50 protein-coding genes (2 of these 50 cut by a window edge) are annotated in these 57,202 nt (G+C 72.1%); 30 read left to right on the top strand and 20 right to left on the bottom strand.

The window, feature by feature from the left end:
* The 6 genes from ACFXPL_RS07810 to ACFXPL_RS07785 form a co-directional block, all read left to right on the top strand.
* Positions 1-292: the 3' end of a carbonic anhydrase gene (locus ACFXPL_RS07810; protein ID WP_384914145.1), read on the top strand. 344 nt of this gene lie to the left of the window's left edge; 292 of the gene's 636 nt are visible here — the last part of the coding sequence; its start codon lies off the left edge, out of view; it ends in the stop codon at positions 290-292.
* Positions 286-2,391: a SulP family inorganic anion transporter gene (locus ACFXPL_RS07805; protein WP_384914142.1), complete on the top strand. Its 2,106-nt coding sequence runs from the start codon at positions 286-288 to the stop codon at positions 2,389-2,391. The genes ACFXPL_RS07810 and ACFXPL_RS07805 overlap by 7 nt, the downstream gene beginning before the upstream one ends.
* Positions 2,392-2,587: 196 nt before the next feature.
* Positions 2,588-3,421, top strand: a complete 834-nt coding sequence (locus ACFXPL_RS07800; RefSeq protein WP_384914139.1) for a M55 family metallopeptidase — start codon at positions 2,588-2,590, stop codon at positions 3,419-3,421.
* Positions 3,414-4,838 (top strand): M20/M25/M40 family metallo-hydrolase, encoded by a 1,425-nt coding sequence (locus ACFXPL_RS07795; protein ID WP_384914136.1) that lies wholly within the window; start codon positions 3,414-3,416, stop codon positions 4,836-4,838. Before ACFXPL_RS07800 ends, ACFXPL_RS07795 begins: the two co-directional genes overlap by 8 nt.
* A gap of 107 nt (positions 4,839-4,945) precedes the next feature.
* Complete coding sequence (locus ACFXPL_RS07790; protein ID WP_384914205.1) at positions 4,946-6,964, top strand: prolyl oligopeptidase family serine peptidase; 2,019 nt, start codon at positions 4,946-4,948, stop codon at positions 6,962-6,964.
* Complete coding sequence (locus ACFXPL_RS07785; protein WP_384914133.1) at positions 6,961-7,908, top strand: LD-carboxypeptidase; 948 nt, start codon at positions 6,961-6,963, stop codon at positions 7,906-7,908. The genes ACFXPL_RS07790 and ACFXPL_RS07785 overlap by 4 nt, the downstream gene beginning before the upstream one ends.
* 208 nt (positions 7,909-8,116) lie before the next feature.
* On the opposite strand, the gene ACFXPL_RS07780 is transcribed toward ACFXPL_RS07785, so the two are convergent.
* Positions 8,117-8,989, bottom strand: coding sequence for a ketopantoate reductase family protein (locus tag ACFXPL_RS07780; RefSeq protein WP_384914130.1), 873 nt, complete (start codon positions 8,987-8,989; stop codon positions 8,117-8,119).
* Positions 8,990-9,059: 70 nt separating this feature from the next.
* Here ACFXPL_RS07780 and ACFXPL_RS07775 point away from each other — a divergent pair, with 70 nt between their 5' ends.
* Positions 9,060-9,689 carry a TetR/AcrR family transcriptional regulator gene (locus ACFXPL_RS07775; protein ID WP_384914127.1) on the top strand — a complete coding sequence of 210 codons (630 nt, stop codon included), beginning with the start codon at positions 9,060-9,062 and terminating at the stop codon, positions 9,687-9,689.
* A gap of 417 nt (positions 9,690-10,106) precedes the next feature.
* A complete protein-coding gene (locus ACFXPL_RS07770) occupies positions 10,107-10,670 on the top strand; it encodes a GNAT family N-acetyltransferase (protein ID WP_384914124.1) in 564 nt (187 codons plus the stop codon).
* Here ACFXPL_RS07770 and ACFXPL_RS07765 read toward each other — a convergent pair.
* The 5 genes from ACFXPL_RS07765 to ACFXPL_RS07745 form a co-directional block, all read right to left on the bottom strand.
* Entirely contained in the window at positions 10,627-10,986 is a 360-nt protein-coding gene (locus tag ACFXPL_RS07765) for a DUF6204 family protein (RefSeq protein WP_384914121.1), read from the bottom strand. The two genes, ACFXPL_RS07770 and ACFXPL_RS07765, sit on opposite strands and share 44 nt — an antisense overlap.
* 189 nt (positions 10,987-11,175) lie before the next feature.
* Positions 11,176-11,535: a VOC family protein gene (locus ACFXPL_RS07760; RefSeq protein ID WP_384914118.1), complete on the bottom strand. Its 360-nt coding sequence runs from the start codon at positions 11,533-11,535 to the stop codon at positions 11,176-11,178.
* A gap of 47 nt (positions 11,536-11,582) precedes the next feature.
* Positions 11,583-12,392, bottom strand: coding sequence for a methyltransferase domain-containing protein (locus tag ACFXPL_RS07755; RefSeq protein ID WP_384914115.1), 810 nt, complete (start codon positions 12,390-12,392; stop codon positions 11,583-11,585).
* A gap of 72 nt (positions 12,393-12,464) precedes the next feature.
* Complete coding sequence (locus ACFXPL_RS07750; RefSeq protein ID WP_384914113.1) at positions 12,465-12,629, bottom strand: hypothetical protein; 165 nt, start codon at positions 12,627-12,629, stop codon at positions 12,465-12,467.
* 127 nt (positions 12,630-12,756) lie between these two features.
* On the bottom strand, positions 12,757-14,259 hold the full coding sequence (locus tag ACFXPL_RS07745; protein ID WP_384914110.1) for a bifunctional phosphatase PAP2/diacylglycerol kinase family protein: 1,503 nt from the start codon (positions 14,257-14,259) through the stop codon (positions 12,757-12,759).
* 227 nt (positions 14,260-14,486) lie between these two features.
* Here ACFXPL_RS07745 and ACFXPL_RS07740 point away from each other — a divergent pair, with 227 nt between their 5' ends.
* A complete protein-coding gene (locus ACFXPL_RS07740) occupies positions 14,487-15,704 on the top strand; it encodes an aminotransferase class I/II-fold pyridoxal phosphate-dependent enzyme (RefSeq protein WP_384914202.1) in 1,218 nt (405 codons plus the stop codon).
* A gap of 51 nt (positions 15,705-15,755) precedes the next feature.
* Here the strand turns inward: ACFXPL_RS07740 and ACFXPL_RS07735 are convergent, their stop codons facing one another.
* Positions 15,756-16,514, bottom strand: a complete 759-nt coding sequence (locus ACFXPL_RS07735; protein ID WP_384914199.1) for a DedA family protein — start codon at positions 16,512-16,514, stop codon at positions 15,756-15,758.
* Entirely contained in the window at positions 16,514-17,305 is a 792-nt protein-coding gene (locus tag ACFXPL_RS07730; protein WP_384914107.1) for an MBL fold metallo-hydrolase, read from the bottom strand. Before ACFXPL_RS07730 ends, ACFXPL_RS07735 begins: the two co-directional genes overlap by 1 nt.
* Positions 17,306-17,554: 249 nt before the next feature.
* On the opposite strand from ACFXPL_RS07730, the gene ACFXPL_RS07725 reads away from it, so the two are divergent.
* The 4 genes from ACFXPL_RS07725 to ACFXPL_RS07710 all read left to right on the top strand — a co-directional run bounded on the left by ACFXPL_RS07725 (position 17,555) and on the right by ACFXPL_RS07710 (position 21,325).
* The gene (locus tag ACFXPL_RS07725) at positions 17,555-17,953 is read left to right on the top strand and encodes a hypothetical protein (protein WP_384914104.1); all 399 of its coding nucleotides are present in this window, start codon (positions 17,555-17,557) and stop codon (positions 17,951-17,953) included.
* 368 nt (positions 17,954-18,321) lie between these two features.
* Positions 18,322-20,562: an alkaline phosphatase family protein gene (locus tag ACFXPL_RS07720; RefSeq protein WP_384914196.1), complete on the top strand. Its 2,241-nt coding sequence runs from the start codon at positions 18,322-18,324 to the stop codon at positions 20,560-20,562.
* A gap of 92 nt (positions 20,563-20,654) precedes the next feature.
* Positions 20,655-21,050: a hypothetical protein gene (locus tag ACFXPL_RS07715; protein ID WP_384914101.1), complete on the top strand. Its 396-nt coding sequence runs from the start codon at positions 20,655-20,657 to the stop codon at positions 21,048-21,050.
* An 83-nt stretch (positions 21,051-21,133) separates the two neighbouring features.
* Entirely contained in the window at positions 21,134-21,325 is a 192-nt protein-coding gene (locus ACFXPL_RS07710) for a hypothetical protein (protein WP_384914098.1), read from the top strand.
* A gap of 59 nt (positions 21,326-21,384) precedes the next feature.
* On the opposite strand, the gene ACFXPL_RS07705 is transcribed toward ACFXPL_RS07710, so the two are convergent.
* Positions 21,385-22,401, bottom strand: coding sequence for a LacI family DNA-binding transcriptional regulator (locus ACFXPL_RS07705; RefSeq protein ID WP_384914193.1), 1,017 nt, complete (start codon positions 22,399-22,401; stop codon positions 21,385-21,387).
* 457 nt (positions 22,402-22,858) lie between these two features.
* On the opposite strand from ACFXPL_RS07705, the gene ACFXPL_RS07700 reads away from it, so the two are divergent.
* From ACFXPL_RS07700 to ACFXPL_RS07680, 5 genes are all read left to right on the top strand, one after another.
* Positions 22,859-24,151, top strand: coding sequence for an ABC transporter substrate-binding protein (locus ACFXPL_RS07700; protein ID WP_384914095.1), 1,293 nt, complete (start codon positions 22,859-22,861; stop codon positions 24,149-24,151).
* Positions 24,152-24,168: 17 nt separating this feature from the next.
* A complete protein-coding gene (locus ACFXPL_RS07695; protein WP_384914092.1) occupies positions 24,169-25,152 on the top strand; it encodes a carbohydrate ABC transporter permease in 984 nt (327 codons plus the stop codon).
* Positions 25,149-26,009, top strand: a complete 861-nt coding sequence (locus ACFXPL_RS07690; protein WP_384914089.1) for a carbohydrate ABC transporter permease — start codon at positions 25,149-25,151, stop codon at positions 26,007-26,009. The genes ACFXPL_RS07695 and ACFXPL_RS07690 overlap by 4 nt, the downstream gene beginning before the upstream one ends.
* 59 nt (positions 26,010-26,068) lie before the next feature.
* A complete protein-coding gene (locus tag ACFXPL_RS07685; RefSeq protein WP_384914086.1) occupies positions 26,069-27,340 on the top strand; it encodes a glycosyl hydrolase in 1,272 nt (423 codons plus the stop codon).
* A 103-nt stretch (positions 27,341-27,443) separates the two neighbouring features.
* Positions 27,444-30,530: an alpha-mannosidase gene (locus ACFXPL_RS07680; RefSeq protein ID WP_384914083.1), complete on the top strand. Its 3,087-nt coding sequence runs from the start codon at positions 27,444-27,446 to the stop codon at positions 30,528-30,530.
* 69 nt (positions 30,531-30,599) lie between these two features.
* Here the strand turns inward: ACFXPL_RS07680 and ACFXPL_RS07675 are convergent, their stop codons facing one another.
* The 3 genes from ACFXPL_RS07675 to ACFXPL_RS07665 all read right to left on the bottom strand — a co-directional run bounded on the left by ACFXPL_RS07675 (position 30,600) and on the right by ACFXPL_RS07665 (position 32,932).
* A complete protein-coding gene (locus ACFXPL_RS07675) occupies positions 30,600-30,860 on the bottom strand; it encodes a hypothetical protein (protein ID WP_384914080.1) in 261 nt (86 codons plus the stop codon).
* Between the two features lie 151 nt (positions 30,861-31,011).
* The gene (locus ACFXPL_RS07670) at positions 31,012-31,878 is read right to left on the bottom strand and encodes an RNA polymerase sigma factor SigF (protein WP_384914190.1); all 867 of its coding nucleotides are present in this window, start codon (positions 31,876-31,878) and stop codon (positions 31,012-31,014) included.
* 160 nt (positions 31,879-32,038) lie between these two features.
* Positions 32,039-32,932, bottom strand: a complete 894-nt coding sequence (locus tag ACFXPL_RS07665; RefSeq protein WP_384914078.1) for a helix-turn-helix domain-containing protein — start codon at positions 32,930-32,932, stop codon at positions 32,039-32,041.
* 141 nt (positions 32,933-33,073) lie between these two features.
* On the opposite strand from ACFXPL_RS07665, the gene ACFXPL_RS07660 reads away from it, so the two are divergent.
* Complete coding sequence (locus ACFXPL_RS07660; protein WP_384914075.1) at positions 33,074-33,379, top strand: 4a-hydroxytetrahydrobiopterin dehydratase; 306 nt, start codon at positions 33,074-33,076, stop codon at positions 33,377-33,379.
* 81 nt (positions 33,380-33,460) lie between these two features.
* On the opposite strand, the gene ACFXPL_RS07655 is transcribed toward ACFXPL_RS07660, so the two are convergent.
* From ACFXPL_RS07655 to ACFXPL_RS07645, 3 genes are all read right to left on the bottom strand, one after another.
* A complete protein-coding gene (locus ACFXPL_RS07655) occupies positions 33,461-34,288 on the bottom strand; it encodes an aldo/keto reductase (protein WP_384914072.1) in 828 nt (275 codons plus the stop codon).
* 106 nt (positions 34,289-34,394) lie between these two features.
* Entirely contained in the window at positions 34,395-36,218 is a 1,824-nt protein-coding gene (locus tag ACFXPL_RS07650) for an AMP-dependent synthetase/ligase (RefSeq protein ID WP_384914069.1), read from the bottom strand.
* Positions 36,219-36,479: 261 nt separating this feature from the next.
* On the bottom strand, positions 36,480-37,376 hold the full coding sequence (locus ACFXPL_RS07645; RefSeq protein WP_384914066.1) for a LysR substrate-binding domain-containing protein: 897 nt from the start codon (positions 37,374-37,376) through the stop codon (positions 36,480-36,482).
* 135 nt (positions 37,377-37,511) lie between these two features.
* Here ACFXPL_RS07645 and ACFXPL_RS07640 point away from each other — a divergent pair, with 135 nt between their 5' ends.
* Complete coding sequence (locus tag ACFXPL_RS07640; RefSeq protein ID WP_384914063.1) at positions 37,512-38,558, top strand: bile acid:sodium symporter family protein; 1,047 nt, start codon at positions 37,512-37,514, stop codon at positions 38,556-38,558.
* A 280-nt stretch (positions 38,559-38,838) separates the two neighbouring features.
* On the opposite strand, the gene fdhD is transcribed toward ACFXPL_RS07640, so the two are convergent.
* The 5 genes from fdhD to ACFXPL_RS07615 all read right to left on the bottom strand — a co-directional run bounded on the left by fdhD (position 38,839) and on the right by ACFXPL_RS07615 (position 45,594).
* Positions 38,839-39,678 (bottom strand): formate dehydrogenase accessory sulfurtransferase FdhD, encoded by an 840-nt coding sequence (fdhD, locus tag ACFXPL_RS07635; protein ID WP_384914060.1) that lies wholly within the window; start codon positions 39,676-39,678, stop codon positions 38,839-38,841.
* Between the two features lie 42 nt (positions 39,679-39,720).
* On the bottom strand, positions 39,721-40,578 hold the full coding sequence (locus tag ACFXPL_RS07630; RefSeq protein WP_384914057.1) for a 2Fe-2S iron-sulfur cluster-binding protein: 858 nt from the start codon (positions 40,576-40,578) through the stop codon (positions 39,721-39,723).
* Positions 40,575-42,560, bottom strand: a complete 1,986-nt coding sequence (locus ACFXPL_RS07625; protein ID WP_384914054.1) for an NADH-ubiquinone oxidoreductase-F iron-sulfur binding region domain-containing protein — start codon at positions 42,558-42,560, stop codon at positions 40,575-40,577. Before ACFXPL_RS07625 ends, ACFXPL_RS07630 begins: the two co-directional genes overlap by 4 nt.
* A 6-nt stretch (positions 42,561-42,566) precedes the next feature.
* A complete protein-coding gene (locus ACFXPL_RS07620; RefSeq protein WP_384914051.1) occupies positions 42,567-44,489 on the bottom strand; it encodes a molybdopterin oxidoreductase family protein in 1,923 nt (640 codons plus the stop codon).
* 121 nt (positions 44,490-44,610) lie between these two features.
* Positions 44,611-45,594: a 2-dehydropantoate 2-reductase gene (locus ACFXPL_RS07615; RefSeq protein ID WP_384914048.1), complete on the bottom strand. Its 984-nt coding sequence runs from the start codon at positions 45,592-45,594 to the stop codon at positions 44,611-44,613.
* A gap of 240 nt (positions 45,595-45,834) precedes the next feature.
* Between ACFXPL_RS07615 and ACFXPL_RS07610 the strand changes: the two genes are divergently transcribed.
* The 10 genes from ACFXPL_RS07610 to ACFXPL_RS07565 all read left to right on the top strand — a co-directional run.
* Complete coding sequence (locus ACFXPL_RS07610) at positions 45,835-47,199, top strand: OFA family MFS transporter (protein ID WP_384914045.1); 1,365 nt, start codon at positions 45,835-45,837, stop codon at positions 47,197-47,199.
* Entirely contained in the window at positions 47,162-47,308 is a 147-nt protein-coding gene (locus ACFXPL_RS07605) for a hypothetical protein (RefSeq protein WP_329827818.1), read from the top strand. Before ACFXPL_RS07610 ends, ACFXPL_RS07605 begins: the two co-directional genes overlap by 38 nt.
* A 114-nt stretch (positions 47,309-47,422) precedes the next feature.
* Positions 47,423-48,370 carry a beta-ketoacyl-ACP synthase III gene (locus ACFXPL_RS07600; protein ID WP_384914041.1) on the top strand — a complete coding sequence of 316 codons (948 nt, stop codon included), beginning with the start codon at positions 47,423-47,425 and terminating at the stop codon, positions 48,368-48,370.
* Between the two features lie 127 nt (positions 48,371-48,497).
* On the top strand, positions 48,498-49,175 hold the full coding sequence (locus ACFXPL_RS07595; RefSeq protein ID WP_384914038.1) for a GntR family transcriptional regulator: 678 nt from the start codon (positions 48,498-48,500) through the stop codon (positions 49,173-49,175).
* Between the two features lie 293 nt (positions 49,176-49,468).
* Entirely contained in the window at positions 49,469-50,653 is a 1,185-nt protein-coding gene (locus ACFXPL_RS07590) for an ROK family protein (RefSeq protein WP_384914034.1), read from the top strand.
* Positions 50,654-51,109: 456 nt separating this feature from the next.
* Positions 51,110-52,651, top strand: coding sequence for a sugar ABC transporter ATP-binding protein (locus ACFXPL_RS07585; RefSeq protein ID WP_384914030.1), 1,542 nt, complete (start codon positions 51,110-51,112; stop codon positions 52,649-52,651).
* Complete coding sequence (locus ACFXPL_RS07580) at positions 52,648-53,778, top strand: ABC transporter permease (protein ID WP_384914027.1); 1,131 nt, start codon at positions 52,648-52,650, stop codon at positions 53,776-53,778. Before ACFXPL_RS07585 ends, ACFXPL_RS07580 begins: the two co-directional genes overlap by 4 nt.
* A gap of 57 nt (positions 53,779-53,835) precedes the next feature.
* Positions 53,836-54,876 (top strand): substrate-binding domain-containing protein, encoded by a 1,041-nt coding sequence (locus ACFXPL_RS07575; protein ID WP_384914024.1) that lies wholly within the window; start codon positions 53,836-53,838, stop codon positions 54,874-54,876.
* A 202-nt stretch (positions 54,877-55,078) separates the two neighbouring features.
* Positions 55,079-56,329: a Gfo/Idh/MocA family protein gene (locus ACFXPL_RS07570; RefSeq protein ID WP_384914020.1), complete on the top strand. Its 1,251-nt coding sequence runs from the start codon at positions 55,079-55,081 to the stop codon at positions 56,327-56,329.
* A gap of 38 nt (positions 56,330-56,367) precedes the next feature.
* On the top strand, positions 56,368-57,202 hold the 5' portion of the coding sequence (locus tag ACFXPL_RS07565; protein ID WP_384914017.1) for a sugar phosphate isomerase/epimerase family protein. Its footprint extends 170 nt past the window's final position; only the first 835 of its 1,005 coding nucleotides appear in the window; it begins with the start codon at positions 56,368-56,370; its stop codon lies beyond the right edge, outside the window.

Below are 57,202 nucleotides of genomic sequence, written 5' to 3'. Positions count from 1 at the left end.
CCTGCCCGGCGTGGGCGCCTGGCTGGAGAACGCGAGGCCGGGACTGGCCTCCGTACTGGACCGCGAGCCGTTGGACGGTACGGATCCGGCCGCCCCGGGGGACGCGCTCGTCACGGAGCTGGCACAGCTCAACGTACGGGTCCAACTGGCCGCGCTGCGCGAGTATCCGGCGGCCCGGCGGCGCCTCGCGGAGGGCAGGCTGAAGCTGCACGGCTGGTACTACGAGGTCCACACCGGTGAGGTGTGGGAGCTGGACGAGGAAGACGACAGCTTCCGGGTGCACGCGTGCTGAGCCCGGGGCAGGGGTACGGCGGCCCCGTCCAGCCCGGCCCGCCCGGCAACGGCCGCCACCGGGGCCGGCACGCGGGCCGCGGCCCGGACCGGGCGCACGAACCCGAGCCCGAACCGGAATACGGCACGGTGCGGCCGGATCCGTTCGACGCCTTCGGCGCGGACCCGTACGCGCCCATGGACCCCTACGCGGATCCGTACCCCGTCGCCGATCCGTACGCGTCCACCGCGGATCCGTACTCCGGCCCGGACCCCTATGGCACGGACCCGTACGCGAAGGACCCGTACGCGAAGGCCCCCTTCGGCACCGCGGCGGCCTCCTACGGGGCGCCACCGTCCGCGCCGCCGAGGCCGCCCGGGCCCCCGCGGCCCGCCGGGAAGGCGCCGTCGGGCTCAGCGGCCGGGAAGAAGAAGCCGGGGGCCGGCCGGAAAGCCGACCTCGCCACCGAGATCACCGCGTCCTTCGTCGTCTTCCTCGTCGCGCTGCCCCTCTGCATCGGTGTGGCCGTCGCCTCCGGCACCCCGCCCGAACTGGGCATCATCTCCGGTGTCGTGGGCGGCCTGGTCGTCGGCATGGCACGCGGCAGCACCCTCCAGGTGAGCGGCCCCGCCGCCGGACTCGCGGCGCTGGTCGCCGAGGCGGTCCTGGAACACGGACTCGCCACCCTCGGCGTGATCGTGCTGGCCTCCGGGCTCCTCCAGATCGGGCTCGGACTGATCCGCCTGGGCAGGATGTTCCAGGCCATCTCCATCGCCGTGGTGCAGGGCATGCTCGCCGGGATCGGGCTGCCGCTGATGTTCAGTCAGGCGTACCCGATGGCCGACGCCAAGGCCATCGGCGTACCGGTCGAGAACATGCTCGGCATCCCCGGACTGATCGCGGACACCCTGGCCGACCCGCAGAAGATGATCGCGGCGGCGCTCGGCATCGGCACCGTCGTCCTCAGCTTCCTCTGGAAGAAGATGCCGGCCCCGGTGAACAAGATGCCCGCCGCGCTGGTCGCGGTGGCCGGCGGCATGGCGGTCGCCGCACTGCCCGGGGTGAACATCACCACCCTCCAGGTCGGCAATCTCCTGGCGTCCGTCCAGATCCCCGGACCGTCCCAGTTCGCGCTGCTCGCCAACGGCGCCGTCCTCACCACCGTGCTCACCTTCACCATCATCGCCTCGGCCGAGAGCCTGTTCACGGCCGCCGCCGTGGACCGGATGCACACCGGCGAACGCACCCGCTACAACTCCGAACTGATCGCGCAGGGCGCGGGCAACACGCTCTGCGGGTTCCTCGGCGCGCTGCCGATGACCGCCGTCGTCGCGCGCAGCTCCGCCAATGTGCAGGCGGGCGCCAAGACCCGGCTCTCCCGCACCCTGCACGGCCTGTGGCTGCTCGCCTTCGCCGTACTGCTGCCCGGCGTGCTCGCCCTCATCCCGATCTCCGTCCTCGCGGGCGTCCTGGTGCACAGCGGCTGGAAGCTGTTCGCGCCGGCGGAGTTCCCGAAGATGTGGCGCCAGGACCGGGGCGAGTTCGCCGTCATGACCCTCACCACGGTCGTGATCGTCGCCACCGCCCTCCTCGAAGGCGTCCTCGTGGGCCTCGCGGCGGGCATCCTCCTGGCCGCGCTGCGGATGTCGCAGACCTCGGTACGCACCGAGGTGGCCGGCGACACGGCGAAGCTGGTCATGGCGGGCAACGCGACCTTCCTGCGGCTCCCGAAGCTGATCGACGCGCTGGAGGAGGTCGCCTCCGCCGGAATGCCCAGGATCCGCCTCGACCTGACCGCCGTCACCCACTGGGACCACGCCTGCCGCAGCCAGGTCGACGAGTTCGTGGCCCAGCAGCGGGGCAGCGGTGAGGTACGGGTGGAACTGCTGCGCCCCAACACCCCCGACGCGCCCGCCCCGTCCGCCGCACAGCCCTCCTCGGCCGCCGGCCAGGGGACCCAGGGGGATCTGGCGGCGACGCCGGGACCGACGGCGGAGTGGTTCTACCTCGACCCGACACCGGTCGAGGAGTACCGGACCTCCACCGACCCGATGGACCCCTTCGGCCCGATGGACCCGACGGGACAGGGCGGGTACCAGCCCCCGGCGCGCATGCGCTGACCCCGCGCCCGCCCGGCGACCCGGTCCGTACGGCGTGCCCCTGCCCGGGGGCGCGCCGTACACGTGTGACGTACTGGCGAGGACATGCCCTTTTCGGCGTGACCCCTACGGGGCAGGCGTTCTGTCGGTCTACACTCGCCCTGCCCTCAGGACCGGCGTGCGGCCGCGCGGCGCCGGGCGGAGAACGGAGCCACCTGTGAAGATCCTGATCAGCGCCGACATGGAGGGCGCCACCGGGGTGACCTGGCCCGGCGACGTCCTGCCGGGCACACCGCAGTGGGAGCGCTGCCGCGCCCTGTTCACCTCGGACGTCAACGCGGCGGTGCTCGGCTTCCTCGACGGCGGCGCCGACGAGGTCCTCGTCAACGAGGCGCACTGGTCCATGCGCAATCTGCTGCTGGAGCGGCTGGACGAGCGCGCCGAGATGCTCACCGGGCGTCACAAGGCGCTCTCCATGGTCGAGGGCGTGCAGCACGGCGACGTCGACGGCATCGCCTTCGTCGGCTACCACACCGGCGCCGGTACGGAGGGCGTGCTCGCCCACACCTATCTCGCCAACACCCTCACCGGGGTCTGGCTGAACGGCGTGCGCGCCAGTGAGGGCCTGCTCAACGCGCACGTCGTCGCCGAGTACGGCGTCCCCGTCGTCCTGGTCACCGGCGACGACCTGACCTGCGAGGACGCGATCGGTTACGCGCCCGAGGCGCACAAGGTCGCCGTGAAGGACCACGTCTCGCGGTACGCCGCCGTCTGCCGCACCCCGGCCCGTACCGCCGCGGACATCCGCGCCGCCGCGAAGGACGCGACGGCCCTCGCCGTGCGCCACGCCCCCGTCGACGGCGGCCCGTTCACCCTGGAGCTGGAGTTCGACGCGGCCCATCTCCCCGCCGCCGCCACGGTCGTACCGGGCGTCGCGCTCAGCGGCGAACGGCGTGTCACGTACACCAGCAGGACGATGTATGAGGCCATTCGCACCTTCAAAGCGGTCACGACGATCGTTTCGTCCGCCGTGGAGGAGCAGTATGGCTGACATGAACACCAGCGACACCGGCGACAACACCCGTAACATCAGCGACGTCGGTGACACCAGCAACGCCAGTAGTGCCAGTGGCACCAGCAACAGCGGAGATGCCCTGGACGCGGCAGCGCTCGACGAGGTCGTCACCTTCACCTCCGACCTCATCCGTATCGACACCACCAACCGGGGCGGCGGGGACTGCCGGGAGCGGCCGGCGGCCGAGTACGTCGCGGAGCGACTCGCGGCCGCCGGACTCGAACCCACCCTCCTGGAGCGGACCTCCGGGCGCACCAACGTCGTGGCCAGGATCGAGGGCACCGACCCGTCCGCCGACGCGCTCCTCGTCCACGGCCATCTCGACGTCGTCCCCGCCGAGCCCGCCGACTGGACCGTCCACCCGTTCTCCGGCGAGATCAGGGACGGGGTGGTGTGGGGCCGGGGCGCGGTCGACATGAAGAACATGGACGCGATGGTCCTCTCCGTCGTCCGGGCCTGGGCCAGGAACGGGATCCGGCCGCGCCGCGACATCGTCATCGCCTACACCGCCGACGAGGAGGCCAGCGCCGAGGACGGCTCCGGCTTCCTCGCCGACCACCACCCCGAGCTGTTCGAGGGATGCACGGAAGGCATCAGCGAATCCGGCGCCTTCACCTTCCACGCGGGCCCCGGCATGGCGCTCTACCCCATCGGCGCCGGTGAACGCGGCACCGGCTGGCTCAAGCTGACCGCCCACGGCAGGGCGGGGCACGGCTCCAAGGTGAACCGCGCCAACGCCGTCAGCCGGCTGGCCGCCGCCGTCGCCAGGATCGGCGACCACCCGTGGCCCGTCCGGCTCACCCCGACCGTACGGGCGGCGCTCGCCGAGATCGCCGTGCTGCACGGCATAGAGACCGACGTGTACGCCGCGGACCTCGATGTGGACGGTCTGCTGGGCAAGCTCGGCCCGGCCGCCGCGCTGATCGAGCCGACGGTGCGCAACAGCGCCAACCCGACGGTCCTGGAGGCCGGTTACAAGGTCAACGTGATCCCGGGGCAGGCCACGGCGTACGTCGACGGGCGGACGGTGCCCGGCGGCGACGAGGAGTTCCGTACCACCATGGACGTGCTGACGGGCCCCGACGTGGAGTGGGAGTTCCACCACCGGGAGGTCGCCCTCCAGGCCCCCGTCGATTCACCGACCTTCGCCAAGCTGCGCGCCGCCGTCGAGCGCTTCGACCCGGCCGGGCACACCGTGCCGTACTGCATGTCGGGCGGCACGGACGCCAAGCAGTTCTCCCGCCTCGGCATCACCGGCTACGGTTTCTCCCCGCTCCAACTGCCGCCCGGCTTCGACTACCAGGCGCTCTTCCACGGCGTGGACGAACGGGTGCCGGTCTCGGCGCTGCACTTCGGTGTCCGGGTGCTCGACCACTATCTGAAGACCGCCTGAATCCCACCCGACCCACCCGACCCGACCCGACCGATCCGCCTGAGCCCGTCCGCATCCGTCCGCGTACGCACGACCACCGCCGTGCCGAGGAGCGAGGAACGTAAGTGATACTGCCCATCGGGCCCTACGGGACCTGGCCGTCCCCCATCGACGCCACCCTGGCGGCCTCGCACGGCGGGCGCCCCGAGTACGTGGGGACGGTCGGCGACGAGGTGTGGTGGACCGAGCCGCGCCCGGAGGAGGGCGGCCGGCGTGCGCTCGTACGCCGCCGCGCCGACGGCCACGAGGAGCCCGTGCTGCCGGCGCCCTGGGACGTCCGCAGCCGGGTGATCGAGTACGGCGGCCTGCCCTGGGCGGCGGCGGAGCGGCCCGCCGACGGCCCGCTCGCCGTCTTCGTCCACCTCCCCGACCAGCGGCTGTACGCGTACGAGCCGGACGGCGCCGTGCTGCCGCGCCCGCTCACCCCGGTGTCGGCCGTCGGCGGCGGGCTCCGCTGGGCCGACCCGGTGATCCACCTGGACCGGGGCGAAGTCTGGTGCGTCATGGAGGAGTTCACCGGTGAGCGGCCCACCGACGTACGCCGGGCGATCGTGGCCGTTCCGCTGGACGGCTCTGCCGCCGGGGACCGTACGGCCGTCACCGAACTCTCCGACGACCGGCACCGCTTCGTCACCGGACCCCGGCTCTCGCCGGACGGGCGCTCCGTCGCCTGGATCGCCTGGGACCATCCGCGGATGCCGTGGGAGGGCACCGAGGTGCTGCTCGGCCAGGTCACCGCACCCGACCCCGCCACCGGCACGGTCCCCTTCACCGGGGTCCGGCGGGTCGTGGGGGACACCGACGAGTCGGTCGCGCAGGTCGACTGGGCGCCCGACGGCTCGCTGCTCCTCGTCTCCGACCTGAGCGACTGGTGGGAGCTGCAACGGGTCCGCCCCGACGGGTCCGGCGACGGTGTCGTCGCGAGTACGGCGCTCTGCGCCGGCCGCCGGGAGGAGTTCGGCGGCCCGTTGTGGAAGATCGGTCTGCGGTGGTTCCAGCCGCTGGCGAACGGGCTGATCGCCGTCGTCCACGGCCGGGGCTCCACCGCGCTCGGCATCCTCGACCCCGGGACCGGCGAACTCGTCGACGCCGCCGGGCCCTGGACGGAGTGGGCCCCCACCCTCGCCGTCCGGGGCGACCACGTCATCGGCGTCGCCGCCAGCCCGCGCAGCGCGTACGAGGTCGTGGAGGTGGACACCCGTACGGGAGAGGCGCGCGTCGTCGGCTCGGCGCACCACGACCCCGTGGACCCCGCGTACTACCCCGAGCCCCAGATCCGTACCTTCACCGGTCCCGACCACCGCGAGATCCACGCCCACATCTATCCGCCGCACCACCCGGGCCGCGCAGCCCCCGCCGACGAACTGCCGCCGTACGTGGTGTGGGCCCACGGCGGACCCACCGGGCACGCGCCCCTCGTCCTCGACCTGGAGATCGCCTACTTCACCTCGCGCGGCATCGGCGTCGCCGAGGTCAACTACGGCGGCTCCACCGGCTACGGGCGCGCCTACCGCGACCGGCTGCGCGAACAGTGGGGCGTGGTCGACGTCGAGGACTGCGCGGCCGTCGCCGAGGCGCTGGCCGACGAGGGCACCGCCGACCGCGCCAGGATCGCCGTACGCGGCGGCAGCGCCGGCGGCTGGACCACGGCGGCCTCCCTCACGGCCACGGACGTCTACGCCTGCGGCACGATCATCTACCCCGTCCTCGATCTGGTCGGCTGGGCCACCGACGAGACCCATGACTTCGAGTCCCAGTACCTCCACTCGCTGATCGGGCCCTTCGACGAGGTCCCCGGCCGCTACCGCGACCGCTCACCCCTCCAGCACGTCGACCGGATCACCGCGCCGTTCCTGCTGCTCCAGGGACTCGACGACGTGATCTGCCCGCCCGCCCAGAGCGCGCGCTTCCTGGAGCGCACGGCCGGACGCGGCATCCCGCACGCGTACATCGCCTTCGAGGGCGAGGGGCACGGCTTCCGCAGGGCCGACACGATGGTGCGTGCGCTGGAGGCCGAACTCTCCCTGTACGCACAGACCTTCGGCATCACCCGCACCGATGTCCCGCGTCTGGAGCTGACGACATGACCCCTCCGTCCGGACCACGGGTGACGCCCCTGACCCGGCCCGCGCGGCTGCGGCCGGGGGCCCGCGTCGCCGTCGTGGCGCCCAGCGGCCCGGTCCCCGCCGACCGGCTCGACGCCGGACTCGACGTCCTGCGCGGCTGGGACCTCGACCCCGTGGTGGCCCCCCACGTCCTGGACGTCCACCCCCACGGCTACCTCGCCGGCGGCGACGCGGACCGCGCCCGCGACCTCCAGGAGGCGTGGTGCGACCCGTCCGTCTCCGCCGTGTTCTGCGCCCGGGGCGGGTACGGGGCCCAGCGCATGGTGGATCTGCTCGACTGGACCGCGATCCGCGCCGCGGGCCCCAAGGTCCTCGTCGGCTACAGCGACATCACCGCGCTCCACGAGGCGTTCGCCGTCCGGGCGGGGCTGGTCACCCTGCACGGCCCGATGACCGCCACCCTCACCTTCCTCAAGGACCCCGGGACGCAGGAGTCGCTGCGCGCCACCCTGTTCGCGCCCGAGTCGGTACGCACCCTCGGCCTGGACACGGCGCGCGGGCTGGTCCCGGGTCGGGCGCGCGGCGTCACCCTCGGCGGCTGCGTCAGCCTGCTCGCCGCCGACCTCGCCACACCGTACGTCCGGCCCTCCGCCGCCGGCGGGCTGCTGATGATCGAGGACGTCGGCGAGGAGCCGTACCGCCTGGACCGTATCCTCACCCAACTGCTCCGCTCCGGCTGGCTGGACGGCGTCGCCGGGATCGGCCTCGGCTCCTGGGCGCAGTGTGGCCCGTACGAGGACGTTCGGGCGGTGCTGCTCGACCGGCTCGGGGGCCTCGGCGTACCGGTGGTCGAGGAGCTGGGCTTCGGGCACGGCGACACGGCGCTGACGGTGCCGCTGGGCGTGCCCGGGGTACTGGACGCGCAGAGCGCCACGCTCACCCTGGACGTGCCCGCGCTGACCTGACCCGGCCTGCCCCTGCCCTGACCAGCGGCTGACCGGCCGGTCGGCCGGAAACAGCCGAGGCTCAGGAAGGCCCAGGCCGAAGGGTTTCCGGTCTGGGCCTTTTGCGCTTGCCGGAGGGTGGATGACCTCCCGAGGGCTACTTCACGTCGACGTGGTCCGCCGCGGAGGCGACCGCCGGGGTGGTGAGGTTTTCGCCGTCCTGGGTCGCTCAGCGGGCTGCCGCGGGGGTACGGAGCTGTTCGGTCAGCCGTTCGAGTTCGGCCGCCGTGGCGGGGGAGGGGTCGTTGAGTCCGCTGTGCACGGCCGTCGGGCTCTTCAGGAAGCGCCGGAGCGCGGCCACGAGGAGCCCTTGCGGCAGACACCGCAACGCGGCGAACGCGCGAGGCACCGGCGGCGCCCCCAACGCGGCGAGGTTCCGCCGCATGAGGTGGAGCATGCCGCGGACCGCGTCCGGGTCGTCGGCCAGCACCACCGGGCCGCCCGCCGCATGCACCGCCTGCCCGAGCGGGACCTCGAAGGCGGCGTGCGTCCTGAGCCAGGCATCCATCTGCGGCTCGGCCTTGGCGTTGATCCCGGCGGTACGGAACGTCTTTACGATCCGTTCCAGTCGCGGGGTGGTACGGCCGTCGGGCTCGCCGATCGGCGTCGCGACCCGGCGGGTGATGAAATCGGTCTTGCGGTAGCGGACCACGTCGCCGTCCATCGTGCCGCCGGTCGTGGGGAAGCCGAGCAGCACCCGCTCGTGGCCGATCGCCGCACCCAGCGTCTCCGGGCCGGCTGCCCAGTTGAGCAGGAACAGCACGTCACCTTGGACACCGGCGAGTGATTCCAGCACCGCGTCCACCTGGTGGGTGCGGACGAAGACGGTGATCAGGTCGTACCCGCCGTCCGGGTGCTCGACCACCGGTACCGGCACCCGCCCGACAACTGGGCCGTCCTCCTCGGCGAGTCGCACTCCGTGCCGGCGCAGGGCGGTCAGGCGCTCGCCCCGGGCGAGGAGCGAGACGTCGTGGCCGGCCTCATGCATGCGGGCGGCGAACAGGCTGCCGCAAACCCCGGCGCCGTACACGAGCAGCTTCATGGCAGTCCTCATTCACACGTTCGTTTGATTCATACGTTCGTTTCATTCAAACATATGTAGAGTCCCTCGTGTGGCGACCCCAGACACCCGCACCCAGGTCCTCGACGCGGCCGAGTACCTCTTCGCCGAGCATGGATACCGCGGCACCTCGGTCCGCGCGATCACCAAACTCGCCGGCGCGAACCTGGCCGCCGTCGGCTACCACTTCGGCTCGAAGGCGGAGCTGATGGCCGCGGTGGTCCGCCGCGTGGTCGAGCCCATCAACGCCGCCCAGTGCGCCGGGCTCGACAAACTGCTCGCCCGGACCCCCGACCCGCCGGTCGGTGAACTGGTGGAGGCGTTCGCGGGGCCGCTGTTCGACGAGATGCCGGCCGGCGACGACGGCGGCGCCCGGACGTCCCGGCTGATCATGACGATCCTCAGCGACCCGGCCGAGGAGGCACGCGCCTGGACCGGCCCGGCCGAGGCCTCGGTCGCCGAGCGCTACCTCGCGGCCTTCGCACGCGTCCTGCCCGGCCTTTCCCCGGAGGAGCTGCGGTTCCGGATGCGGGGGATCCTCGCCGTGACGGCCGTCGACCGCCTTGAGGTCCACCAGCAGCCCTCCCCTGGCTGCGCGTCCCCGGTAGCGGGCGAGGCGGCCCGGCGATGGGCGATCACGTTCCTGACGGCGGCGATGAGTGGGCCACCGACCCGGACCTGACGACCCAGGACAGAGGCCGGCGGCGCGGGCCCGACAGAGGACCGCCGCACGGCTGGTCGCCGAAGCCGGAGGAACGTGGAGCCGATGCGCCCCCGGCGGCCACACACGGTGACACCAGATCCATCAGGAAGAACACGAGGAGCACTCCAGCCGACCGGGCCGCACATCATCCCTGCCCGACGCCCCTGTCGAGCAGGCCCAGGGCTGAGTACAAGGGAGACGGAGAGGGCCATCCACACGGCAAATGCCCCGCCACCGCAGAGCACTGCGCGTGGAATGCTTCCGTCCGCTGCCCAGGACGGCACACCAGCGATGACTGCGACCAGTAGGGACAGGGCAGTTGCCAGGGCGACGAGCGAGAGGCGCGTCAAAGGTCCGGAACTCAACGGCCGGCATGGCCCGGTCTAAGCTGGCGCGATGCCCGGACTTCCCACCCCGCTCGCCGAGGGCGCCCGTACGTATCTCCGTCCGTTCCGCCACGAGGACGCCGACGAGTTCACCGCCCTCGCCCGCGCGAGCCGGGAACTGCACCGGCCCTGGCTCTTCCCGCCGGACGAGCCCGCCGCGTACGCCGCGTACGCGGACCGGCTCATCGAGGACCCCGCGCGGGCCGGCCACCTCGTCTGCGCCCGCGAGGACGACCGCATCGCCGGGTTCATCAACATCAACAACATCGTCCGGGGCGCGTTCCTGTGCGGGGCGCTCGGGTACGGCGCCTTCGCGCACGCCGCCGGGCGCGGGCTGATGAGCGAGGGGCTGGGGCTGGTCCTCCGCCACGCCTTCGGCCCGCTCGGTCTGCACCGCCTCGAAGCCAACGTCCAGCCCGCCAACACCGAATCCCTCACGTTCGTACGGCGCGCCGGGTTCCGGCCGGAGGGCTACTCGCCGGACTTCCTGCTCGTCGACGGCAGGTGGCGCGACCACGAGCGCTGGGCGATCACCGCGGTGCCGTCGCGGCCCCCTTCGGCCCCTTCCGGTTGATCTTCATCGTGTCCAGATCGGTCACCGTGGACCGCAGTGACCCGTGGCCGCAGCCGAGCGCCCGCAGCGCCGCCTCGGCCCGCTCCTCGGCGAACGCGCCCGCCATCTCCTCGCCGTCCGCCGCGTCCGAGACCACCTCGTAGCGGTAGCTGAAGTGCTTCAGCGTCGCGTCGTACGTGAGCGAGCCCTCCGGGGTGAACCGCATCTGCGCCAGCCCGTGCGAGTCCAGCTCCGCGAGGAGCCGGGCGCGGTTCTCGTCCGTCAGCCCCTCCCACGCCCCGCGCACGATCACCCGGTACGTGTGCTGAGTGCTCATCCCGCCGCTCACTTCCTCTTCCGTGGTCGGGACCGGTGACCGAACCGGGCCCTCCGCATGCCTTGAGGGCGCAGCGTACGACGGAGAGGATGGCGCGCACGCGGAATTTCGTGGCCGTCGACTTCTCCCGCCTCGGCCGCTACCCGCCAAGGGCGGCAGGAGTGGCCGCCGCCCGCCCGTCGAGGCCGGTCAGGCCTCCGGGACCACCTTGCGGTCGGCGTACTCGAAGATCGAGCCGTCGGGGTGGACGGCGATCAGATTGCGCCCCGCCGGGGTCGGTACCGGGCCCGCGACGACCCGGGCGCCGCCGCCGGCGAGCACCGTGAGCGTCTCGTCGACGTCCTTGACCGCGATGGTCGCCGTCACCTTGCGCAGGACGTCGATCTCCGAGGCGGGACCGCTCATCAGGAGGAAGCAGCCGACGGCGGCGACAGAGACCCCGCCGCGCTCGAAGCGGAGCGCGGGGCTTCCGGTGAGACGTTCGTAGAACGCCACCGACGTCTCCAGGTCGTCGACGCAGATACGCAGCGTGGTTCCCATGATTTCCATGCCCACCAGGTTAGTTGGCCCGGTGGGCGCGCGGGGGAGAGGGCGGCTCAGGCGCGGCAGCGGATCTCGCCGTGCGGGACCATGAACCCGGCGTCCCGCGCCGCGCCCCACTCCCGCCACGCCGCGGCGATCTCCGAGAGCTGTTCACGCGTCGCGTGTCCGCCGTCGACCGCCCGCCGCGCGTAGTCCGAAGCGACCGTACGGTCCGCCCACAGCCCGCTCCACCACGCGCGCTCCTCGGGCGTGGCGAAACACCAGGCCGTGGCGGTCGCGGCGATCTCGGTGAACCCGGCGCGCCGCGCCCAGGACAGCAGCCGGCGCCCCGCATCGGGTTCCCCGCCGTTGGCGCGCGCCACCCGGCGGTACAGCTCCTGCCAGTCGTCCAGCGGCGGTACGGCGGGGAACCAGGTGAAGGCGGCGTAGTCCGAGTCCCGCGCCGCCACCGTGCCGCCGGGCCGGCAGACCCGGCGCATCTCGCTCAGGGCCCGGACGGGGTCGCCGACGTGCTGGAGAACTTGGTGGGCGTGGACGATGTCGAAGGAGTCGTCGGGGAAGTCCAGGGAGTGGACATCGGCGACCGCGAAGCGGACGTTGGTCACGCCCGCGGCCCGTGCCGTCGCCCGCGCCGTGTCGAGGACGCCCTCGGAGGCGTCGACGGCCGTCACCGTCCCCGGCGCGACGAGCGCGGCCAGATCGGCGGTGATGGTCCCGGGCCCGCACCCCACGTCCAGTACGTCCTGACCGGCCCGGAGTTCGGGCAGGAGGTAGGCCGCGGAGTTGGCGGCCGTGCGCCAGGCGTGCGAGCGCAGCACGGACTCGTGGTGCCCGTGGGTGTAGACGGCGGTCTCCTTCGGCATGGCCGGACTCCCTCTCGTGAAGTGGTCAGGCCACGCTACGCCCCCATGTCGCATCATGAGATACGCGTCTTACTATGCGGTCATGTCAGGGTTGAGCGGCCGTACGGCGAGCCCGTCGATCACCGCGGTCGGCGGTGCGCCCTCCGAGAGCAGCAGCGCGGTGATCGCGTCGGCGGGCCCGCCCTTCCCGCTCGCGGATCGGTTCGTACGCGGCGTACCCCCGGCCCCGCGTGGCACGGTGCGGCCGGTACCCCAACTCCGTTGCGCGCCGGTCCGGTTCGCCCCCGGGCTCGGCTCGGGGGCGACTCCCGCGATCCTCGGCCGCGCGCCGGGGGCTGTCCAGCGGATATTCCGGCGGGGGCGGTTACAGCAGCGCCTGCGGGCGGTAGACCGTCAGCGCGTCGATCGCCTTGTCCAGCGTCAGCTCCCCCGGAGCCTCGGCCACTTCACCGTCGAACGCGAGCCGGGTCCCCGGCGCGATGTTCTTGATCCGCACCCGGCGCATCCGCACCGCCGCGTGGACGGGCGAGCGGCTCAGCGGGCCGGCCAGCGCGGCGGCGAGCAGGCGGGCGCCCGGGGCCCGGCCGCCGTGCACGATGCGCAGGTCCAGCAGGCCGTCGGCCAGATTCTGCCGGTGGCCGGGGGTGGGGCCCATCTGCTGGTAGATCCCGTTGCCCGCGAACAGCAGCCACAGTGACCGCCGCCTGCCCTCGAACTCCGCGTCGATCTGGTGCTCACCGCGGAGCACCCGCGCCGCCGCCAGCACCCCGGCGGGCCAACCGCCGATCCGGGGCGCCCACTGCTCGCGCACCCGGACCAGCTCCGGATAGACGCCCAGGCTGAAGGTGTTGACGAAGTGGCCGGGCGCGCCGCCGTCAGGACCCGGGGTGAAACGCCCGAGGTCTATCCGTACGGCGTCCCCGGCCGTCAGCGCCCGGCAGGTGTCGTGGACGCTCTCGATGCCCAGGTCGTACGCGAAGTGGTTGAGCGTGCCGCCCGGGAAGACCGCCAGCGGCAGCGTGTGGCGTACGGCGACCGACGCGGCCCGGTTGATCGTTCCGTCGCCGCCGAGGACGCCCAGCGCGCGGCAGTCGGCCGCCGCCTTCTCCAGCTCCGTGTCCACCTCCTCCGGCGCGCAGACCACGACCCGCGCGAACGGCAGCGCCTCGCGCACCAGCTCCGCCGTGTCCGAGGACCCCGAGGCGCGGTTGACGACGACGGTCAGCCCCCGGCCGCCGGGCAGCGCGGGCGCCTGGGTGTGCGGCCGTCCCGGGGCGGGCAGTTGCGAGCGCGTCGGCACCATCCCCCGTACCGCGTAGGCCGCCCCCACCCCCAGCGCCGCACCCGCCAGGACATCGCTCGGATAGTGCACGCCGGTGTAGACCCGGGACAGTGCCACGGCGGCGGCCAGCGGCGCGACCGCGGCGCCCCACCCCCTCGACTCCAGCGCCACCCCGGTCGCGAACGCCGCCGCCGAGGCCGCGTGACCCGACGGGAAGGACGAGGTGAACGGCTGCCGCTTGAGCCGCCGCATCACCGGGACGACATCGAGCAGCGGACGCTGCCTGCGCACCGCGCGCTTGCCCACCGTGTTGATGGCCGCCGACGCGACGGCCAGCGACGCCACGCCCCGCAGGGCCGCCCGGCGCGAGCGCGCGCTGCCGCCCAGCACAGCCATCCCCGCCGCCGCCCCGATCCAGAGCAGCCCGTGGTTCGCGCTGCGGCTCAGCCGGGGCAGTACGGGGTCGGCACCCGGCCAGTTCCGGTCGGCGACCGCCCGGAAGGCCCGGTCGTCCCAGGATTCGAGCAGCGCGGCGATCCGGGCGCGGCTGACGGCGGAGGCGGAGGCGGCAGCGGTGTTCGGCATGGCACGCGAATACCCCGACGGGGGCGGACCAAGCGGACCGGCCGGACCGGCGGACGGCGGGACGGACGAGCGGGCGGATGCCGGTCCGGACGAAAATCTGGACCACGGGTGGGACGACGGGGTGGCGGAACCCGAGAAGCGCACAGGTACAAACCTCCGTATAAAGGGCTCAAGACAGTGGGCTCACGGGACGGACCGCCCCAATGGCGGCCACGGAGGTGGCACATATGCGGCGGACGGCTCCCGAGGGCCGTGGTCCCGTACGCTACGGCCCGCCCGCCCCCGAGTCGGGACTGCCCGCGCTGCCCGAGCTGACCGAGGCGTGCGCGGCGGCGGCCGGGCGGACCGATCCTGAACCGCCCGGCGGCGGCGCCGTCCTCCGCGAGGCCGCCTGCGGCTACTGGTCCCGCCGCGGGCTGACCGACGGCCTCGACGACGTGGCCGCCGCCCCCGGCGCACAGCCGCTGCTCCTCGCGCTGCTCGCCGCGCACGGCGGTGACGTCCTCATGCCCCGGCCCTGCCCCGCCTGGTGGACGCCGCAGGCCCGGCTGCTGGGCCGGCCCGCCTACCACGTGCCGGCCCCCGCCGACGCGGGCGGCGTGCCCGACCCGTACGCCCTGCTGGAGACCGTCCGCCGGGTCCGGGCGGAAGGCGGCGATCCGCGGGTGCTGCTGCTCTCCCTCGCCGACGACCCCACGGCCACGGTCGCCCCGCCCGAACCGGTCCGCGCGGCGTGCGAGGCGGCGATCGCCGAAGGGCTGCACATCATCAGCGACGAGACCTGGAGCGACACCCTGCACCGCCCGCACGAGACGGTGCTGCTCAGCCCGGCCCGGATGTGGCCCGACGAGGTCACCATCGTCTGCGACGCGGTGGGTTCGCTCCTCCCGGCAGCCTGGCCCATGGCCGTCGCCCGTTACCCCGCGACCCCGGCCGGGTCCGCCCTGCGCGCCAGGACCCTCGACATCCTCACCGCGCTCGGCGCCTTCGTCGCGGGGCCCGTCGCCGCTGCCGCCGCCCACGCGCTGGACGAACCGGAGGCGGTCACGGCGCGGGCACGGGACGCCGCCACGCTGTACGGGCGGATCGCCGAGGCCGCTCATCACACGGTGCTCGCCGCCGGGGCCCTCGCCCGCCCACCCCGGGCGGGCCGCCACCTCTACGCCGACCTCGGGCCGCTGCGTCCCCGGCTGGCCGCGCTCGGCGTCACCGACTCCCTGGAGCTGGAGAACCATCTCGGCGCGCGCCTGGGCACGGACACCCCGGGCGGCCACCGGTTCGGGGAGGAACTGGGCGCCCTGCGCGTCCGCCTGCCGACCGGACCGCTGCTCGGGGCGACCCCGGAGCAGCGTCAGGAATCCCTCACCGCGGCGGCGCCCCTGGAACTGCCCCATGTCGTGCGGGCGCTCGGCGACTTCGCGGCGGCCTTCGACGAACTGCGCTGACCGGGGCGGAACACGGCGCCTCCCGCTCGTCCCTGTCTGGACCACGGCGCCTCACGGCCGGCCGCCCTCAGGGCCGGGGTGCGGCTCGGGCCCCGGCCGGATCTCGGCACCTGCGAGCCGGTCCGCCCCCGGCCCACCGGGGCCGGCCTGGTCGCCCGTACCCTCCGTACCCCCCGTACCTTCCGTACGCCGCCGCAGCCTGCGCCAGAGCGCCGGGACGCCGCTGACCACCACCGTCAGCAGCACCGCCGCCAGCACGCCCTCCCACGGCTCGGCGAACAGCGAGCCGCCCGCCACCCCGATGAGCTGGTACGTCGCGGCCCACGCCAGACACGCGGGTATGTCGCCCCGGGCGAACCGGCGCAGCCGCCACTCGCCGAGCAGGCAGGCCAGCATCACCGGAATCCGCCCGGCGGGCACCAGCCGGGACAGCACCAGCACCGTCACCCCGTGCTCCCGCAGCTTGCGCTGGGCTTGTTCGAGGCGGTCGGGCGGGGCGTTCCTGCGCAGCGCCGCCAGCCAGCGCGAACCGTTCTTCGAGCCGACCCCGCGCCGGCCGAGCCAGTACAGCGCGACATCGCCGAGGAAGGCCGCGCAGGACGCCACGAGGAAGAGGTAACCCATCGACAGCGCCGGGAGCGGCGAACTCTGGTGGAACGCCACCACCGCCGCCGTACTCACCACCGCGCCCGTCGGCACCACCGGCACCAGCGCGCCCAGCGCCACCAGCAGGAAGACCGACGGGTAGCCCACGGCCTGCTGCGTCGACTCGGTGGGCACCACGGCGAGCTGGGCCAGGAGCCGGTCGATCACCGTACGACCTCCGGCCGCGCGCTCTCGCCGTGCCGCAGCAGATGTACGGCCACCTCCGGGGCGAGCCGCGCCGCCTTCCGCACGAACTCGTCGCCCGGCGCGTAGAACTCGTGCGGTCTGACCCCGTCGAAGCCGATCGGCCAGTACGTGCCGTAGTGCACCGGCACCGCGGCGCTCGGCGCCAGCCGCGCCAGCGCCTGGGCCGCGCGCCCCGCGTCGAGGTGCTCGGGCCCGAGGTGCGGCCCCCAGCCACCGACCGGCAGCAGCGCCACGTCCACCGGCCCCACGGACTCGGCCATGGTGTCGAAGAGCCCCGTGTCGCCCGCGAAATACGTCCGCGACTCGCCGGTGATGACATAGCCGAGCGCGGGGGAGCGGTGCGGGCCGACCGGCAGCCTGCGCCCGTCGTGGAGCGCGGGCACCGCCCGTACCCGTACCGGCCCGATCCCCACCTCGTCGCCCGCGTCCACCTCCGTGATCCGCAGCCCCGCCGGATTGCGGCGCGCGTCGAGCCGCCGGAGCCCCGGCACCGAACGTTCCGCGCCGCGCGGCACGATCAACCGGGTGCCGGGCGCGAGCCTGGCCAGCGACCGCAGATGGAGATGGTCGGAGTGCAGATGCGAGACGAGCACGGCGTCGGCCACACCCGCCTCCGGCGGCGGTACGGGGCCCAGGCGCCGGCGCAGATGCGCGAGCCGGCGCACGAACACCGGGTCCGTCAGGATCCGCACCCCGGAATCCTCGACCGTACAGGTGGCATGGCCCCACCAGGTGATGACAGTTCCCAACCCGACCTCAGCTCCGTCCGCCCGGCGCGCGCGGGGGCGCGGGGTCTCCCGCTCCCCACCCGGGGCTGCTCCTCGCACTCAGCCTACGGCCGCCACCCGTCCGGCCGGACGCGGTGCGCCCGGACGCGCGCCTCCGACCGCCCCGCGCGCGCCTGCCTCACGAAGGCTTGCGCGGGTTAGGGTCTGCGGAACGAAGGCGGGCCCCGGGGAGACGGGCCCGGAAGTACGCGGGGGAAGCGGGGAAGCGGCATGGGCGAGGTACGCGTGACGGCGATCGCCAGCCTGACGCCGCTGGAGGAGCTGGACCGCGACCCCTTCCTGGTGGACACCCACGGCCAGCACCTGATGTGCGCGCGCTGGGCCGCCGACAAGGGCTACACCGTCACCCGCCAGCTCTACTTCTACCGGCTGCGCCCCGACCACTGCGGCCTGTGGACCGATGTCGAGGAGGGGCTGGTCGACCTCTTCGTCGCCGCCAACGACCGGGTGCTCGAACGGGCGTTCACCTCCGTCCCCGCCTTCGCCGCGGAGTGCGAGCGCCGGGGCGTACGGCTGGAGACGGCCGGCCTGGACGAGCCGCGCTACGACGCGGCGCGCAAGGCGGAGGTCCACCGCAGGCTCTCGATACCGGCGAGGGCGCGCCCCTAGGGTCTTTCCGTGCTCCTTCAGGGCGGGGCGCGGGGGCCCGCCCGGCGCTGTGCGAGGCTGGGGGCCGAGCCCGTGAGCCGTACGGGCCGGACGTGAGGTGAAAGCGCAGTGCTGAGGACCCGGTGCACGACAGCGAGCGGGCTCCCGACGCCCCGCGCCTCCGACTTCGTACGCCGCCCGACGACGCCCGGTGCCGCTGTGACGCCCCGCGTCGTTTCCCTCCTCCGCTCCCGCCCCGGATCCGAAGCCGCGTGAAGCCGCTCACCGATCCGCGTTCCGCCGTGCGCCGGGCCGTGACGGGGCGATGGCGCACGACCGGCCGGGCCCTGCTGCGGGTGATCGTCGTATGGGCGGTGTCCACGGTGACGATGCTGGCGCTCGCCGGCATCCTGCCCGACTTCGAGCTCCAGTCGCCCGACGGGGACAGCCCCACCAGGATCGCGGTCACCGCGGCCTGGGGCGCGGGCGCCTTCGGTCTGCTCGGCGCGCTGGTCTGGCCCGTGCTCGTCCGGGCGCTGCTGCTGGTCCCCGCGCTCGTCCTCGGCCTGCTGGTGTTCTTCCTCAACGGCTCGCTGCTGCTGATCGCGCTCCGGCTCATCCCCGACGGCCGGGGCGCCGCCGACCCGCGGACCGCTGTGGTGGTCGCCGCCGTGATGTCCGCCGTCGCCTCCGCGACCGCCACCGGCCTCGCGGTCGGCGACGACGAGGCGTACCGGCACAGACTCTCGCGCCTCGCCGACCGCCGACGGCGCAGACGGAGCCGGCGCGGGGCCGACGGCGGGCGGGGCGACGTCCCCGGTACGGTCTTCCTCCAGCTCGACGGGGTGGGCCACCAGGTACTGCTGGACGCGGTCGCCGAGGGCGCCGTGCCGCACATCGCGAGCTGGCTGGGGGAGCGCCCCACCCACCGGCTGACCCCGTGGCGCACCGACTGGTCCAGCCAGACCGGGGCCAGCCAGCTCGGCATCCTGCACGGCTCCAACCACGACGTCCCCGCCTTCCGCTGGTACGAGAAGGACACCGGCCGGATCATGGTCAGCAACCGGCCGGCGAGCGCCGCCGAACTCCAGCGCAGGGCCGTCGAGCGCACGGGCGACGGCGGGCTGCTCACCCTCGACGGCGCCAGCCGCGGCAACCTCTTCAGCGGCGGCGCCGACCAGCTCGCGCTGGTGCTCTCCATCGCCGCCCGGCGCGCCAGGGCCAACCGCTCCCGGGCCGGCTACTTCGCGTACTTCTCGGACCCGGCCAACGCCGTGCGTACGGTCGTCTCGTTCGTCGCCGACGTCTGCCGCGAGGTCGGCCAGTCCACCCGGGCGCGGCTGCGCGGTGACCGGCCGCGGGTGGGCCGCGGCGGGCTCTACCCGTTCATCCGGGCCTTCGCGACCGTCGTCGAGCGGGACGTCGTCGTCGCGGCGGTGCTCGGCGACATGCTGGCGGGCCGGACCGCCGTCTACGCCGACCTGGTCGCCTACGACGAGGTCGCGCACCACTCGGGGCCGCACAGCAGGGACGCCGCGCGGGTCCTCGCCCGGCTCGACCGGTCGGTCGGCCTGATCGCGAGGGTCGCCGAGCACGCCCCCCGCCCGTACCGGATCGTGCTCCTCTCCGACCATGGCCAGAGCCCCGGCGAGACCTTCGAGGGCGCGTACGGGCTCACGCTCAAGGACCTCGTGCGGGCCGGGTGCGGGCTGCCCGTCTCCCGCCGGGCCGAGCGGTCCAGGAGCGGGGCGGAGGCACGTGACGCCGCGCGCCACGCCGTCCTCGGCGCGCTGCACCGGCCGGAGCGTACCGAGGACGAGGGGGCGGAGCCTCCCGCGCCCTCCTCGGAGCCGGTCGTGCTCGCCTCCGGGAACCTCGGCCTGATCTCCTTCCCGGACACGCCGGGACGGATGAGCCGCGAGGAGATCGACCGGCGCCACCCCGCGCTGCTGCGGACCCTCGCCAGTCATCCGGGGATCGGCTTCCTGCTGGTACGGAGCGAGGAGCACGGCTCCCTGGTGCTGGGCCACAGCGGTGTCGAGGTCCCCGTCGACGCGCTGGACGACGACGGGCCGCTGGCGGGGATGGGGCCCGGCGCGGCCGACGCGGTGCGCCGTACCGACGGGTTCCCGCACGTCGCGGACATCATGGTCAACTCGATGTACGACCCGGAGACGGGCCGGGTGCACGCCTTCGAGGAGCAGATCGGCTCGCACGGCGGGCTCGGCGGCGAACAGGCGCGGCCCTTCCTGCTGTCGCCGCTGGTGCTCAGCGCTCCAGTGCCCGACCGCGGTGAACTCGTCGGCGCGGAGCAGGTGCACGCCGTCCTCCGGCGGTGGCTGCGCGAGGGCGGCGGGCCTCAGGTGCCGCTCGGGGCGGCGACGGCGGCGACGGCGGCGACGGCGGCCACGGAGGCCACGGAGGCCACGGCGGCCACGGAGGCCACGGAGGCAACTGCGGCAGCGGAGGCGTCCGGTGCGGGCTCCGGAACCGAATCCGGCCCCCGCGCCGGCCCCGGCGTCGGCAGCGAATCCGGCAGCGGATCCGGCCCCGAAGTCGGCTCCGGCGCCGAGGCGAATGCGCTGTCTGCCGGAGCACGCACGGCCGACAACGAGCGGGACCCGGCGTAGCACGCGTCCCCCGTGCGAGCGGTTTCCGCCGGTAGCAGGACCGGGCCGGGCCGCGCATGGGCAGGGGTGGCATGTCCCAGGAGGTCATGCCCATGCGCTGTGCCCCGCCTCTCGCCCCCCGCGCCGCGGCCGCGCACGCCGCCGCCGTGCGCCGGGCCGTGGTGGTGGGGCTGCTGGTACTGATCGCCTTCCTCGGGATCTCGCTCGCCTCCTGCTCCGCGACAGCACGGGCCGCCGACCCTCCGCCGCCCGCCTCCGGCATCCCGAACCCGGGCGGCGGAGCGGAAGGCGAAGGGCAGCAGGACACCGCCGAGACCGATCAGCACACCGACCCCGCCAGGACGGAGCGCCCGGCGAGGGCCCGGATGGAGCCGCCGGACCTTCTGGTGCCGGCCGCCAGGAGGCCGTCCCCGTATCCGGTCCGCCGCGCCCCCGCGGGGCCTCCGCGCGTGGCGGGCCCGACGCGCTGTGCGGTGCTGCGCTGCTGACAGGACGGGCCTCCGCGCGTCCCCAGGGAACTCTCCCGCCCCATCAGCAGCAGCTTCACCCCCTTCACGTTAAGGACACAGCCATGCCCATTGACGCCTTCGCCGCCCTCAACGCCCTGATCCGCGCGGAGGCCGCGCGCGCCGAGACACCGAAGCCGCGCCGCCGGTCCCCGATCCCGAGCCCGTCCGACACCGCCGCTTCCGAACTCGTCCCGGCCACCGAACGGCCGTCCGCGGACGGGGAACCCGGCGAGAGCGGTACGGCGGCGAGCTGATCACCGCCGTACCTCCGGTCGTGCCCGTCCTCTACGCGGGCACGACCGGACCGCGCCGCTCAGGCGCGGCCCCGGGAGAGACTTTCGCGCTCGATCAGCCGGGGGAGCGGGACCTGTACGGCACGGGCCGCGCCGCCGTCGAGGAGCGCGGCCAGCTCGCGCGCCGCGATCCGGCCGAACGCGACCGAGTCGCGGGACAGCGCCGTCAGCCACGGCCGGACCAGCCGGCACAGCGCCGAGTCCTCCCAGGAGATGACCGAGACGTCGCCGGGCACCGCGAGCCCGAGCCCGGCCGTGACCGCCGTGCCGGCCGCCGCCATCACGTCGTTGTCGTAGATCAGGGCCGTCGGCGGGCAATCCTCCTCCAGCACCCGGCGGGTCACCGCGGCGCCCTGCGTGTCGGAGTAGTCGGTGGTCAGCGAGCGCACCTCGGAGAGGCCGTACCGCTCCGCCTCGGCGCGCAGCGAACGGATCCGCCGCTCGGTGTGGGCGAGCGAGGGCAGTCCGGCGATGTGCACGATCCTGCGGTGCCCCAGCTCGTGCAGCCGCCCCACGATGGCGGCCATCGCGCCCGCGTCGTCCGCCCGCACCCGGGAGAGCGCCGGGTGCGTCCGCGGGTCGCCGTCCGGCAGTTCGCCGATGACGACGGCGGGCAGGCCCAGTTCGTCCAGGACTCCGGGCCGGGGGTCGTCGGTCCTCGGATCGACGACCAGGACACCGTCCACGCGGTGCTCGGCCCACCAGCGGCGGTAGACCGCGCACTCGGCGGACACGTCCTCCACCACCTGGAAGAGGAGGCCGAGTTGGCGTTCTGACAGGATCTCCTGGATGCCGGAGATGAGTTGCAGGAAGAACGAGTCCACGCCGAGGGACGCCGCCGGGCGGGCCAGCACCAGGCCCACGGTGGCCGAGCCCTCGCCGGAGAGCGCGCGGGCGGCGGTGCTGGGGCGCCAGCCGAGCTGTTCCGCGACCCGTCGGACCCGGGCGCGGGTGACCTCCGAGACGCCGGGGCGGTCGTTGAGGGCGAAGGAAACGGCGCTCTCCGAGACCCCGGCGCGCTGGGCGATGTCCTTCATCGTCGGACGGCGCCGCGCGGTGGCACGGCGCACCGGTGGGCGGCCCGTGGCAGGGCGGCCCGTGACCGCCGGGGGTTCCGTGACCGGGGTGCCCGGGACCGCCGGGGACTCCGTGGCCGGTCCGGACGCGGAGGCCGCGGTGGCCCGGGTGTCCCCGGTGGACGGTCGCTTCGCTGTCACCCCGGTGCCCCTTTTCCTGCCGTATCGGACGAGCCATCTGGACCCCGGACTAATGCGCTTGAGTCGCAGCATTCTAAAGCGCATTAGTGATGCACTGCAACTAAGCCGTAATAACCGCTCTGACCTGCGGCGAAACCAACCTGCGTCGTGTTTGTGACGAGAATGTGTTGACTTTCACGCACGCACATTGCAAGGTCTGCTGGGCATAAGGAGTCGGGGCGCCGAAGCTCCGGCTCGCCGACCGCACGTCTGGTCCGAGCAGAAGGAGCCGTTCACCGTGCGCATCTCCCGAAGAGCAGTCGCCCTCGCCGCTGTTCTCGCCACTGTCCTGCCCCTCAGTGCCTGTGGTGGAGGATCCGACGACGAGTCCTCCGACGCCTCGGGTGCCGTCAAGGGCAAGATCACCTTCCAGACCTGGAACCTTCAGGCCAACTTCAAGGACTACTTCAACGGAGTCATCAAGGACTTCGAGAAGGAGCACCCCGGCACGGAGGTGAAGTGGGTCGACCGGCCTGCCGAGGGCTACGCCGACAAGCTCAGCGCGGACGCGGCGGGCGGCACGCTCCCCGACGTCGTCAACATCTCCCCCGACCTGGTGACCCCGCTCGCCAAGGCCGGTCTCGCCCTTGACCTCGACAAGGACAAGACGGCCGCCGGGTACGGCAAGGAGTACCTGCCGGACGCCTGGAAGAGCCACCAGATACCGGGCCTGGAGGGCACGTACGGCTTCCCCTGGTACCTGAACACCGGCCCCACCTTCTACAACAAGCGCCTGTTCAGCGAGGCCGGGCTCGACCCCGAGAACCCCCCGACCACCTACGACCAGGTCTTCAAGGACGGGCTGAAGCTGGCCGAGCAGAGCAACGGCAAGATCGCCACGCTCGCCCAGGTGCCCACCATCGAGGACTTCGGCCGCTACGGCGTCCAGCTCATGAACAAGGAAGGCACCGGCTTCTCCTTCAACGACGCCAAGGGTGTCGAACTGCTCACCGAGTACAAGAAGCTCTTCGAGGCCAAGGCGCTCGACTCCCAGGCGCTGACCGCGACCCCCGAGTCCTCCGGCACCAAGTTCCTCACCGAGTCCGTGGCCATGAACCCGGGCAGCGCGCTGGACCTGGACAACTTCAAGAAGAACGCGCCGAAGCTCTACAAGAACATCGGGATCACGGACCAGATCAGCAACACCGGCAAGGTCAACATGTACGTCATGGGCGTCATGGTCAACTCCAAGACCAAGCAGAAGCCCGCCGCTGTCGCCTTCGCGCACTTCGTGACCGACGCGACCCGCCAGATGTCCTTCGCCAAGCAGGTCGCCATCTTCCCGAGCACCAAGGGCTCCCTGGACGACCCGTACTTCACCAAGGAGGACGGCACCGACGAGACCCGCGTACGGATCGCCGCCGCCAAGTCCCTGAAGAAGGCCGAGAACTACACGCCCGTCCTGTTCAGCGAGCAGATGAAGACCGAGCTGCGCAACCAGGTCGCCAAGGCGCTCCAGGGCAAGCAGAGCCCTCAGGCAGCGCTCGACCAGGCCGTCGAGGCTTGTGACCGTCTGCTCAAGCAGAGCTGAGAGCTGAGCCCCGCACCATGACAAGCTCCACCGCACCCCGGGCACTTCCCCCGGAATCCGCCGCGGCGGGCCCCACGCTCCGGAGCTCCGGCTCCGGAGGCCGTGGGCCCCGCGGCGGGCCCGTCCGCGGGATCCGGCGCCAGCTCTCCCTCAGTCCCTGGCTGTTCGCGGCCCCGGGACTGCTGGTCGTCGGCGCCTTCAGTCTCTACCCCTTCCTCAGCACCCTCATCAACTCCTTCACCGACCGCCGGACCCTCATCTCCGGCAGCTTCGTGGGCCTGGACAACTTCCGGGAACTGATCCACGACGAGATGTTCTGGATCGGCCTGCGCAACAGCACGCTGTACGTCATCTGCGTCGTCCCCGCCCTGGTCCTGCTGCCCCTGCTGCTGGCGATGCTCGTCCAGCGGCAGATCCCCGGCATCACCTTCTTCCGCTCCGCCTTCTACACCCCGGTCGTCGCCTCGATCGTGGTGGTCGGCCTCATCTGGGTCTGGCTGCTCGACGACCGCGGACTGGTCAACTCGGTGCTGGAGGCCGTGGGCGTCGGCCGGGTCGGCTTCCTCAGCGACCAGTGGCTGCTGCTGTTCAGCGCGATGGCCGTCACGGTCTGGAAGGGCCTCGGCTACTACATGATCATCTACTTGGCCGCGCTGGCCAACGTGCCGCGTGAGCTGCACGAGGCCGCGTCCGTCGACGGCGCCGGGGCCGTACGCCGCTTCGTCACCGTCACCGTGCCCGCCGTGCGCTCCACGATGACCCTCGTCGCCGCGCTCTCCTCGGTCAGCGCCTTCAAGGTCTTCTCCGAGGTCTATCTGATGGCGGGACCCAACGGCGGCCCGGCGGGTGAGGACACCACTCTCGTCATGCTCGTCCAGCGGGTCGGCACCGGACTGAGCGGCCGGGTCGGCTACGCCTCCGCGATCTCCGTGGTCGTCTTCGTCGTCACCGTCGCCCTGATGCTGCTGGTGCTCCGCGCCGACCGCAAGGAGGACGCGTGAGCATCCTGAAGACCACCGACGCCGACGGCCGGCGCATCGCGCCCTGGCAGCTCGTGCTCCGCTACACCCTGCTGCTCGTCATGCTCGCCGTGCTGATCGGGCCGTTCCTCTGGCAGCTCTCCACCTCGCTCAAGGGCCCGACGGAGGACATCTACAGCTATCCGCCGACCTTCTTCCCGGACGACGTGACCCTGCACAACTACCAGCGGGTCGCCGAGGTCATCCCGGTGTGGGAGTACGCGTTCAACTCGGTCAAGGTGGCCGTCGCCAATGTGGTCACCAACTGCGTCGGCGCCGCCCTGGCCGGCTACGCGCTCGCGCGGCTGCGTTACCGGGGCCGTACGGCCGCGACCCTGGCGTTCATCCTCGCCATGCTCGTCCCCGTCGAGGGCATCATCATCGCCCAGTTCACCACCATGCGGGACCTCGGCCTGAACAACACCCTCATCGGCGTGCTGCTGCCGGGATCCATCGGCGCGATGAACGTGCTGCTGATGCGCAACGCGTTCCTCAACCTGCCGCAGGAGGTGGAGGAAGCGGCCTTCGTCGACGGCGCCAACGTCTGGCAGCGCTTCCTGCGCATATCGCTGCCCGCCGTGAAGGGCACCCTCGCGGTCGTCGCGATCTTCGCCTTCATGGGCGCCTGGGACGACTTCCTCTGGCCGCTGATCGTTCTCAGCGATCCGGAGAACTTCACCCTGACCATCGGACTCAACTACCTCCACGGCACCTTCGCCCAGGACCCCCGGCTGGTCGCCGCGGGGACGATCATCGCCGTGGCTCCGCTCATCGTGCTCTTCGCCTGCCTCCAGCGTTACTTCTTCCGGGGCGTCGGCGAAGGCGCCGTCAAGGGCTGACACCGGTGCCGCACGCACCGCCCGCACCACCGCACGCACCGCAGGGAAGCAGGACAACGTTGCCACCCAAGAGCACTCCCGCGCCACGCTTCGGCGTCAACTACACGCCCAGTCAGGGCTGGTTCCACCACTGGCTGGACTTCGACCTGGACGACGTACGCGCCGACCTGGACTCGATCGCGGGGCTCGGCCTCGACCACATCCGGGTCTTCCCGCTCTGGCCGCTCTTCCAGCCCAACCGCACCCTGATCAGGCCCCGCGCCGTCGAGCAGCTCGTCCAGCTCGCCGACGCCGCGGCCGAACGCGGCCTGGACGTCAATGTCGACGGGCTCCAGGGCCATCTGTCGAGCTTCGACTTCCTGCCCGCGTGGACCCAGACCTGGCACCGGCGGAACCTGTTCACTGACAACGATGTCGTCTCCGGTCAGGCCGCGTACCTCCGTACGCTCGCCGCCGCCCTCGCGGACCGGCCGAACTTCATCGGCATGACCATCGGCAACGAGATCAACCAGTTCTCCGGGCCGCCGCACCCCGACCCGGACCCCATCACCCCGCAGCAGGCGGGAAGCTGGCTCCGTACGCTGCTCGCGGCGTGCGAGGAGGGCGCGCCCGGCAAGCTCCACCTGCACGCCGAGTACGACGCGGCCTGGTACCAGGACGGACACGCCTTCACCCCCGCGCACGCGGCCACGATCGGCGCCGTCACCGCCGTCCACTCCTGGGTGTTCAACGGCACCGCGCAGCGCCACGGCCGTACCGGCAGCGCCACCGAGCACCACGCCGCGTACATGATCGAGCTGTCCAAGGCCTGGGCCCTGGAACCGCACCGGCCGGTCTGGCTCCAGGAGGTCGGCGCCCCCGCGCCGCTCATCCCCGCCGAGCACGCCGCCGCCTTCACCGAGGCCACCGTCGCGAACGCGCTGGACTGCGAGGACGTCTGGGGCGTCACCTGGTGGTGCTCGCACGACGTCTCGCGCTCGCTGGCCGACTTCCCCGAACTGGAGTACGGCCTCGGCCTGCTGACCAACGACCGGAAGGTCAAACCGGCCGGGGAAGCCCTCGCCCGTACCGTCGCCGCGTGGCGGGAGCGCGCGTACGCGCCCGCGCCCCGCACCCTCGCGCTCGCCGTCGACGTCGGGGACACCGACACCACCGCGACCGCGCCCGACCGCGCCACCTGCGCCCCCGGCGGCGCGTTCTTCGAGGCGTTCGCCCGGCTGACCGAGGCGGGCGCCCGGCCCACCGCCGTCCTCGCGAGCCGGGCCGAGGACGGCGCGCACCTCGCGGCACGCTCCATCACCGAGGTCGTCCACCCCGAAGACGTCCCCTGACCGGCCCACGCCGGACCGGTCCCGGCGACGCGGCCACACTGGACATCCGCACGCGCGGCACGCACGGCACCCCACGCACCCACGCACCTCAGGAGTACCCCTCATGCACGACGACCGCACCCTCGTAGAAGGCCGTCTCAAGCGCGTCCTCGACGAACGCATCAGGCCCGCCGTATACCCCGAGTCGATCCCGCTCGACATCGCCGTCTGGCACGCGCCGGGCGAGCCCGTGCCCGTCGAGGAGGGCATCGCCGGGCCCGTCGAGCCGGTCGCGGCCGGCGACCGCTGGGGCGCGCCCTGGGGCACGAGCTGGTTCCGGGTCTCCGGGACCGTCCCCGAGAAGTGGGCGGGCCGCACCGTCGAGGCGATCCTCGACCTCGGCTTCGACGAGAACATGCCCGGATTCCAGTGCGAGGGCCTGGTCTACCGCCCCGACGGCACCCCGGTGAAGGGCCTCAACCCGCGCAACCAGTGGGTACGGATCGGCGCGCCCGTCGCCGGCGGCGAAGAGGTGCTGCTGCACGTCGAGGCAGCCTCCAACCCGGTGATCCTCGACTACCACCCCTTCCTGCCGACGCAGCTCGGTGACAAGGAGACCGCGGGCAGCGAGCCGCAGTACACCCTCGCCCGGATGGACCTCGCGGTCTTCGACGAGACCGTCTGGCAGCTCATCCAGGACCTGGAGGTGCTCGGCGAGCTGATGGCCGAGCTGCCCGTGGAGGGCGCCCGCCGCTGGGAGATCCTGCGCGCCATCAGCCGCGCGCTCGACGTGATCGACCTCCAGGACGTGAACGGCACGGCCGCCGCCGCCCGCGAACTCCTCGCCGGCGTGCTGGCCACCCCCGCGCCGGCCACCTCCCACCGCATCAGCGCGATCGGCCACGCCCACATCGACTCCGCCTGGCTGTGGCCGCTGCGCGAGACGGTCCGCAAGGTCGCCCGTACGACGGCCAACATGACCGCGCTGCTGGACGACGAGCCCGAGTTCATCTTCGCGATGTCCCAGGCGCAGCAGTTCGCCTGGATCAAGGAACACCGCCCCGAGGTCTACGCGAAGGTCAAGAAGGCCGTCGCGGAAGGCCGGTTCGTACCGGCCGGCGGCATGTGGGTCGAGTCCGACACCAACATGCCCGGATCCGAGGCGATGGCCCGGCAGTTCGTGCACGGCAAGCGCTTCTTCCTCGACGAGTTCGGCATCGAGAACGACGAGGCGTGGCTGCCCGACACCTTCGGCTTCGCCGCCGGGCTGCCGCAGATCATCAAGGCCGCCGGGTCCAAGTGGCTGCTCACCCAGAAGATCTCGTGGTCCACGATCAACAAGTTCCCGCACCACACCTTCCGCTGGGAGGGCATCGACGGCACCCGGATCTTCACCCACTTCCCGCCCGTCGACACGTACAACTGCTCCATGACGGGCGAGCAGATCGCCCACGCCGCGAAGAACTTCAAGGAGAAGGGCGCCGCACGCCACTCGCTCGCGCCCACCGGCTGGGGCGACGGGGGCGGTGGCACCACCCGCGAGATGATCGCCAAGGCGGCCAGGCTGCGCAGCCTCGAAGGCTCCGCGACGGTCGAGTGGGAGACCCCGGGCGCGTTCTTCGCCAAGGCCGAGGCCGAGTACCCGAACACGCCCGTCTGGGTCGGCGAGCTGTACCTGGAGCTGCACCGCGCCACGCTCACCAGCCAGGCCAAGACCAAGCAGGGCAACCGGCGCAGCGAGCACCTGCTGCGGGAGGCCGAGCTGTGGGCCGCCACCGCCGCCGTCAAGGCCGGCGCCGCCTACCCGTACGAACTGCTCGACCGGGTCTGGAAGACGGTGCTGCTCCACCAGTTCCACGACATCCTGCCCGGCTCGTCCATCGCCTGGGTGCACCGCGAGGCGGAGAAGACCTACGCGAAGGTCGCCGCCGAGCTGACCGGTGTCGTCGACGCCGCGCAGCGCGCCCTCGCCGGTGACCCGGCCGGCGGGACGCCCCTGGTCTTCAACGCGGCGCCGCACGCGCGCGGCGGGGTCGCGGCAGGCGGGGCGGGAGCGGCCGGCGCCGTCGCGGGCGCACAGCTCACGGCGCGCGAGAACGGCGGGTTCGTGCTCAGCAACGGCCTGCTGGAGGTCGAGATCGACGGCCGCGGCCTGGTCGTCTCGGCGTACGACATCAGCGCGGAGCGGGAGACCATCGCCCCGGGCGAGGCCGCCAACCTCCTCCAGATCCACCCCGACTTCCCCAACCAGTGGGACGCGTGGGACGTCGACGAGTTCTACCGGAACACCGTCACCGATCTGACGGACGTCGACGAACTCACCGGGATCGAGGCCGACGGAGCCGCGGGCGGCGACGGCGCCGTCGGTGTACGCGTCGTGCGTACCTTCGGCGCGTCGAAGGTCACCCAGCTCCTGACCATCGCCCCGGGCACCAAGCGGCTCGACATCGACACCGAGGTCGACTGGCACGAGACGGAGAAGTTCCTCAAGGCCGCCTTCCCGCTGGACATCCACGCGGAGCGGTACGCTTCGGAGACCCAGTTCGGCCATGTGTACCGGGCCACCCACACCAACACGAGCTGGGAGGCCGCCAAGTTCGAGGCGTGCAACCACCGCTTCGTCCACCTCGACGAGCCGGGCTGGGGCGTCGCGCTGGTCAACGACTCGACGTACGGACACGACGTGACCCGTACGGTCCGCACGTCCGACGCCGGTACGACCACCACCGTCCGGGTCTCCCTGCTGCGCGCGCCGCGCTTTCCCGACCCCGAGACCGACCAGGGCGTCCACCGGTTCCGGCACGCGCTGGCCCCGGGGGCGACGATCGGTGACGCCGTACGGGAGGGCTACCGCGTCAACCTGCCCGAGCGTCGTCTCACCGGATCGGGAGAGGTCGCGCCGCTGGTCACCGTCGACAACGACGCGGTCGTGGTCAGCGCGGTCAAGCTGGCCGACGACGCGAGCGGTGACCTCGTCGTGCGTCTCTACGAGGCGACCGGCGGCCGGGCCAAGGCCCGCGTCGGCCTGGGCTTCGAGGCCACCGGCCTCGCCGTCACCGACCTGCTGGAGCGCCCGCTGACCGACGGGGCCGACGGGGCCGAAGCGTCCGACGAGGCCGCCGGTGCGGGCCGACCGGAGCTGACGGACGGCGCGGTCCTGCTGTCGCTGCGTCCGTTCGAGCTGGTCACGCTGCGGCTGACCCGCGGCTGAGCCGTGTGACGACGCGTGGGCGGCGGACCCCTGACCGGGGTCCGCCGCCCACGCGTACCGGCTCGGCGTTCACCTGTGGCGCTCCGGGCACGCGCCGCCCAGCGCCTGGGCGGACACCAGGTCGAGGAAGCTCCGTTCGTTGCCCGCCAGCCCCGCCGCCGTGAGCGCCGCGTCCGCCTCCGCCATCGGGGCCGTGAGCAGCGGCGCGGCCCCGGGCGCCCGTACGGGGTCGTCCAGGACCGCGCGTACCGCCGCCAGCAGCCGCAGATAGGCGCGGGCCGCGGAGCGCTCGTCCGGGGCGCCGGGGGTACGGGACGTGATGGTGGCCATCGTGGCTTCCTCCCCATGAATCCGTGGATCCGCGGACCCCCGGAACTCCGGGAATCCGCTGGACCCTCAAGTCTGATCCATGGGTCTGACAACCGGGTGTCGCAGCCTCCGAGACTCGCCCGTGCCTACTTGGCGCTTACTTACTCCGTGCCTACTGCTCCACGAGCATGCCCGTGCGCAGCCGCGTGATGATCCGGTTGAGCAGCCGGGACACATGCATCTGTGACACGCCCAGCTCCGCGCCGATCTGCGACTGCGTCATCTCCTGGCCGAACCGCATCTTCACGATGGAGCGTTCCCGCTCGTCGAGCTGTTCCAGCAGCGGTGCCAGCGCGTGCAGGTTCTCGACCTTCTCCATCGCCGGGTCCGCCTCGCCCAGCACATCGGCGAAGGTCCGGCCGCCGCCGGTCGTGCCCTCCTCGTTCGTGGGCATGTCCAGCGAACCGGCCGTGTAGCCGTTGGTCGCGACCAGGCCCTCGATGACCTCTTCCTCCGTGATGCCGAGCAGTTCGGAGAGCTCCTTGACGGTCGGGTCCCGGTCCAGGACCGTCGCCAGGTGCTCCTTGGCCTTGGCCAGCTCGACACGCAGCTCCTGGAGCCGGCGCGGAACATGGACGGCCCAGCTCGTGTCCCGGAAGAAACGCTTGATCTCACCGACGATGTAAGGCACCGCGAACGAGGTGAACTCGACCTCGCGGGAGAGGTCGAACCGGTCGATCGCCTTGATCAGACCGATCGTGCCGACCTGGAGGATGTCCTCCATGTCGCCAGCGCCCCGGTTACGGAAGCGCCCCGCGGCGAACCGCACCAGCGACTGGTTCATCTCGATCAGCGTATTGCGGGCGTACTGGTACTCGGCCGTGCCCTCTTCCAGGACCTGGAGCTGGTCGAAGAAGAGCTTCGACAGCGCTCGCGCGTCCCGGGGGGCGATCTTGGCGGGGTCCTCGATACGCGGCAGCTCGTCGGCCACCGCGGGTGCCCCGGACGCCACCGTCCCGGCCGCCAGGACGCCCGCCATCTGCTCCGCTTCGACAGCATTCACAGTTCTGGTCGTCATGACACTCACCCTCCAACGCAACGGACCGTACAAGTTCCGCTTGTGCCCCGCCTTCTCATTCTCATGCCCCTTTCCGTCAAGAGACTTTGAAATCCCTTCGGAACGGGCCTCGCACCGGTCGTCAGGACCCGCCGCCGGCGTCCTGCCCGGGGAGCGGCGACACGTCCTGCCCGGGGAGCGACGCCAAGTACGCGACCGTCTCCGGGTCCGCCGGTACGAACGTCTCGATGGCCAGCTCGGCGACGGTCACGTCCATCGGCGTGTTGAACGTGGAGATGGACGAGACGAAGGACAGCGTCCGCCCGTCGTGCTCGATCAGCATCGGCAGCGCGAAGAGCGGTACGGCCGGTACCGCCCCCGCCGTCACGGCCGTCTCCTCCCCGCGCGGCTCCGGCGGCGGATACGCGGCCACCTCCTCGTACAGCTCCCGCAGCGCGGGGGAGCGGTTCAGCGCGAGCTGACGGCCCATCTGGTCCAGGAGATGCCCGCGCCACTCGGGCAGATTGCGGATCCGGGCGGCCAGCCCCTCCGGGTGGAGGGTGATCCGCATGGCGTTCAGCGGCGGCGTGAGCAGCTTCTCCGGCACCGCCTCCAGCAGCATCGCGATACCCCGGTTCGCGGCCACCACCGTGTACGCCCCGTCCACCACGAGCGCCGGGTACGGCTCGTAACCGCGCAGCAGCCGCGTCAGCCCCTCGCGCAGCGCGTCCATGGCCGGGTCGTCCAGCGCCGTCTGCGTGAAGCGGGGCGCGTACCCCGCCGCCAGCAGCAGGGCGTTGCGCTCCCGCACCGGGACGTCGAGGTGTTCGGCGAGCCGCAGCACCATCTCCTCGCTCGGGCGGGCCCGGCCCGTCTCGACGAAGCTGATGTGGCGGGCGGAGGAGTCGGCGCGCAGCGCCAGTTCGAGCTGGCTGAGCCGCCGCCGGGTACGCCAGCCGCGCAGCAGTGGGCCCACTCCGGGATCAGGAGGGGAGGGAGCCGTCGTACCGTCCGCTGTCATCGCGCGCGCCGCCATACGAGGACCGTAGTACAGCCGAGACCGGCGGGTACGCCCCCTGGGCGGGATCGCGGCACGGCGCACCGGTGGCGCGGCGCGGAGACCGTATCGTCGGCCGCGTCGCCCCGACCGTTCCCCTTCCCCCGAGGAGCCCCGGCCATGGCCGCCGAACCGCTGACGCAGGACGAGACCGAGAACCGGCTCCGGGAGCTGCCCGGCTGGGCCCTGGAGGACGGGCGCCTCACCCGTACGTACCTGCTCCCCTCGCACCGCGCCGCCGCCGCGCTGGTCGTCCATGTCGCGGCGGTCCAGGACGAGCTGAACCACCACTCCGACCTGACCCTGGGCTACCGGACCGTCGCCCTCGCCGTGCACACGCACGACGCGGGCGGCGCCGTCACCGCCAAGGACATCGAACTGGCACACCGGGTGGCGGAACTGGCCCCGGCGCACGGCGCCCGCTGACGGAGCGCCCACCTGGCCTGTCCGTACGACCGTGGGACCGCGCACGGCCCGGTCGTACGGTCGTACGGACTGCCGGGCGGGTCAGTTGACCTCCGCCGGGTGGCTGCCGAGGCGCTTGCCCTCGTCCAGCGCCGAGAACGCCGCCAGGTCGTCGGCGTCCAGCTCGAAGCCGAAGACGTCGATGTTCTCCTGGATCCGGGACGGGGTCACGGACTTGGGGATCACCACGTTCCCGAGCTGGAGGTGCCAGCGCAGCACGACCTGTGCCGGGGTCCGCTCGTGCTTGCGCGCGATCGCCACCACCGTCGGGACGTCCAGCAGCCCCTTGCCCTGGCCCAGCGGCGACCACGCCTCGGTGGCGATGGACCGCTCGGCGTGGAAGGCGCGGGACTCGGCCTGCTGGAGCTGCGGGTGCAGCTCGATCTGGTTGACCGCGGGGACCACGGAGGTCTCGCCGATCAGCCGCTCCAGGTACTCGGGAAGGAAGTTCGAGACGCCGATGGCCCGGGCGCGCCCGTCGGCGAGGATCTTCTCGAACGCCTTGTACGTGTCGACGTACTTGTCGACGGCCGGGGTCGGCCAGTGGATCAGATACAGGTCTACGTAGTCGAGGCCGAGCTTGCCGAGGGACACGTCGAACGCGCGCAGCGTCGTGTCGTAGCCCTGCTCGCCGTTCCACAGCTTCGTGGTGACGAAGAGCTCCTCACGGGCGATGCCCGTGGCGGCGAGGGCCTTGCCCGTGCCCTCCTCGTTGCCGTAGATGGCCGCGGTGTCGATGCTGCGGTAACCGGCCTCCAGAGCGGTCGTCACGGCCTGCGTCGCCTCGTCGTCCGGCACCTGCCAGACGCCGAAGCCGAGCTGGGGCATCTCGATGCCGTTGTTGAGAGTGAGGGTGGGGACCTTGCTCACGGGCGGTCGATCCTAACGTCGTCGATTCACTACTCGGTTCTCCAACGATCTCAGAGCCGGACGGATTCCCGTCTCCTGGGAACACCGGTCTCCTGAGAACAGGGTTTCAACGGTAGAGGGCCGCGACCTCCACCGCGTAGGCGGCCTCGATCGCCTTCCGCTTGAGTTTCAGCGAGGGCGTCAGCAGCCCCTGCGCCTCGCTGAAGGGGTGCGCCAGGATCCGGAAGGTCCGGATCGACTCGGCCTGCGAGACCGCCGTGTTCGCGGCCACCACCGCACGCCGGATCTCCGACTCCAGATCCGGGTCGCGCACCAACTCGGCCGCCTTGAGCGGCGGCTTGCGCCGGATGGCGAGCCAGTGGTCGACGGCCTCCTGGTCCACGGTCACCAGCGCGGCGACGTACGGCCGGTCGTTGCCGACCACGATGCACTGCGCGATCAGCGGATGTTCCCGGACCCGCTCCTCCAGCACCACCGGCGAGACGCTCTTGCCGCCGGAGGTGACCAGGATCTCCTTCTTCCTTCCGGTGATGGTCAGATAGCCGTCCTCGTCCAGGGACCCCAGGTCCCCGGTGGCCAGCCAGCCTTCGTTGAGGACGCCGTCGGTGGACTCCGGGTCGTTGAGGTAGCCCGCGAAGACATGGCCGCCACGCAGCCAGACCTCACCGTCGTCCGCGATGTGGACGGAGGTGCCGGGGATCGGCTGCCCGACCGTCCCGTACCGGGTGCGCTCGGGCGGATTGGCGGTGGCCGCCGCGCACGACTCCGTCAGCCCGTACCCCTCGTAGACACGGACGCCCGCGCCCGCGAAGAACAGCCCGAGCCGCCGGTCCATCGCGGAACCGCCCGACATGGCGTGCCGGACGCGCCCGCCCATCGCCTCGCGTATCCGCCCGTACACCGCCCGGTCGAAGAACTGGTGCTGCATCCGCAGCCCCGCGGAGGGCCCGGGACCGACGTCGAAGGCCCGCTGCTCCACCGCCTCCGCGTACCGCACCGCCACCTCGACGGCCTTGTCGAAGGCGCCGGTCCTGTCCTCCGTCTCGGCCTTGCGCCGCGCCGCGCTGTAGACCTTCTCGAAGACGTACGGCACGGCCAGGATGAACGTCGGCCGGAACGCGACCAGATCGGGCAGCAGGGCGCTCGCCTGGAGCACCGGCTGGTGGCCGAGCTTGACCCGGCCGCGGACCGCCGCGATCTCGATCATGCGGCCGAAGACGTGCGAGAGCGGCAGGAAGAGCAGCGTCGACGCCTCGGCGTCCGACCGGGTGCGGAAGACCGGCTCCCAGCGGGCCAGGACGGTGTCCGCCTCGAACATGAGGTTGGCGTGGGTGATCACGCACCCCTTGGGGCGTCCCGTGGTGCCCGACGTGTAGATCACCGTGGCCACGGAGTCCGGGGTGACGGCCGTACGGTGCCGGTGCACCACCTCGTCGTCGATCGTCGCGCCCGCCGCGTACAGCTCCTCCACCGCGCCCGCGTCGAGCTGCCAGAGCCGTCCGAGCCGGGGCAGCCGGCCGATGACCGAACCGACGGTCATCGCGTGGTCCTCGTCCTCGACCACGCACGCCGAGACCTCGGCGTCGTGCAGCATCCAGTAGATCTGCTCGGCGGAGGAGGTGGGATACACCGGTACGGGCTGGGCGCCGACGGACCAGAGCGCGAAGTCGAAGAGCGTCCACTCGTAGCGGGTACGGGACATGATCGCGACCCGGTCCCCGAACCGCACCCCCTGTGCCAGGAGTCCCTTCGCCAGTGCCAGCACCTCGTCACGGAAGGCCGCCGAGGTCACGTCGTACCAGCGGCCCTCCGCGTCCTTGCGGCCGAGCGCGACCCGGCCGGGGTCGTCCAGGGCATGGTCGAACACGGCGTCCGCGAGCCCACCGACGTGGGGCGCGGCCGTCAGAGGGGGGACGGTGAACTCGCGCAATGACCTGGCTCCTTGTGGCGCTCCGCACAGCGCGGTGACGGTACCCCACGGCCGGAACCGGGGGCAGTCCCCGCGCAACCGGTGCCACTCGGTATCACCGCAGGTCAGAGCGGTGAAGCAGGAACGATACGACGAAGGGTGGTCATGTTCTGACCCCGGAGTAAGCAGACAACGCGGGAATCTCCACCGAATCCGTACGCCGTGCGCACCGGCGCTCTACGGGAGCGCGATTCCTGGTACGTACCTGTACGTACCCGCGTGTCAGCCGTCGGCGGGCGGCCGGTGCAGCCGGTCGCCGCTCGCCAGGATCGCCGCGGCCAGCGCGTCGGCCGCCTCCCGCGTCGCGGCGTTCCCCCGTCCTCGCCCCTGCCCCCGGCCACCGTCCAGGAGGACGAACTCCACCCCGCCCAGCTCGGGCAGGCCCGCCCGGGCCGGGACCCGCGTCAGCCCCGGCGGGATCAGCCCGCGCGTGTGGGCCATCACGCCGAGCCCCGCCCGGGCCGCCGCGATCAGCCCGCTCAGGCTGGCGCTCGTACACGCGACGCGCCAGTGCCTGCCGTGCGCCTCCAGCACCTCCAGCGCCCGGGCACGGGTGATACCGGGCGGCGGGAAGACGATCAGCGGCACCGGGCGGTCGGGGTCGACGCGGAGCCGAGGCGCCCCGATCCACACCAGCGTGGACCGCCAGACCGGCCGGCCGTGGGTGTCGCCGGGACGCCGCTTCGCCAGCACCAGATCGAGCCCGCCGGCCGCGAGCTGTTCGTGCAGGGTGCCCGACAGCCCGACCGTCAGCTCCAGATCGACCTCGGGATGGTCGCGCCGGAAGGACTCCAGGATCTCCGGCAGCCGGGTCAGTACGAAGTCCTCCGACGCGCCGAACCGCAGCCGCCCGCGCAGCCGGGTCCCGGTGAAGAAGGCCGCCGCCCGCTCGTGCGCCGCGAGGATCGTCCCGGCGAAGCCGAGCATGGCCTCACCGTCCTCGGTCAGCTCCACGCTGTGGGTGTCCCGGGTGAACAGCGGCCGGCCCGTGGCGTCCTCCAGCCGCCGGACGTGCTGGCTCACCGTGGACTGGCGCACCCCCAGCCGCCGGGCGGCCTGGGTGAAGCTGAGCGTCTGCGCGACGGCCAGGAAGGTACGGAGCTGTCCGGGGTCGTACATCCCTCCACCGTACGGGCTCATCGTGCAACGTGATGACAGTCAGAGTGGCATGCGGGATTCCCGATCAGGGTGATGGGGAGCACGATGGGGAGGCACGATCCGTACCGACCCGCGAGACCGCCAGTAGTGGAGCACATGAACCGCCGCACCGCCCCGAGCCTGTTGTCCCGGCTGCCCGTCGACCCGTACGTCCTGGCCCTTCTCGCGACCGTCGGCCTCGCCGCGCTCCTCCCGGTCTCCGGCACCGCCGCGCGGTTCGCGGGCGGCGCCTCGACCGGCGCGGTGGGGCTGCTGTTCTTCCTCTACGGAGCGCGGCTCTCCACCCGCGAGGTGGTCGAGGGACTACGGCACTGGCGGCTCCATGTGACCGTCCTCGCCTGTACGTTCGTCCTCTTCCCGCTGCTGGGCCTGGCGGCGCGCGGTCTGGTGCCGTTCGTCCTCACCCCGCAGCTCTACAGCGGGCTGCTCTTCCTCTGCCTGGTGCCGTCGACGGTCCAGTCGTCCATCGCCTTCACCTCCATCGCCCGCGGCAACGTCCCCGCGGCGATCTGCGCGGGCTCCTTCTCCAGCCTCGTCGGCATCGTGGTCACCCCGCTGCTGGCGGCGCTCCTGATCGGCGGCGGTACGACCGGCTTCTCCGCGGACTCCCTCTTCAAGATCGTCGCCCAGCTCCTGCTGCCGTTCCTCGCCGGCCAGCTCCTGCGCCGCTGGGTGGCCGGCTTCCTCACCCGCCACAAGAAGCCGCTGGGCCTGGTCGACCGGGGTTCGGTGCTGCTGGTCGTCTACACCGCTTTCAGCGAGGGCATGGTGACGGGCATCTGGCACCAGGTGACACCGGGCCGGCTCGGGGCGCTGCTGGCCGTGGAGGCGGTGCTGCTCGCGGTGATGCTGGCGGCGAGCTGGTACGGGCCGAAGCGGCTCGGCTTCGGCCGGGAGGACCGCGTCGCCATCCAGTTCGCCGGCTCGAAGAAGAGCCTCGCGGCGGGCCTGCCGATGGCGAGCGTTCTCTTCGGGGCACACGCGAGCCTGGCGGTGCTGCCGCTGATGCTCTTCCACCAGATGCAGCTCATGGTCTGCGCGGTCCTCGCGAAGCGCCGCGCCAACGATCCCGAGCCACCGTCCGACGAGCCGGCCCCCCTGACTCCGGCCCCGGAAGAGGCCGTAGCGGCGGCAACACGCTGACACCCCCGGACTCGCCGTACAGCGCTGCCGGAGCCATCGGCCCGCCTCCCCACGAGGCCGGCGAGTGAGCCGAAGGGGCGCGCCGCTGTCGAAGGGGAGAGCGCGCGCAGGTTCGTGAGGAACGAACGAACCGAGCACCGTCGACCGTCGACAGTGGCATGAAGCGCCCCGGAGGCGAACCGAGCCTTCAAAAAAGAGGGAGACCCGGCCGACGCAGGGGGCGCTCCCCGCCGGCCGGGTCCCTTCCCGTGCCGCGGGGGAGGGTCGCACCCCGGTGGGTTCATACGCCGGTGTGCAGTGCGATCCGTTCGTCTCCCGCGTACACGTTCATGGAGGGGCCGCGGAGGAAGCCGACGAGTGTCAGCCCTGTCTCGGCGGCCAGGTCGACGGCGAGCGACGACGGTGCGGAGACCGCCGCCAGTACGGGGATGCCCGCCATCACGGCTTTCTGCGCCAGTTCGAAGGAGGCGCGTCCGGAGACCAGGAGGATGGCCCGGGAGAGCGGCAGGAGGTCCTGGCGCAGGGCGCGGCCGACGAGTTTGTCGACGGCGTTGTGGCGGCCGACGTCCTCGCGTATGTCGAGCAGTTCGCCGTCCTCGGAGAAGAGGGCCGCCGCGTGGAGTCCTCCGGTCCGGTCGAAGACCGCTTGTGCGGCCCGCAGCCGGTCGGGGAGGCCGGCGAGCAGGGCGGGTTCGACCCGGACCGGGGGGATGTCGGAGATCGGGAAGCGGGCTGTGGTCCGTACGGCGTCGAGGCTGGCTTTGCCGCAGAGTCCGCAGGACGACGTGGTGTAGACGTTGCGTTCCAGGGTGATGTCGGGCATCGGGACGTCGGGGGCGAGCTGTACGTCGACGACGTTGTAGGTGTTGGTGCCGTCGTCCTTGGCCCCGGCGCAGTAGACGATGGACCGGACGTCGGTGGCCGCGGCGAGTACGCCTTCGCTGACGAGGAAGCCGGCGGCGAGTGCGAAGTCGTCGCCGGGGGTGCGCATGGTGATGGCGAGGGGTTTGCCGTTGAGGCGGATCTCCAGGGGTTCCTCGGCGACCAGGGTGTCGGGGCGGGTGGTGACGACCCCGTCCCGGATCCGGATGGTGCGGCGGCGCTCGGTGACCCGTCCCATGGTGATCAGTCCTACTCGTTACTCGTCGGGATGCCGGCCCGTTCAGCGCTGCTGTACGTGCTGGAAGCCGAAGCGGCCCTTGATGCAGAGGTTGCCGTGTGTCACGGGGTTGTCGTGGGGTGATGTGACTTTCACGATCTCATTGTCCTGTACGTGGAGCGTGAGGTTGCAGCCGACGCCGCAGTAGGCGCAGATCGTGGTGGTCTCGGTCTGTGCTGTCTCGTTCCAGGTACCCGCGGCGCGCATGTCGAACTCGGATTTGAAGCTGAGGGCTCCGGTGGGGCAGACCTCGATGCAGTTGCCGCAGTAGACGCAGGCGGAGTCGGTGAGTGGTGCGCCGTGTTCGGTGGAGATACGGGCGTCGAAGCCGCGGCCGGCGACGGAGATCGCGAAGGTGTTCTGCCATTGTTCGCCGCACGCGTCGACGCACTTGTAGCACTGGACGCACTTGTCGTAGTCGCGGACGTAGAGATCGTTGTCGATCCTGGGTTCTTCACCGAGCCGGGCCGCGTCCGGGCCGAAGCGCGCCGGGTCGGCACCGTACTCCTTGATCCATTCGGTGGCTCCGGGGGTGGTCGAGAGGTCTGTCGACGAGGCGAGGAGTTCGAGGACGATCTTTCTGCTGTGCCGGGCGCGCTCGCTGTCCGTGACGACGGTCATGCCGGGTTCGGCGCGGCGTGAGCAGGCGGGGGCGAGTGTACGGGCGCCTTCGACCTCGACCACGCAGAGGCGGCACGCGTTCTTGGGGGTGAGTGTGTCGCCTTCGCAGAGGGTGGGGATGTCCTTGCCCGCGGCGCGGCAGGCGTCGAGGATCGTGGCGCCCTCGGGCACCCGGGTCTCCTGCCCGTCGAGGGTGAACTCGACCAGTCGGCGCGGCGGCTGGAGCGGTATCGCGGTCACAGGGCCCCCTCGGCCTCGGTCTCGTGGGCGGTGTCGTAGACGCCGAGCCGGTCGATGGCGGATTCGACGGCGTTCCAGGCGCTCTGGCCGAGTCCGCAGATGGAGGCGTCCTTCATGGCCCGTCCGACCTCGCGCAGCAGTGCGATGTCCCCGGCCGCCGCGGCGCCCGTACGGTCGGCGATCCGGTGCAGTGCCTCCTCCTGGCGGACCGTGCCGACCCGGCAGGGTACGCACTGGCCGCAGGACTCGTCGCGGAAGAATTCGGCGATGCGCAGCAGCATGCGCGGCAGTTCGACGGTGTCGTCCAGGACGAGGACGACCCCGGAGCCGAGTGTGGTGCCGGCCGCGCGGGTGCCTTCGAAGGTGAGGGGGATGTCGCGTTCGTCGGGGCGTACGAAGCCGCCCGCCGCGCCACCGAGCAGGACGGCGCGTACGGTGTCGGGCGCCTCGGCGAGGTCGAGGAGTTCGCCGAGGGTGACTCCGAAGGGGAGTTCGTAGACGCCGGGGCGGCCGACGTTCCCGGAGACGCAGAAGAGCTTCGGGCCGGTGGACCCGGCGGTGCCGGTCGCCGCGTACGCGGGGGCGCCGCCGGTCAGGACGGGGAGCACGTTGATCAGCGTCTCGACGTTGTTCTCGGCGGTCGGTTTGCCGAAGAGGCCCTGTTCCACGGGGAAGGGCGGTTTGGAGCGGGGTTCGCCGCGGTAGCCCTCGATGGAGTTGAACAGGGCGGTCTCCTCGCCGCAGATGTACGCCCCGGCGCCGCGCCTGATCTCGATGTCGAACGTGTATCCCTGGCCGAGGATGTCGTCGCCGAGCAGCCCGCGGGTGCGTGCCTGGGCGATGGCGTGCTGGAGCAGGCGCAGGGCGCGCGGGTATTCGCCGCGCAGGTAGAGGAAGCCGCGGTGCGCGCCGACCGCGTACCCGGCGATGGTCATCGCCTCGATCAGGGAGTACGGGTCGCCCTCCATGATCACCCGGTCCTTGAAGGTGCCCGGCTCCGACTCGTCGGCGTTGCAGACCAGGTAGTGCGGGTGGGCGGGCTGGGCGGCGGTGGCCTGCCACTTGCGCCCGGTGGGGAACGCGGCGCCGCCCCGGCCGACCAGACCGGAGTCGGTCACCTCGCGGATGACCCCGGCGGGCCCGAGGTCGAAGGCCCGGCGCAGCGCCGCGTAGCCGCCGTGCGCGCGGTAGTCGTCGAGGCTGTACGGGTCGACGACGCCGACGCGGCGCAGCAGGGTCAGCCCGGCCGCTCCCGCCTGCGGTACTGCGCTCCCGGCGCCGGGTTCGGCGGGGGCCGTGACGGGCTCGGCCGCGGCGTGTACCAGGGCGTCGGCGGTGGCGGGCGCGACGACGGCGGTGGCGTACGGGCGTTCCTCGGGGCCCTGCCCGGCGGCGGGCCCGGCCGGGGCGCCCGCCTGGACGAGCAGCGCCGCGGGGGCGCGTTCGCACAGGCCGAGGCAGGGGCTGGGCTGCCACACGAGCCCCCCGGCCGTACCACTGCCGGCCGGAGCGCCCGCAGGAGCGTCCGTCGCGGTGTCCGTCGGAGCACCTGCCGGAGCGCCCGTCGGGGTGCCGGCGGGGCCGAGGCTCCGCTCCAGTGCGGCGCGGAGCCCGGTGGCGCCGCGGCTCGCGCAGGCCAGGTCGGTGCAGACGTGCAGCACCTTCGCGGGACGTGGTGTGACGGAGAGCATCGCGTAGAACGTGGCCACGCCGTACGCCTCGGCCGGGGGCACGGTCAGCCGCCGGCAGAGGTAGTCCAGGGCGCCCTCGCTGATCCAGCCGACCCGGTCGTTGACCGCGTGCAGTCCGGGCAGCAGCAGATCGCGCCGCTCGCGCGCCTCCCGGCCGCCGCGCGCCCAGCGCAGGTCCGTGTCCGTACGGTCGTCCGCGCCCTGCCAGGCGGAGTCGGGCGGGCCGAGCAGGGCGTCGACCGCCGCGCGTTCCTCGTCGGTCGGTTTGCTGTCACCGAAGCGCAGATCCACCTGACGTCAACTCCCGGTCGGTTGGGGAAGCTTCTCGATCCTGATCGCGGACGCCTTGAACTCGGCGGTGCCCGCGATCGGGCAGTTGGCCTCGATGGTGAGCTGGTTGGTGTCCACCTCGTCCGGGAAGTGCATCGACATGAAGGCCAGTCCCGGGCGCAGTCCCGGGTCGATCCAGACCGGTGCCTGTACGGCGCCGCGCCGGGAGCTGACCCGTACCTCCTCACCGGTGGACACCCCGTACCGCTGGGCGTCCTCCGGGCTCAGCTCGACGTACTCGCCGCGGCGCAGCGGGGACGCGAAACTCCCGCTCTGGACGCCGGTGTTGTACGAGTCGAGGCGGCGTCCCGTGGTGAGCCTGACCGGGTACCGCTCGTCGGTGAGGTCGACGGGCGGGTCGTGCCGTACGAGGCCGAAGGGGGCGCGCCTGCCCAGTCGTTCCTGGTCCTGTTCCCACAACCGGCCGTGCAGGAAGGTCGGTTCGAGCCGGTCGGTGGCGGGGCACGGCCACTGGATGCCCTGGTGCTCGGCCAGCCGCTCGTAGGTCATGCCGTAGTGGTCGGGGGAGACCGAACGCAGTTCGTTCCAGACCGACTCGGCGTCCGCGTACTTCCAGGCGTGGCCGAGGCGGCCCGCGAGGTCGCAGATGATGTCGATGTCCTCGCGGGCCTCGCCGGGCGGTTCGACGGCCTTGCGGACGCGCTGCACACGGCGTTCGCTGTTGGTGGTGGTGCCGTCGGTCTCGGCCCAGGCGGCGGTGGCGGGCAGTACCACGTCGGCGAGTTCGGCGGTCCTGGTGAGGAAGATGTCCTGCACCACGAGGCAGTCGAGCCGTCGCATCCGTTCCACGGCCTGCTCGCTGTCGGCCTCCGACTGGGCCGGGTTCTCGCCGATGCAGTAGACGGCCCGGAGCCCGCCGCTCTCCATCGCCTCGAACATCTCGGTCAGGTTGAGCCCGTAGCGGGGCTGGATGACGGTGTCCCAGGCGGTCTCGAACTTCCGCCGTATGTCCGGCTCCAGGATGTCCTGGAAGCCGGGCAGCCGGTTCGGGATGGCGCCCATGTCGCCGCCGCCCTGCACGTTGTTCTGGCCGCGCAGCGGCTGCACGCCGGAGCCGTACCGTCCGACGTGTCCGGTGAGCAGCGCGAGGTTGATCAGGGCGCGCACGTTGTCGGTGCCGTTGTGGTGCTCGGTGATGCCCAGCGTCCAGCAGAGCTGGGCGCGTTCGGCGCGGGCGTAGGCGTGGGCGAGGCCCCTGATCGCCTCGGCGGGCACCCCGGTCACCTGCTCGGCCGCCGTGAGCGTCCAGGGCTCGACCTCGGCCGCGTACGCCTCGAAGCCGGAGGTGGCGCGTGCGATGAACGACGTGTTGTGCAGCCCCGCGTGGATGATCTCGCGGCCGACGGCGTGGGCCATCGGGATGTCCGTGCCGACGTTCAGCCCGAGCCAGCTCTCGGCCCACTCGGCGGTGGAGGTGCGGCGCGGGTCGACGGCGTACATCCGCGCGCCGTTCCTGATGCCGCGCAGGACGTGCTGGAAGAAGATCGGGTGCGCGAAGCGGGCGTTGGAGCCCCACATCACGATCAGGTCCGTGTGGTCGACCTCCCCGTACGAGGAGGTGCCGCCGCCGGACCCGAAGACGGCGGAGAGCCCGGCGACGCTCGGCGCGTGGCAGGTCCGGTTGCAGGAGTCCACGTTGTTGGTGCCCATGACCACCCGCGCGAACTTCTGCGCCACGTAGTTCATCTCGTTGGTGGCGCGGGCGCAGGAGAACATCCCGAACGCGCCGCGCGCCGCGCCCAGTCCCTCGGCCGCCCGGTCCAGTGCCTCGTCCCAGGTCGCCCGGCGCAGGGGGCCGTCCTTGGTGTCCCGCACCATCGGGTGCGTGATACGGGCGTAGGTCTTCGGCGTGCGGTCTCGCTTCTTCACGGTGCGCTCTCCTCGGCGTGAGGGCCGGCGGCCGTACCCAGCGGTATTTGCATACAGTATTCTGTAGGCGGGTGCGCAACGGAAGCCCCATGGACCGGGATTCGGCCACGCACCCGCCGGATCAGGCGGCGGCGCCGCGTCGGAAGGACTCGTCCAGCAGATCGGAGATCGCGCCCACCGTGCGGAGCGTCGGCACGTCCACCCCGGTGATCTCCGCCAGCTCCACGACGGCGGCGAGCAGGACGTCCAGCTCCAGTGGTTTGCCCTTCTCCAGGTCCTGGAGTGTGGACGTCCGGTGGTCACCGACCCGCTCGGCGCCCGCGAGCCGCCGTTCGACGGAGATGTCAGGGCGGCAGCCCAGCGCCGCCGCGACCCGCAGCGACTCCGCCATCATCAGCTCGATGACCTCGCGGGTGGAGCGGTGCAGACACATCTCCCGCATGGTGGCGCGGGTCAGCGCGCTGATCGGGTTGAAGGAGATGTTGCCGAGCAGCTTGATCCAGATGTCCTCGCGTAGCTCCGGTTCGACCGGGCACTTGAGACCGCCCGTCCGCATGGCGTCGCTGAACTCCAAGCAGCGCGCGGAGACCGAGCGGTCCGGCTCCCCGACGGAGAACCTGGTCCCTTCGAGATGCCGGACCACGCCGGGCTCCGCCAGCTCCGTCGCCGCGTACACCACACACCCGATCGCACGCTCGGGCGGCAGGACGGCGCTGACGGAGCCGTCGGCGTCGACGCTCTCGACCCGCCGGCCGTCGTACGGGCCCCCGTGGCCGTGGAAGTACCACCAGGGGATGCCGTTCTGGGCGGCGACGACCGCCGTGCGCTCCTGGAGCAGTGGCGTCACCAGCGGCCCGCACGCCGCGTAGGAGTTCGCCTTGAGACCCAGGAACACGTAGTCGACCGGGCCTATCGCGTCCGGCCGGTCGGTGGCGTGCACCCGCGCGGTGAAATCGCCGCGCGGGCTGCGCACCCGGACTCCGTACTGCCTCATGGCCGCCAGGTGTGGCCCACGGGCGATGAGATGGACATCGGCGCCGGCCCGGTGCAGGGCGGCTCCGACGTAGGCGCCGATGGCTCCGGCGCCGACGACTGCGACTTTCATGGTGACGCTCTCCGTTCGGTTGAGGGGACCGAGGGAAGGCTGTGCCCGCCGACTTCTCTGTCGACAAAATATTGTCTACAGTATGGAGTTCTGGCCGACAAGGCTCCCGGCGACCAGGCTTCTGCCGGGTATGCGGCGGCGCGTACCGTGGAAGATCTCCCCGACCGGGCAGAAGATCTTTCCAAGTGGACAGTTCAAGATCTTCCCAACAGGGCACACGGGTTCCTAGAGTCCGTGACCATGACTCCACCACTCGCGCCCGCCGGCTGGAGCCGCTGGCTGGTGCCCCCCGCGGCACTGTCGGTGCACCTCTCGATCGGCCAGGCTTACGCCTGGAGCGTGTTCAAGCCTCCGCTCGAATCCGCGCTCGGTCTCTCCGGCACCCAGAGCGCTCTCCCGTTCCAACTGGGCATCGTGATGCTCGGTCTGTCGGCCGCCTTCGGCGGCACCCTCGTCGAACGCAACGGGCCGCGCTGGGCGATGACCGTCGCCCTGTGCTGCTTCTCGTCCGGCTTCCTGATAGCCGCGCTCGGCGCCGCCACCGAACAGTTCTGGCTGATCATCCTCGGCTACGGGTTCCTCGGGGGGATCGGCCTCGGCATCGGCTACATCTCCCCGGTCTCCACCCTGATCAAGTGGTTCCCCGACCGTCCCGGCATGGCCACCGGCATCGCCATCATGGGGTTCGGCGGCGGCGCGCTCATCGCCTCGCCGTGGTCCGCGCAGATGCTGAAGTCGTACGGCACCGGCACGGACGGCATCGCGTACGCCTTCCTGACCCACGGCCTGGTGTACGCCGCGTTCATGTCGCTCGGCGTGCTGCTGGTGCGCGTGCCCCCGCCCGGCTACCGGCAGAAGGCGCCAGAAGCGGTGGCGCGGCCGGAGGCGGGCGCCGCCCTGATCTCCACCGCGCAGGTCTCCGCCAGGTCCGCCGTGCGCACCCCGCAGTTCTGGTGCCTGTGGCTCGTCCTGTGCATGAACGTGACCGCCGGTATCGGGATCCTGGAGAAGGCCGCCCCGATGATCACCGACTTCTTCACGGAGACGTCCACGCCCGTCTCCGTGTCGGCCGCCGCCGGGTTCGTCGCCCTGCTCTCCGCCGCCAACATGGCGGGCCGGATCGGCTGGTCCTCCACCTCCGACCTGATCGGCCGGAAGAACATCTACCGCGTCTATCTCGGCGTCGGCGCGGTCATGTATCTGCTCATCGCCCAGTTCGGCGACTCCTCCAAGCCGCTGTTCGTCATCTGCGCGCTGGTGATCCTCTCCTTCTACGGAGGCGGCTTCGCCACCATCCCCGCCTATCTCAAGGACCTCTTCGGCACCTACCAGGTGGGTGCCATCCACGGCCGGCTGCTCACCGCGTGGTCCACCGCCGGCGTGCTCGGCCCGCTCATCGTCAACCGCGTCGCCGACAGCCAGGAAGAGGCCGGCAAGAGCGGAGCGGGGCTCTACGGGCTCTCGTTCACCATCATGATCGGTCTGCTCGTCGTCGGTTTCGTCGCCAACGAACTCGTCAGGCCCGTCCACCCCCGTCACCACGTCCCCGCACCGAAGGAGGCAGCCGATGACCAGCTCGCCGGCGACCAGCGCCACCACGCCTGAACCCCGCCGTACCGGTCTGATCGTCTTCGCCTGGCTTTGGGTGGGGATCCCCCTCGCGTACGGTGTGTACGAGCTGGTCCTGAAGGCCGCCCAGCTTTTCACCGGATAAGGCGGAGTCTCCAACCGGGGCGGAAGAATCCTGTTGGTTCCCCTGCACCCTTACCGGTGAGTCGCTGACGAGACTGGAGAATTCCTGTACGTCGACGAAGAGGGGGTCCGGAGCATGACCGGAACTCGTATCGCCGCGCTGGGGCACTATCAGCCCGCCAAAGTGCTCACCAACCACGACCTGGCGGCGATGGTCGACACCAGTGATGAATGGATCACCAGCCGGGTCGGGATCAAGACCCGGCACGTGGCGGGTCCGGACGAACCGGTGGACGAGCTGGCCGCGCACGCGGGCGCCAAGGCGCTCGCCGCGGCCGGTCTCGCCCCGGCCGACATCGACATGGTGCTGGTCGCCACCTCCACGGCGATCGACCGGTCGCCGAACACCGCCGCGCGGGTCGCTGCCCGGCTCGGCATGGGGTCGCCGGCCGTCATGGACCTGAACGTGGTGTGCGCGGGCTTCACCCACGCCCTCGCCACCGCGGACCACACCGTACGGGCGGGCGCCGCCTCCCGGGTGCTGGTGATCGGCGCGGACAAGATGGCCGCCATCGGCGACTGGACGGACCGTACGACGTGCGTCCTGCTCGGGGACGGCGCGGGCGCGGCCGTGGTCGTGGCGACCGAGCCCGGCGAGGAGCCGGGGATCGGCCCGGTCCTCTGGGGCTCGGTGCCCGAGATGGGGCGCGCCGTAAGGATCGAGGGCACCCCGCCCGTCTTCGCGCAGGAGGGCCAGTCGGTCTACCGCTGGGCGACCACGCAGCTCCCGCCGATCGCCCGCAAGGTCTGCGAGCGCGCCGGCGTCACGCCCGAGGAGCTGGGCGCCGTCGTGCTGCACCAGGCGAATCTGCGGATCATCGAGCCCGTCGCGCAGAAGATCGGCGCGGTCAACGCGGTCATCGCCCGGGATGTCGTGGAATCCGGCAATACGTCCGCCGCCTCGATCCCGATGGCGCTCTCCAAGCTCGTGGCGCGCGGGGAGGTCCCGTCCGGGGCTTCGGCGCTGCTCTTCGGCTTCGGCGGCAACCTCTCCTACGCGGGTCAGGTCATCCGCTGCCCATGAACCCGGCGGATCTCGGTAGACTGTAGACGATAGCCAATGTGATGACGCCCTCACATTCCCGGTGCGGGCGCTTCATCACCGGCTGTCTCCACCGTCATCGACACTGCCGGCCAGGAGGGGGACCGCGATGCTGTCCGCGAAGTTGGCGCAGGGATCCGTGCCCAAGCTCGAACGACCGGGTCCACTGCGGGAGCGCGTCTACGAGGCCCTGCTCGAACTGATAACGACCCGGGCGCTCCAGCCGGGCCAGCATCTCGTCGAGAGCGAACTCGCGGGCCACCTCGGGGTGTCGAGGCAGCCGGTGCGCGAGGCGCTCCAGCGCCTCAACACCGAGGGCTGGGTCGATCTGCGCCCCGCGCAGGGCGCGTTCGTCCATGAACCGACCGAGGAGGAGGCCGACCAGCTCCTCTCGGTCCGTACGCTGCTGGAGGCGGACGCCGCCCGGCTCGCCGCCGCCAACTCCGGTACGGCGGGGATCGCCGCGCTGGAGGAGCTGTGCGCCCGGGGGGAGCGCGCCGTGGCGGACGACGACGTGGATCTGGCGGTCGCCACCAACGCCGCCTTCCACGCCAAGGTGATGGAACTGGCGGGCAACGTCGTCCTGGCCGAGCTGGCCGCGCAGGTGGACCGCCGGGTGCGCTGGTACTACACGCCGGTCGCCCGGCAGCGCGGCAAGCAGTCCTGGATCGAGCACCGCGAGCTGATCGCGGCGATCTCCGCACGGGACGAGGGACGCGCCACCGAGGTCATGAAGGCGCACACGGAGCACACCCGCACCACGTACCACCAGCGCGAACGCACCTGACGCGGCTGCCGTCACCCCGGCTCGCCGTACACCCGCGTACATCTCCGTACGCGCTCCCCGTACATCCCCGGCCGTCACGCGGAATCCGCGTGACGGCCGTCGTGCTTGTCCGGATTCCGGCGGTCGTCGCCCCGGCTTTGTCCTCGGTGTGGAGAAAGTTGGTACGGATTCGCGCGCAACTTCTTCCCCCTGCGGGCAAGCGCTGCTACGTTCCCTCGAAAGCGCGGCACACGGAAATCCGGCCGCACACCGACGTATACGGCCGAGAAGGCGGGGAGGGGCGCGTGAGACGGATGACCGCACGACCCGCGAACGCTCACCAGGCGCGACTGCTCCGGCTGTTGCGCGACGGCGGACCCAACTCCCGCGCGCAGCTCGGGGACCAGGTCGACCTCTCACGCTCCAAGCTGGCCGTCGAGGTGGACCGGCTGCTGGAGACCGGCCTCGTGGTGGCCGACGGGCTGGCCGCCTCCCGCGGCGGCCGGCGCTCCCACAACATCCGGCTCGCGCCCGGCATGCGCTTCCTCGGGGTCGACATCGGCGCCACCTCCATCGATGTGGCCGTCACCAACGCCGAGCTGGAGGTCCTGGGCCACCTCAACCACCCGATGGACGTCCGTGAGGGCCCCGTCGCCGTCTTCGAGCAGGTCCTCGTCATGGCCGACAAGCTCAAAGTCAGCGGGCTGGCCGAGGAGTTCGACGGCGCCGGCATAGGGGTGCCGGGCCCGGTCCGCTTCCCCGAGGGTGTTCCCGTCGCACCGCCGATCATGCCCGGCTGGGACGGCTTCCCCGTACGGGAGGCGCTCAGCCAGGAGCTGGGCTGCCCGGTCATGGTCGACAACGACGTGAACCTGATGGCGATGGGGGAACAGCACGCGGGCGTCGCGCGCTCCGTCGGCGACTTCCTCTGCGTCAAGATCGGTACGGGCATCGGCTGCGGCATCGTGGTCGGCGGCGACGTCTACCGGGGCACGACCGGGAGCGCCGGCGACATCGGCCACATCCAGGTCGAGTTGGACGGCCGCCCCTGCGCCTGCGGCAACAAGGGCTGCCTGGAGGCGTACTTCAGCGGAGCCGCGCTCGCCCGGGACGCGGAGGACGCCGCCCGAACCGGCCGCTCGCCCGAACTGGCCTCCCGGCTCGACGAGTCGGGGGGACCGCTCACCGCCGTGGACGTCGCCGCCGCCGCGGCCGCGGGGGACCCGGCCGCGCTCCAGCTCATCCGCGAGGGCGGTAACCGTGTCGGCCAGGTCATCGCCGGGCTCGTCAGCTTCTTCAACCCCGGTCTCGTGGTGATAGGCGGCGGGGTGACCGGCCTCGGCCACACCCTGCTGGCCAGCGTACGGACCCAGGTCTACCGGCAGTCCCTGCCGCTGGCCACCGGCAATCTCCCCATCGTCCTGGGCGAGTTGGGGCCCGCCGCCGGAGTCACCGGCGCGGCCCGGCTCATCAGCGACCACCTGTTCTCACCGGCCTGACGGCCGGTGCGGCACCACTGATCCACCCGCACCACCCAGCACCACGCGTACGGCCGCCCCCGCACCGGCGGGGCAACGGTCCCACCGGAAGATCCGCGCCATCGGCACCATCGCCTCACCCGCGCCACCGGCACCATCGCCTCACCTGCACCATCGAGCCACCCGTACCACCGGCGCCATCGCGTCACTCGTACCACCGGCGCCATCGCGTCACTCGTACCACCGGCGCCATCGCGCCCACCCGTACCACTGCACGAGCCGCACGAGCCGTCAGAGCCACACCACTCGCACACTCGCAACGAGCCGCGCCACAACACACCGCATCCGTACGACACCACGTTCCTACACCACGTTCGTACACCACGTCCGCACACCACAGCCGTCAGCTCCACCGCACCCTGCCCGTGGGCCGCCGCGCCCCGTGGACCGGGCCGCCATCCGCCGAGGGGATTCGCCATGGCACCAGCTCCACCACCGACCCCGCTGCTCACCATGTCCGGCATCACGAAGACGTTCCCCGGTGTCCGCGCCCTCGACGGTGTGGACCTGGAGGTCGAGGTCGGCGAGGTGCACTGTCTGCTCGGCCAGAACGGCGCCGGCAAGTCCACCCTCATCAAGGTGCTCGCCGGGGCCCACCAGCCCGACGGCGGTGTGATCACCTGGCAGGGCGAGTCGGTCACCCTCAAGTCGCCCATCGCCGCCATGCGGCTCGGCATCGCGACCATCTACCAGGAACTCGACCTGGTGGAAGGGCTGTCGGTCGCCGAGAACATCTTCCTCGGCCACGAGCCCACCACCGCCGGATTCGTGGTCAGGGGCCGCGAGGCGCGGACCAGGGCGACCGCGCTGCTGGCCCGACTCGGCCACCCCGAGATCCAGGCCACCCGTGCCGTCGGCTCGCTCTCCGCCGCCCAGCAGCAGATCGTCTCGATGGCCCGCGCACTCTCCCACGACGTACGGCTCATCGTGATGGACGAACCGTCCGCGGCCCTCGACCCCGACGAGGTCGCCAACCTCTTCCGCATCGTCGACACCCTCACCGCCGACGGGGTCGCGGTCATCTACATCTCCCACCGGCTGGAGGAGATCCGCCGCATCGGCGACCGGGTCACGGTCATCAAGGACGGGCGCACCGTCGCCGTCGCGCTGCCCGCCAAGGAGACCCCGACCCGCGAGGTCGTCGCGCTGATGACCGGCCGGAACGTCGAGTACGTCTTTCCCGAGCGGCCCGCCGCCGGTACGGCGAACGGCGCCGCGCGTCCGGAGCCCGTGCTGCGCGTCGAAGGGCTCGCCAGGGAGGGGGAGTTCGCCCCCGTCGACCTCGAACTGCGCCCCGGGGAGATCGTCGGGCTCGCCGGGCTCGTCGGCTCCGGGCGCTCCGAGATCCTTGAGACGATCTACGGGGCGCGCCGGCCGAGCGCGGGCCGGGTCCTGGTCGACGGCGTACCGCTGCGCCCCGGCAGTGTCCGTGCCGCCGTCCGCGCGGGTCTCGGCCTCGCCCCCGAGGAGCGCAAGGCCCAGGGCCTGCTGATGCTGGAATCCGTCACCCGCAACGTGTCGGTGTCGTCGCTGGGCCGCTTCTCCCGGGGCGGCTGGCTCGACCACACCGCCGAACGCACCGCCGCGCAGGCCGCCACCAGGGAACTCTCCCTGCGTCCCGACAACCCGGACGCCCGTATCCGTACCCTCTCCGGCGGCAACCAGCAGAAGGCGGTCCTCGCGCGCTGGCTGCTGCGCGGCTGCCGGGTACTGCTGCTCGACGAGCCGACGCGCGGCGTCGACGTGGGCGCCCGCGCCGAGCTGTACGCCGTGATCCGCCGGCTGGCCGACGAGGGCCTGGCCGTACTGCTCGTCTCCAGCGAGGTCCCCGAGGTGCTGGGCCTCGCGGACCGGGTGCTGGTGCTCCGGGAGGGCGAGGTCGTCCACCGGGCGCCGGCCCAGGAGCTGGACGAGCACCGTGTACTCGATCTTGTGATGGAAGGGACTCCGACGCCATGACACAGCCCGCCTCCGAGGAACGGCGGGGCGGGCCCGACGACGCGCCCGCGTCCGGGCCGCCCACTTCGCCCGCCTCGCTCGCCTCGCCCGCTCCGCTCGCCGAACCGGCCGCCACCGGTCACGCCACCAAAGCCGCCCAGGCCGCCAAACCCCCTCAGGGAAACGGTGGTTGGCGTGCCCTCGGGATGCGTCTCGATGTCCGTAACCTCTCCCTGCTCGGGGTGCTCGCCGCGCTGATCGTCGTCGGCGGCATCACCAAGCCCGACCAGTTCCTCGACACCAACAACCTCCAACTGGTGCTGACCCAGGCGTCGGTCATCGGTGTGGTCACCGTCGGCATGACCTTCGTGATCACCAGCGGCGGCATCGACCTGTCGGTCGGCGCGATCGTCGCCCTCGCCTCGGTCTGGGCGACGACCCTGGCCACCCAGGAGTACGGGTTCGCCGGGATCCTCTTCACCGCGGTGATCGTCGGGCTCGGCTGCGGCCTGGTGAACGGGGTACTGATCGCGTACGGCGGGATGGTGCCGTTCATCGCGACCCTCGCGATGCTCGCCTCCGCCCGGGGGCTCGCGCTCCAGATCACCGACGGCAAGACACAGATCGTCACCGTCGACCCGGTCCTCGACCTCGGTGTCCCCGACGCGTACATCCTGGGGATACCGCCGCTCGTCCTGGTCTTCGCGCTCGTCACGGTCATCGGCTGGCTGATTCTGAACCGTACGACCTTCGGCCGGCGCACCGTCGCCGTCGGCGGCAACGCGGAGGCCGCCCGGCTCGCCGGGATCGACGTCCGCAGGCAGCGGCTCTACCTCTACCTGCTCTCCGGGCTGTGCTGCGGGATCGCGGCCTTCCTGCTGATCATCCTGGCGGGCTCGGGACAGAACACCAACGGAAACCTGTACGAGCTGGACGCCATCGCCGCGGCGATCATCGGCGGCACGCTCCTCAGCGGGGGCCGGGGCACCATCGTCGGTTCCGTTCTCGGGGTCCTCGTCTTCACCACGATCACCAACATCTTCGCTCTGAACAACCTCCAGAGCGACGTCCAGCAGATCGCCAAGGGCGCCATCATCGTCGCCGCCGTACTGGTCCAGCGCCGCACCGCGCGCAACGGCGAGGCCTGACTTCCCGCCTCGTACCCGCTCACCCTCGTACCGCCCTATCCGAAGGGTTGAACCGCCATGCCAGAAACCAGCCGCAGAGGACTCCTGTTCGGCACCGCCGCAGTCTCCGCGGGCGCCCTCCTCACCGCCTGTACCAGCAACGAGCCCGCCGCGAGCAAGGAGACGGCCGCCGCGAGCGTGCCCGCCGCCGACGACAAGCCCGGCAAGCCCCTCACCATCGGCTTCGCGGGGCCCCAGGCCGACCACGGCTGGCTCAACGCGATCAACGAGCAGGCCAAGGCCCGGGCGAAGAAGTACTCGGAGATCACCCTCGACATCACCGAGGGCTCCAACGACATCGCCGCGCAGATCGGCCAGGTCGAGACGCTCATCAACAAGAAGGTCGACGTCCTGGTGATCCTGCCGGCCGACGGCAAGGCCCTCACCCAGGTCGGCCTGAAGGCCATGCGCGCCGGGATCCCGGTCATCAACCTCGACCGGATCTTCTCCAACCCGCAGGCGTACCGCGCCTACATCGGCGGCGACAACTACGGCATGGGCGTCAGCGCCGGCAACTACATCGGCGAGAAGCTCAAGGGCAAGGCGAACGCCAAGGTCATCGAACTGGCCGGGATCGACGGCCTGGAGCTGACCCAGCTGCGCAGCAAGGGGTTCGACGACGCCCTGAAGAACTACCCGAACATCAAGAAGGTCGCCCGTCAGGCCGCCGACTTCACCGTCGAGTCGGGCCAGGCGAAGATGGCCCAGCTCCTCCAGGCGCAGTCCTCCTTCGACGCGCTGTGGAACCACGACGACGACCAGGGCGTGGGCGCCCTGCGCGCCATCCAGCAGGCCGGCCGCGACGACTTCCTGATGGTCGGCGGCGCCGGGGCCAAGGCGGCGATGGACGCGATCAAGGCCGACAACAGTGTGCTCAAGGCCACTGTTCTCTACCCGCCGACGATGGCCGCCTCCGCCATCGACCTGGCCCGCGCCCTGGGCAACGCCAAGGGCATCAGCGGGATTGCGGAGCTGGAGATCCCGGCCTCGGTCACCCTCTACTCGGCCGTGGTCGACAAGGGCAACGTCGACCAGTACCTGCCCACCGGCTTCAACTAGTGCCCCTCTCGGCATTAGGCCAGGGCCCGGGGCCTTTCGTCCGGATCAGGCCGGATCAGGGCGCGGTGCCGGGGCACGGTACCGGCGCGCGTGAGCCCGGCAGGACCTGGACGAGAGGCCCGGACCGGACCCGCCCGTGCCGGAAGGCGCACGGGCGGCACCGGACCACCCCCCACCGAGCGAGAGACGAGGAGTACTCCGTATGACCCCCAGGGAAGCGGCGGAGCAAGCAGCCGGTGCACCGCCGACACTCGGCATCGGCATGATCGGATACGCGTTCATGGGCGCCGCCCACTCGCAGGGTTGGCGCACCGCGGGACACGTCTTCGACCTGCCGATGCGGCCCGTGCTCGCCGCGATCTGCGGCCGGGACGAGACCGCCGTGCGGGCAGCCGCGCAGAGACACGGCTGGGCAGCGGCCGAAACGGAGTGGCGGGAGCTGATCGCGCGCGACGACGTGGCGGTGGTCGACATCTGCACACCGGGGGACAGCCATGCGGAGATCGCCATCGCCGCGCTGGAGGCGGGCAAGCACGTCCTGTGCGAGAAGCCCCTCGCCAACTCGGTGGCCGAGGCCGAGGCGATGGTCCGGGCGGCGCGCGCCGCGCGCTCCCGTGGCCAGCTCGCCATGGTCGGCTTCAACTACCGCCGGGTGCCGGCCATCTCGTACGCCAGGAAGCTCATAGCGGAGGGCCGGCTCGGCACGCTGCGCCATGTACGGGTCACGTACCTCCAGGACTGGCTGGCCGATCCGGCGGCCCCGCTGACCTGGCGGCTCAAGCGCGAGCACGCCGGGTCGGGGGCGCTGGGCGACCTCGGCGCGCACATCGTCGATCTGGCGCAGTTCCTGACGGGGGACGTGCTGGTGGGGGTCTCGGCGCTCTCCGAGACCTTCGTCAAGGAGCGGCCCGTCCTCGGCGGCGCGACCGCCGGTCTGTCCGGGGCCGCCGGAACCGGGACCGGCGCGGTGACCGTCGACGACGCGGTGGTGTTCACCGGACGGCTCGCCTCGGGCGCGCTGGCCTCCTTCGAGGCGACGCGGATGGCCTCGGGCCGCAAGAACGCGCTCCGCCTGGAGATCAACGGCGAGCGCGGCTCGCTCGCCTTCGACCTGGAGCGGCTGAACGAGCTGTCGTTCCACGACCACACCGAGCCCGCGCCCTCGTCCGGTTTCCGCCGGATCCTGGTCACGGAGCCGGAGCATCCCTATCTGGAGGCGTGGTGGCCGCCGGGCCACGCGCTGGGGTACGAGCACACGTTCGTGCACGAGGTGCGCGACCTGGTCGAGGCGGTGGCCGCCGGGCGCGATCCGGTGCCGTCGTTCGAGGACGGGCTCCAGGTGCAGCGGGTGCTCGCCGCGGTGGAGGACAGCGCGGCGAAGAACGCCGTGTACACGCCCGTGCCGCCGCCGGGGGACTCCGTGTCCGCTCCGTCCACCGATCAGCAGTCCTGATTCCCAGAGAGTCCGGGAATTCCCAGAAGGAGGTCCGAATGCCACGTCCGTTCACGCTCTTCACCGGCCAGTGGGCCGATCTGCCCCTGGAGGAGGTGTGCCGGCTCGCCCGTGACTTCGGTTACGACGGACTGGAACTCGCCTGCTGGGGCGATCACTTCGAGGTCGACAAGGCCCTCGCCGACCCGGCTTACCTGGCCGGCCGCCACCAGCTCCTCGACAAGTACGGGCTGAAGTGCTGGGCGATCTCCAACCACCTCGTCGGCCAGGCCGTCTGTGACAACCCCATCGACGCGCGTCACCAGGGCATCCTGCCGTCCCGCATCTGGGGCGACGGCGAGCCCGAGGGCGTCAGGCGGCGCGCCGCCGCCGAGATCCAGGACACCGCACGGGCCGCCGCGGCCTTCGGCGTCGACACGGTCGTGGGCTTCACCGGCTCCTCGATCTGGCATCTCGTGGCGATGTTCCCGCCCGTTCCGCCCGGCATGATCGAGCGGGGGTACGAGGACTTCGCGGAGCGGTGGAACCCGATCCTGGACGTCTTCGACGCCGAGGGCGTCCGCTTCGCGCACGAGGTCCACCCGAGCGAGATCGCGTACGACTACTGGACCACCCACGAGGCGCTGAAGGCGGTGGACCACCGTCCCGCGTTCGGGCTGAACTTCGACCCGAGCCACTTCGTCTGGCAGGACCTGGACCCGGTCAACTTCCTCTACGACTTCCGCGACCGCATCTACCACGTCGACTGCAAGGAGGCGCGCAAGCGTCTCGACGGCCGCAACGGGCGCCTCGGCTCCCATCTGCCCTGGGGCGACCCGCGGCGCGGCTGGGACTTCGTCTCGGCCGGTCATGGCGATGTGCCGTGGGAGGACG

Origin of the sequence: Streptomyces sp. NPDC059092, assembly GCF_042756365.1 — a bacterium.
GTDB lineage: Bacteria > Actinomycetota > Actinomycetes > Streptomycetales > Streptomycetaceae > Streptomyces.
Note: the sequence above shows the minus strand (reverse complement) of the source record. Positions and strands in the feature narration are given on the sequence as shown.

What these genes read in the sequence shown, in the direction of transcription:
- ACFXPL_RS07795 (WP_384914136.1), top strand. Translation starts at nt 3,414, where the DNA reads ATGGCTGACATGAACACCAGCGACACCGGCGACAACACCCGTAACATC.
- ACFXPL_RS07785 (WP_384914133.1), top strand. Translation starts at nt 6,961, where the DNA reads ATGACCCCTCCGTCCGGACCACGGGTGACGCCCCTGACCCGGCCCGCG.
- ACFXPL_RS07780 (WP_384914130.1), bottom strand. Translation starts at nt 8,989, where the DNA reads ATGAAGCTGCTCGTGTACGGCGCCGGGGTTTGCGGCAGCCTGTTCGCC.
- ACFXPL_RS07770 (WP_384914124.1), top strand. Translation starts at nt 10,107, where the DNA reads ATGCCCGGACTTCCCACCCCGCTCGCCGAGGGCGCCCGTACGTATCTC.
- ACFXPL_RS07765 (WP_384914121.1), bottom strand. Translation starts at nt 10,986, where the DNA reads ATGAGCACTCAGCACACGTACCGGGTGATCGTGCGCGGGGCGTGGGAG.
- ACFXPL_RS07760 (WP_384914118.1), bottom strand. Translation starts at nt 11,535, where the DNA reads ATGGAAATCATGGGAACCACGCTGCGTATCTGCGTCGACGACCTGGAG.
- ACFXPL_RS07755 (WP_384914115.1), bottom strand. Translation starts at nt 12,392, where the DNA reads ATGCCGAAGGAGACCGCCGTCTACACCCACGGGCACCACGAGTCCGTG.
- ACFXPL_RS07745 (WP_384914110.1), bottom strand. Translation starts at nt 14,259, where the DNA reads ATGCCGAACACCGCTGCCGCCTCCGCCTCCGCCGTCAGCCGCGCCCGG.
- ACFXPL_RS07740 (WP_384914202.1), top strand. Translation starts at nt 14,487, where the DNA reads ATGCGGCGGACGGCTCCCGAGGGCCGTGGTCCCGTACGCTACGGCCCG.
- ACFXPL_RS07725 (WP_384914104.1), top strand. Translation starts at nt 17,555, where the DNA reads ATGGGCGAGGTACGCGTGACGGCGATCGCCAGCCTGACGCCGCTGGAG.
- ACFXPL_RS07720 (WP_384914196.1), top strand. Translation starts at nt 18,322, where the DNA reads ATGCTGGCGCTCGCCGGCATCCTGCCCGACTTCGAGCTCCAGTCGCCC.
- ACFXPL_RS07715 (WP_384914101.1), top strand. Translation starts at nt 20,655, where the DNA reads ATGCGCTGTGCCCCGCCTCTCGCCCCCCGCGCCGCGGCCGCGCACGCC.
- ACFXPL_RS07710 (WP_384914098.1), top strand. Translation starts at nt 21,134, where the DNA reads ATGCCCATTGACGCCTTCGCCGCCCTCAACGCCCTGATCCGCGCGGAG.
- ACFXPL_RS07705 (WP_384914193.1), bottom strand. Translation starts at nt 22,401, where the DNA reads ATGAAGGACATCGCCCAGCGCGCCGGGGTCTCGGAGAGCGCCGTTTCC.
- ACFXPL_RS07695 (WP_384914092.1), top strand. Translation starts at nt 24,169, where the DNA reads ATGACAAGCTCCACCGCACCCCGGGCACTTCCCCCGGAATCCGCCGCG.
- ACFXPL_RS07680 (WP_384914083.1), top strand. Translation starts at nt 27,444, where the DNA reads ATGCACGACGACCGCACCCTCGTAGAAGGCCGTCTCAAGCGCGTCCTC.
- ACFXPL_RS07675 (WP_384914080.1), bottom strand. Translation starts at nt 30,860, where the DNA reads ATGGCCACCATCACGTCCCGTACCCCCGGCGCCCCGGACGAGCGCTCC.
- ACFXPL_RS07670 (WP_384914190.1), bottom strand. Translation starts at nt 31,878, where the DNA reads ATGGCGGGCGTCCTGGCGGCCGGGACGGTGGCGTCCGGGGCACCCGCG.
- ACFXPL_RS07665 (WP_384914078.1), bottom strand. Translation starts at nt 32,932, where the DNA reads ATGGCGGCGCGCGCGATGACAGCGGACGGTACGACGGCTCCCTCCCCT.
- ACFXPL_RS07660 (WP_384914075.1), top strand. Translation starts at nt 33,074, where the DNA reads ATGGCCGCCGAACCGCTGACGCAGGACGAGACCGAGAACCGGCTCCGG.
- ACFXPL_RS07645 (WP_384914066.1), bottom strand. Translation starts at nt 37,376, where the DNA reads ATGTACGACCCCGGACAGCTCCGTACCTTCCTGGCCGTCGCGCAGACG.
- ACFXPL_RS07640 (WP_384914063.1), top strand. Translation starts at nt 37,512, where the DNA reads ATGAACCGCCGCACCGCCCCGAGCCTGTTGTCCCGGCTGCCCGTCGAC.
- fdhD (WP_384914060.1), bottom strand. Translation starts at nt 39,678, where the DNA reads ATGGGACGGGTCACCGAGCGCCGCCGCACCATCCGGATCCGGGACGGG.
- ACFXPL_RS07615 (WP_384914048.1), bottom strand. Translation starts at nt 45,594, where the DNA reads ATGAAAGTCGCAGTCGTCGGCGCCGGAGCCATCGGCGCCTACGTCGGA.
- ACFXPL_RS07610 (WP_384914045.1), top strand. Translation starts at nt 45,835, where the DNA reads ATGACTCCACCACTCGCGCCCGCCGGCTGGAGCCGCTGGCTGGTGCCC.
- ACFXPL_RS07605 (WP_329827818.1), top strand. Translation starts at nt 47,162, where the DNA reads ATGACCAGCTCGCCGGCGACCAGCGCCACCACGCCTGAACCCCGCCGT.
- ACFXPL_RS07600 (WP_384914041.1), top strand. Translation starts at nt 47,423, where the DNA reads ATGACCGGAACTCGTATCGCCGCGCTGGGGCACTATCAGCCCGCCAAA.
- ACFXPL_RS07595 (WP_384914038.1), top strand. Translation starts at nt 48,498, where the DNA reads ATGCTGTCCGCGAAGTTGGCGCAGGGATCCGTGCCCAAGCTCGAACGA.
- ACFXPL_RS07590 (WP_384914034.1), top strand. Translation starts at nt 49,469, where the DNA reads ATGACCGCACGACCCGCGAACGCTCACCAGGCGCGACTGCTCCGGCTG.
- ACFXPL_RS07585 (WP_384914030.1), top strand. Translation starts at nt 51,110, where the DNA reads ATGGCACCAGCTCCACCACCGACCCCGCTGCTCACCATGTCCGGCATC.
- ACFXPL_RS07580 (WP_384914027.1), top strand. Translation starts at nt 52,648, where the DNA reads ATGACACAGCCCGCCTCCGAGGAACGGCGGGGCGGGCCCGACGACGCG.
- ACFXPL_RS07575 (WP_384914024.1), top strand. Translation starts at nt 53,836, where the DNA reads ATGCCAGAAACCAGCCGCAGAGGACTCCTGTTCGGCACCGCCGCAGTC.
- ACFXPL_RS07570 (WP_384914020.1), top strand. Translation starts at nt 55,079, where the DNA reads ATGACCCCCAGGGAAGCGGCGGAGCAAGCAGCCGGTGCACCGCCGACA.